The sequence below is a fragment of the Nonomuraea sp. NPDC050310 genome (assembly GCF_040655795.1).
In the GTDB taxonomy this organism is placed as follows: domain Bacteria; phylum Actinomycetota; class Actinomycetes; order Streptosporangiales; family Streptosporangiaceae; genus Nonomuraea.
On record NZ_JBFAKP010000002.1, the window covers coordinates 193,521 to 247,108 of the forward strand.

Consider the following 53,588-nt stretch of genomic DNA (forward strand, 5'->3'; position numbering starts at 1 on the left):
CTCGAGGTGTCCGGCGTCGTGGAAGCCCCGCCGGCCGCCGTGCTCCGCGAGCTGAACGCCTCCATCCCCGACCACGGCACCACCGAACGCACCGCCACCGGCCTGTCCGTGCAGGGCGGCTGGTGGTATCGCGGCGAGTGGCACGCCGAGCCGTACGGCACGGGCACCCTGGTGGTGCACCGCGTCTACAACGTCGCCACCGTCGCCCGCTGGGGCGTCCCGCTGGCCAACCGGCTGTTCATCGGCTACGAGCGGACCACGCGGGAGAGCTTCGCCGACGGCCTGCGCAAGATCGCAAATCGCCTCAACACCTCCGCCCGTCTTAAATAGGAGCCATGAGTATCACCTGGGGGACACTCGGCGAGGACGACGCCGAGGCAGTGGCGCGGCTGGTGGCCGACATGGACGCGGTCGACCGGCTCGGCGAGACCCCCACGGCCGGCGACATCCGCTACACCCTCGGCGACCCCCTGCTCGACCTGGCCGACGGCACGCTGGCCGCGCGGGACGGCGAGCGGATCGTGGCCTACGGCTACCTGCCGATCCGCCAGTCCGCCGCGCCCAAGCACCAGATGCGCCTGTCCGGCGGCGTGCACCCCGACTTCCGCCGCCGCGGGTACGGCAGGCGCATCCTCGACTGGGCGCTCGACGCCGCCCCGCGCCTGCACGAGCGCCACTACCCGGGCCGCCCCCTGGAGCTGCACGTCAGCGCCGACGACCGGAGCGCGGGCACGATAGCGCTGCTGCAGGGCGCCGGGTTCGAGCGCATGCGCTGGTTCCTGGAGATGCGCGCCGACCTGCGCGAGCCCGCCCCGCGAGTCGAGCCGCCGCCCGGCATCGGGATCGTTCCATGGTCGCCCGACCTGGACGAAGGCGCTCGGGCGGTGCGCAACCTGGCCTTCCGCGACCACTGGGGGAGCATCGAGCACACCGCCGAGAGCTGGCGGCACACCATGACCGGGATCCGCTCCTTCCGGCCGGAGGCCTCCTTCCTCGCCCTGGACGGCGAGCGGGTGGTCGGCATCCTGATGACCATGCACTTCGCCGGCGAGGCGGCCGCGACGGGGGAGAAGGCCGCCTGGATCGCGATCATCGGCACCCTGCGGGAGTGGCGTGGCCGTGGCGTGGCCGCCTCCCTGCTCTCGCACGCGCTCGGCGAGTTCAGGGCGCAGGGCTACACCACGGCCGGGCTGGGGGTCGACGCCGACAACGGCACGGGCGCGGTCGGCGTCTACGAGCGGGCCGGTTTCCGTGCCGTGCACCGGGGCTCGGTCTTCGTCCGCAAGTTCTAGGCGGCCGGGGTGTCAGGCCAGCCGGATGACGCCCTTGGCGACGGTGATCTTCCGCCGGGTGAGCTTGCGCTCGGCCGGCCCCCGGACCACGGCGCCGGTGGCGAGGTGGAACTTGCTGCCGTGGCACGGGCAGTTGATCGTCCCGCCGCTGACCCCCGACAACGTGCACCCCTGGTGGGTGCACTTGGCGGTGAAGCAGCGGAAGACGTCCTTGCTCGGCCGGGTGACCACGTACTTGCCCTTGATGACCTTCCCGCCGCCGACGGGGATGTCCTTGGTCTTGGCCAGGATCGGCCCGGCGGCGGCCTCGGCCGCGGACGGCCACAGGAACACCACCCCGCCCCCGGCGGCGGCTCCGCTCCTGACGATCAGCGCGCGGCGTGAGAGCACGTTGCCTCCATCGATCTTCCTCGCGTACGGCATGCGCTGATCGTTCACCTTTTTCCGGCGAATGTCTGCAGGGGAAAGGCAGCGAAGAATCCGCCGTCCCCCGCGACCAGCGTCCCGCCGTGCAGCACCGCGATCTCCCGCGCGATCGACAGCCCCAGCCCGGCCCCGCCCGCGTCCCGCGCCCGCGCCTCGTCCAGCCGGGTGAACCGGTCGAACACCGCCTCCCTCGACTCCACCGGGATCCCCGGCCCGTCGTCCAGCACCTCCAGGCTCGCCAGGCCCTCCGGCGTGGCCCGCACCCGCACCACGACCTCGGAGGCCGCATGCCGTACCGCGTTGGAGACCAGGTTGGCCACCAGCCGCTCCAGGTGCCCGCGCACCCCGGAGACCACCACGTCGGGCTCGATGTCGAGGGTGACCCGTTCGCACCAGCGCAACGCCGTCTCGGCCGCGACCTGCCCGAGGTCCACCTCGGAGGTGCGCAACGGCTCGCCGGCGTCGAGCCTGGCCAGCAGGAGCAGGTCGCCGGCGAGGGTCTGCAGCCGGTCGACGTCGGCCAGGGCCTCCTCGGCCAGGCCGGGCGGCGCGGTGAGCTCCAGCCGGGCCCGGAGGGTGGCGATCGGGCTGCGCAGCTCGTGCGCGGCGTCGGCCACGAACCGTTTGTGCTGCTCGACCGCGCTCTCCAGGCGGTCGAGCGTGGAGTTGACGGTCATGGCGAGCGCGGCGATCTCGTCGCCCGACTCCGGCACGGGCACCCGCTGGTGCAGGTCGCTGGCGGTGATGTCGGCCATCTTGCCGCGGATCGCGGCGACCGGCCGCAGCGAGCGCCCGACCGCGAACCAGGTCATCCCGGCGACCACGAAGAGCAGGAGCGGCACGCCGGGCAGCAGCACCTGGGTGAGCGTCCGCAGGGCGTCGTCGGCGACGTCCAAGGAGGCCCGGCCGACGATGACGGTCTCGCCGCCCTGCGGCGCCTCGACGACCACCTGGGCCATCGCGTAGTCGTCGGCGGCGGACAGCCAGGCGGGCGGCGTCTCGCCGGGGGTGAAGAAGGCCACGTCCGGGTCGAGCAGCGCACGCTGCGCGGGCACCGCCTCGACCACGCCCAGGCTCGTCGTCGTGGCGGCGGCGGTGAGCGCCTTCTGGGTCGCCGCGGCCGAGGCGTTGTGGAAGAGCGTGCCGCGCAGCGAGAAGGCCAGCACGAGCGTCACCACGACCAGCGCGAGCGCCACCACCAGCGTCGCGGCCAGGGTGGCGCGCAGCCGGACCGACGCCGTGCGCATCACGCCGCCTCCAGCCGGTACCCGGCCCCGCGCACGGTCACCAGCGAGCTGCGCCCGAACGGCACGTCGATCTTGCGCCGCAGCGCGCTGATGTAGACCTCGACGATGTTCGGGTCGCCGTCATAGGAGAAGTCCCAGGCCTGGGCCAGCAGGTCGCTCTTGGAGACCACCTCGCCGGCCCGCCGCGCCAGGCCGTGCAGCACGGCGAACTCCTTCGGCGTGAGCGCGATCTCCCGGTCGCCACGGCTGCACCGCAGGCCCGCGGGGTCGATGACCAGGTCGCCCACGGTGAGCGCGACCGGCCGCTCCCGCCCGCCGCGCCGGATCAGCGCGCGGAGCCTGGCCAGCAGCACGACGTAGGAGAAGGGCTTGGCCAGGTAGTCGTCCGCGCCGGTGTCGAGCGCCTCGGCCTCGTCGTAGGCGCCGTCCTTGGCGGTCAGCATCATGATCGGCGTCCAGTTGCCCGCCTCGCGCAGCCGGGCGCAGACCGCGTAGCCGTTCAGCCGGGGGAGCATCACGTCCAGGACGATCACGTCGTACGGGTTCTCGGTGGCCAGCCACAGCCCCTCGCGCCCGTCGTGGGCCACGTCCACCGCGAAGCCCTCACCGGCCAGGCCGTCCTTCAGCAGGAGAGCCAGGCGTTCCTCGTCCTCAACCAGCAGTACTCGCACGGGGTCCAGCGTGCCTCAGGTCACCTAAAGCCAACCTGAAGAGGATTTCGGCCGCCTTCAGGGTGGGTTCAGGTTCCGGGGGCCACGCTCTGCCCATCGGAACGAACGACCTTGGAGGTATCCCGATGCGCAAGCGACGGACAGCACTGCTCGGTGCGGCCGCGGCCGTCCTGGTCCTGATGACCGGGCTGACCGGCTCCGCCCTCGCCGACCCCGGCGCCGAGGCGGGCCCGGGCGAGACGGTGGCGATCTGCCGGACGGGCGACGGCAAGGAGGTGGAGGTGAAGCTGGGCGTGCCGGTCAAGATCGAGGGCGAGGGCGGCCCGACCCTGACGGTGACCAAGGCCACCACCGCGACCGTGATGGCCACCGCGGTCGCCCCGGGCGCCGAGGGCTCCGAGGGCGCCCCGCCGCCCGAGGGCGCGACCAAGGTGGAGAGGGCCGAGGTCGGCGGCAAGATGGAGGGCAAGCTCGAGGCCGTCCCGGCCCTCCCGGCCGTCGGCCCCGACGGCAAGCCGCTCCCCGCCCCGGTGGGCCCCGACGGCAAGCCGCTCGACCTGGCCAACGCCGAGACCCTGCACTGCACCACCACCGCGGCCAAGTAGGCCGAGGAGCCCGGCCTCAGCCGAACGAGGGATGCGGCCCGAGGGCCCAGTATTCGAACAGGCCGTATCCCACGTTCCCGTCGTACTCGAACCGGCCGGCCGCGTCGACCAGGCCCCACATCCGGGCCTGGTCCTCCGGCAGCCGGTAGGTCACGCCCTGCACCACCGGTCCCGGCCCCTGGTACATGCCGTGCTTCCAGTCGGCCTCCAGGCCGTACCCGGTCCCGGCCATCAGGTGCACCGGCAGCAGCAGCTCGCACCGCACGTCGAACGGCTTGCCGCGCGGCGGGGCGAAGGAGAGGGTCGCGGAGAGGACGTCACGGGTGCCGGGCGCGTAGACGGGGTGGTACTCGGGCCGGCCGAGGTACTCCTCCTCGCGCCCGTCGTTCCAGACCCGCACCGCCTCCTCCAGGACCCGGCGGCCCTTGTCGTCCTCCTGGACGATGCACAGGATCGCGTGGTCGGCGAACTGCATGGGCGTGTACAGCCAGTAGAAGGTGCCGGGGTTCTTGACCTGGATGCCCGGCGGTTCGGGTTCGCCTACGGGGCGGATGCCCCACGAGCGGTCGCGGGTGCCGAACCAGGCGTCCGGGGTGATGTCCGTCACGGTGTCGCCGACGCTGATGGACCCGGTCCAGCGGCCGGTCTGCGCCAGCCGTACCGAATCGAAGACGACCCGCTCCTGCCAGCGCACGAAGTGCCGCGGTTCGAGCGTCGCCGGGATCGTGCCCGCCCAGGTGAGGTCGAAGGACAGGCCATGCTCGTTCGGCTCCAGCACCACCCGGAGCCGTTTGAGCCCTTCGAGGACCTCCACCCGGAAGGGCCCGATCGTGGTGTCCATCCGGTCCGCGCCGAGCTCGCGCGAGGCGCGGACCACGCGGTGCAGGTCGCCGCGCCGGACGCAGGCGAAGGCGTCGGTGACGCCGAGGTTGGGGTACTGGCCGAGCCCGACGATGAGCATCAACTCGCCGGAGCGGTCGTGGCAGTTGAAGTAGTACCGGTCGTAGAAGTTGCGATCGGAGGTCGCGACGTGCCGCATGACCTGGGCGGCCTGGTGGACCGGGTAGTCGTCGAGCGGGGACAGCGTCATGCCTCGTTGTAGCAAGCGCTTGGTTACACGTCAACGCCCCCGGAGCCGGCGGCTCCGGGGGCGGCGACGTCTTGCTACTTCTTGGACGCCTCGTCGGCCAGGTCGGACGTCTTGTCCGAAGCCCGGTCGGCCTTCTCGCTGACCCACCGCGAGGCGTCGGCGGCCGAGTCCTTCATGTGATCGGTCCACTGCTGGGCGTTGCGACGGTAGAACATGTAGCCCATCGCGCCCAGGGCGAGACCGGTCATCAGGACTGCCACCGGCCACCGGCGCGAACGCGCCGGGGACGGGTCGACCCGCTTCGCGGCCTGCGTCAGCATGGCGCTGACCCGGGGCGCGAACTGGTCTTCCACCCGATGAGCGGCATCCTCCAACTTAGGAGCCGCCCAGTAACGGGCGTCTTCGATACGGGACGAGGCGACTGTTCTCGCCTGGTCCGCCATCGGCGCGAGCCGACCACCGGCCCGCTTGGCCTGGACCTTCATTCGGCCCATCCACGTGCTCGGGACTTCGATGACCACGCGGCGCTTTCTGAGTGTCAGGGACACGTCAACCTCCCCTGTCGATGGGGCCCCGCAGCCTGACCTTCCCGGTGGAAGGCGGCTCAATCATCCGCTCCCGTGGGAGGATGCTTGTGACGGCCTCACGGCCATACCTTTCAGACCTGGACAAATCGCAGAGGGGGCGGCTTTCTCGTGGCTGAGAAGCTGATCGCAAACCTTCAGACAAACCACGGCACGATCCGCATCAAGCTCTTCCCCGAGCTCGCACCGGTCACCGTGGCCAACTTCGTCGAGCTCGCCGAGGGCACGCGCGAATGGACCCACCCGGAGAGCGGCGAGCGGACCAACGCCCCGCTCTACGACGGCACGATCTTCCACCGCGTCATCAGCGGTTTCATGATTCAGGGCGGCGACCCGCTCGGCCGGGGCATCGGCGGCCCCGGTTACGACTTCGACGACGAGATCCACTCCCAGAACAACTTCAACCGCCCCTACCTGCTCGCGATGGCCAACGCCGGCCGCCGCATGGGCAAGGGCACCAACGGCTCGCAGTTCTTCATCACCGTCAGCGCGCAGCCGCACCTCAACCAGGGCCACACCATCTTCGGTGAGGTCATCGAAGGCCGTGACGTGGTCGACACCATCGCGAAGGCGCCGACGGCGCGGGGCGACCGCCCCGTCAACGACGTCGTCATCGAGAAGGTCACCATCGACCGCGTGCCTGCGTAAGTGGCTTTAGGCTGGCTCGTATGACGAGCCAGCCTGCCCAGCCTTCGCAGCCGGTGGTGCCGCCCACCTGCTACCGGCACACCGACCGCGAGACCTGGGTCCGCTGCCAGCGCTGTGACCGGCCGATCTGCCCCGACTGCATGCGCGACGCCGCGGTCGGCTTCCAGTGCCCCGACTGCGTGGCCGAAGGCAACCGAGGGGTACGGCAGGCGCGCTCCACCTTCGGCGGCGGCGTGGTGACCAAGCCGATCGTGACCTACGCGATCATCGGCCTCATCGCGCTCATGTTCGCCGGCCAGTACCTCACCAACGACGCGCTCACCGGCGAGCTGGCGATGAACGTCGTCGCGGTGGCCGGGCTGGGCGAGTACTACCGCCTGATCACCAGCGCGTTCCTGCACTTCGGCGTCATCCACATCCTGTTCAACGGCTACGCCGTCTACGCCATCGGCCCCTACCTGGAGCGGGCCTTCGGGCATGTGCGCTTCGCCGCGCTCTACCTGCTCAGCGCGCTGGGCGGCGGCGTGCTGAGCTACTGGCTCGACCCGGCCAACGTGTGGAGCGCCGGCGCGTCGGGCGCGGTCTACGGCCTGTTCGCCGCGGTCTTCGTGGTCGGCCGCAAGCTCAACATGGACGTGCGAGGCGTGGTCGTCCTGATCGCCATCAACCTGGCGATCACCTTCCTGCCGCGGCTCATCCCCGGTGGCCTGTTCGGGGTACAGCTCAGCTGGACGGCGCACGTCGGCGGTCTGATCACCGGCGCGCTCGTCTCGGCGGCGCTGGCCTACGCCCCCCGGAACCGCCGCACAGTGGTGCAGACCGTAGCTCTCGTGGGGACGCTGGCCGTCCTCGTCGTCCTCGTCATCCTCAGGACCGCACAGCTTGTGGGCTGACATCCCCAGGGTGTGGAAAAACTTGTGGAAAGAACTAACGCCAGCGGGTGGAAAGCACCACACCGAAGATGATGAAAGCGAACCCGATGCCGAGATTCCAGTTCTGGAGGTCGGTCATGAGGGGCACGTCGACACCCGCGACGTTCGTGACGTAGAACACCGCGATCCACAGGATGCCGATGATCCAACAGGCCACCATGGTCGGCGCCAGCCAGCGGGGGCTGAGCTTGACCTCTTTGGCCTTCTGCGGCGGCGTGTAGACCGCCTTCTTGCGCGAACTCGACTTGGGCACGGGTAACTCCTGCTGAGGGCCTGGGCTTCCGGATCGTCCAAGGCTCTTTGTTAAGCGTAGTTGAAGCCTGGCCAAGGATAGTCGCCACGCGCATGTCGTGGCGATCCCGTGGAGCTGCAGTTTCTAGGGTGGAGCCCGTGAGAGCGTTCCTGCGGGCCTTCGGCGAGCTGAGCATCACGGCCGGGCTCGTGCTGATGCTCTTCTGCGCGTACCTGCTGTGGGGAACCAGTTCCTACACCCTTCGCCAGCAGGCCCTGCTGCAGCAGGAACTGCGCGAGGACGCCGACGGCGGCGACCGGAAGCTCGACAAGATCAAGCTCGGCAAGGCCATCGCCCTGCTGAAGATCCCCAGGCTGGGCCGCGAGTACCAGTACGCCGTCGTCGAGGGCGTCGACGCCGACCACCTCAAGCGCGGCCCCGGCCACTACCCGGGCAGCGCGCTCCCCGGCGAGGTGGGCAACTTCGTCCTGTCCGGGCACCGCACCACCTACGCCGCGCCCTTCAACGAGCTCGACCGGCTCGAACGCGACGACGAGATCGTCGTCGAGGCCCGTGAGGCGCGCTACACCTACCGGGTCACCTCCCAGGAGATCGTCGAGCCGGACGAGGTCGAGGTGCTGGCCCCGGTGCCGCGCAAGCCGGGCCTGCGGCCGATCCGCGCGATGATCACGCTCTCCACCTGCCACCCCGAGTACTCGGCGGCGCAGCGGCTGATCGTGTACGGCGTGCTCAAGAACACCGAGGCGAGGAAGGTCTGACCATGTACGGCTGGCTCTGGCGGCGGCTCCCCGGCGGGTTCACCCTGCGGCTGCTCCTGGCCGGGGCGCTGGCCCTCGGCGCGGGAGCCGTACTCTGGTATTTCGTCTTTCCGCTACTCGAACCGGCGATCTCGCTGGATGAGGTGACCGTCCGACAGTGAGCCCCCGTGTGCTGGTCGTGGACAACCACGACAGCTTCGTCCACACCATCGTGCAGTACCTGCGCCAGCTCGGCGCCGACTGCGACGTACGGCCGCGTGACGTGGTGGCCGTGCACGACGCGGACGGCTTCGACGGCGTGCTGGTCAGCCCCGGCCCCGGCACCCCCGAGGCGGCCGGGGTGAGCGTGCCCCTCGTCCACCACGCCATCGAGCACGGGCAGCCGCTCCTGGGCGTCTGTCTCGGCCACCAGGCCATCGCGGTGGCCCTCGGCGGCACCGTCGGCCGGGCGCCCGAGCTGATGCACGGCCGCACCAGCGAGATCAGCCACGACGGCCACGGCGTCTTCCGCACGCTCCCCAACCCGGTGCGGATGACGCGCTACCACTCGCTGGCCGTACAGCCCGCCACCGTGCCGCAGGAGCTCCAGGTGACCTCCCAGACCCCCGACGGCACCATCATGGGCCTCAGACACCGTACGGCGCCCGTGGAGGGCATCCAGTTCCATCCGGAGTCGATCCTGTCCGACCACGGGCACCGGCTGCTGGCGAACTGGCTCGACGAGATCCTGTAACGCCGGCGCGACTCGCACCGACATCCAAGTGACGTCCCCGCCATCGCCCCCGAGTGGCGGGGACGTTCCATGTCCGGGACACGGCGACAAGGCGACACGGCGAAGCCCCCGGGGGCCGTCCCCCGGGGGCTTCGCCGGTGCTCTACGGCCGGTGATCAGCCGCCCTGGTCCTCAGGGTTCTCCTCGGTCGGCACCTCGTTCGGATCCGTCGGCTCCTCGGTGGGATCCGGATCGTCGGTCGGGCCGAGCGTCGGCTCCTCCGTCGGCTGCTCGGGGCCGGACGAGACGATGATCGTCACGGTGCCCTTCGGCGGCAGCTTGGTGCCGGGCGGCGGGTTCTGCTGCATGACCGTGCCGAAGGCGATGACGTCGCTCGGCTGCTCGACGATCCGGGCCTTGAAGCCGGCGCGCTTGATCTCCGCAGCCGCCTCGTCCTTGGTCCAGCCCTGCACGTCCGGCACCTCGGCCCGCGCGAACGGCACGAACAGGGTGACCGTGCCGCCCTCCTCGACCTCCTCGCCCGCCTTGGGATCGGTGTCGAAGACCTTGCCCTCGGCCTTGCTGGAGTTCTTCTGCTGGATCTGCGCCTTCAGCCCGGCCGCGTCGAGGATCGACTTGGCCTCGTCGGCGGACTTGCCGACCAGCCCCTCCGGCACCGCGATCTTCTTCGCGCCCTTGGAGACGACGAGCTTCACCTCGGCGCCCTTGTCCAGCTCGGTGCCGTCCTTGGGGTCGGTGCTGATGACCATCCCCTCCTCGTACTCGGCGCTGAAGTCCTCGGTCTCGGTGTACTTCAGCCCCGCGGAGTCGAGCTCGGTGCGCGCGTCCTTGATGGTCATCCCCACGACCGCGGGAACCTTCACCTTGCTCGCCGCCGGGTCGGCGCCGCCGCCCGAGCGGTCCACCAGGAAGAAGTAGCCGACGCCGATGAACGCGCCGATGATGAGCAGCGGCACCAGGATCCAGGCGAGCGTCTTGGCGACCTTGCCGCCGCCACCGCCGCCGCCGGCCGCGCGCCTGCGCCCACCCCGGCCGCCGCCGCCCTCGTCGTACTCGTAGGCGGGGATGGCCGAGGTGCGCTGCGTCGAGGGACCGCCCTGCGTCGAGGTCATCATCCGGGTGCCGGAGGAGGCCAGCGCCATGGTCTGCGCCTCGGTCTGCTGCCCGGACATGGCGCGCGCGATGTCGGCGCGCATCTCGGCGGCGCTCTGGTAGCGGTGCGCCGGGTCCTTGGCCATCGCCTTCAGCACGATCGCGTCGGCCCACTTGGGGATCTCGGGGTCGATCTGCGACGGCGGGATCGGCTCCTCGCGCACGTGCTGGTAGGCGATCGCGACGGGGGAGTCGCCGGTGAACGGCGGCTGCCCGGTCAGCAGCTCGTACAGCACGCAGCCGGTGGAGTAGATGTCGCTGCGGGCGTCGACGCGCTCGCCGCGCGCCTGCTCGGGTGAGAGGTACTGGGCGGTCCCTATGACCTGCGCGGTCTGCGTCATCGTCGCGGCCGAGTCGGCCATCGCGCGGGCGATGCCGAAGTCCATCACCTTGACGTCGCCCGCCCGCGTGATCATCACGTTGGCCGGCTTGATGTCGCGGTGCACGATGCCGCCGCGGTGGCTGTAGTCGAGCGCCCGCAGGATGCCGTCGACCAGCTCCACCGCGCGCTCGGGCATCAGCCGGCGGTCCTGGCGCAACAGGTCGCGCAGCGTGCGGCCGTCGACGTACTCCATCACGATGTACGGCACGGGCGCACCCTCGGCGGTGTCCTCGCCGGTGTCGTAGACGGCCACGACCGCGGGGTGGTTCAGCGACGCCGCCGACTGCGCCTCACGGCGGAAGCGAGCCTGGAAGGTGTGGTCGCGCGCAAGATCCGACCTCAGTGTCTTGATCGCGACAATGCGGTCCAGCCGGATGTCCCTGGCGCGGTAGACCTCGGCCATGCCGCCGCGCCCGACGACTCCGTCGAGCTCGTAGCGACCTCCGAGTAGCCGAGGCTGAGTCATTTCCTGCACTGTCCCTTACCGTTCATCTTGGGTACCGGCTTTACGCACCGGTGTCCATCATCGGCCCCGCGCCGCATCAAGTCTCACCCTTCCGGCGGATTTGTGTCGCCCGGGTCCGGGGAGTCCGACGGTGCCGGTGTGGTCGGCGTCGATGTGGGGGTTGTGGTTGGTGTGCGAGTCGGGGTTCGGGTCGGGGTCGGGCTCGACGTCGTCGGTTTCCGCGTGGGCGAAGCCGTCTTGCTTACGGTAGCTGACGGTGAGGTTACCGGTTTCGTCGGCGTGACCGGAACCGGCGACGGGCGCCGGGTCGAGGGCTTCTTCTTCGTCGGCTTCACCGAAGGCTTGCTGGTCACGCGTTCGGTCGGGTCGGCCACGCTGGGTGGCGGGCCGCTGTTGAGCGTGATCACCGCGACCGTGCCGAGGCCCACCGCCGCCGCCGCGCCCGCCGTGGCCACCAGCACCGTGGTGCGCCGCCGCCGTCGCGAACGGAACCGCGTCGTGGGCACCGGCTCGACGAGGTCGCCGTCGGTCTCGGCCGTGCCGTACGCGCCCGTGGACCCGGCCGGTACGGCGGAGCCGTACGAGCCGGTGGGTACGGCGGAGCCGTACGAGCCGGTGGGTACGGCGGAGCCGTACGAGCCGGTGGCGCGCCCGACGCGGAAGCCCGACGGGTCGGTCAGCATGCTGAGCTCGGTGACCGGAGCCGCGGCCCCCGCCAGCGTCTCGCGCAGCACACCCGCCCGGTCGGCCAGCTCGGCCGCAGTGGCCGGCCGCCGCTCGGGGTCCTTGGACAGCAGCCGCATGACCAGGTCACGCACCGGCGCCGGCACGTCGGCCCCCAGCGGGGGCGGCGGCTCGTTGAGGTGCAGCAGCGCGATGGCCACCTGCGTCTCGGCGACGAAGGGCGCCCGCCCGGACAGGCACTCGTAGGCGACGACGCCCAGCGAGTACAGGTCGGTGGACGGGGTGAGCGGCAACCCCTGGGCCTGCTCGGGGCTGACGTACTGGGCGGTGCCGAGCACGGTGCCGGTCATGGTGACCGAGGGCGACTCCATGGCACGGGCGATGCCGAAGTCGGTGACCTTGATGGCGCCCTCGGGGGTGACCAGCAGGTTGCCCGGCTTGATGTCACGGTGGATGATCCCGGCCGAGTGCGCCGAGTGCAGCGCCCGCGCGGTCTGCTGGAGCACGTCGAGCGTGACCTCGGCGCCGAGCGCGCCGTGCCGGGCGAGGATGGCCGAGAGCGACTCGCCCTGGACCAGCTCCATCACCAGGTAGGCCAGGTCGCTCTGCTCGCCGTAGTCGAAGACCTGCGCGATGCCGGGGTGGGTGAGGCCCGCGGTGATGCGGGCCTCGTTGCGGAAGCGGGCCACCCAGCCGGCCGGGCCGTGGTCGGCGCCGGAACCCGGGCCGTCCTTGCGCAGCAGCTTGACGGCGACCTCGCGGCCGAGCAGCTCGTCGCGGGCACGCCAGACCTCGCCCATGCCGCCCCGCGCGATGCGGGACACCATGACGTAGCGTCCGCCGAGCTGCGTCGTCACTTGCCGAGCACCGCTTCCAGCACGGCCTTGGCGATGGGCGCGGCCACGCCGCCACCGGTGGCCTCGTCGCCGACGCGGGCGGCGCCCGACTCGACGATGACGGCGAGCGAGACGTTCTCCGCGAAGCCGATGAACCACGCGTGCGGCGCCTGGCCCTGGGCCGTCTCGGCGGTGCCGGTCTTGCCGCCGACCTGCACGCCGGGCACCTGCGCGGCGCGGGCGGTGCCGTTGGCGACGACGCTGATCATCATCTCGCGCAGCTTCCGGGCGCTGTCGGGGCTCATCGCCTCGGAGAGCTCCTGCGGGTCGGCCGCCTCGATCTCGTCGTTCTTGGCGTCGGTGATCTTGTTCACCAGGTAGGGCCGCATGACCGTGCCGTCGTTGTTGATGCCCGCGGCGATCAGGGCCATCTGCAGTGGCGTCATCTGGTTGCTGCGCTGGCCGATGGAGGCCTGGGCGATGGCCGCCGGGTCCTCCTTCGGGCCGATGGAGCTCTTGGCCACCGCCATCGGGATGCTGAGCGGCTCACCCACGCCGAACTTCTGCGCCTGCTCGGCCATGCGCTCGTACCCGAGGTCGAGGCCGATCTTGCCGAACGGGGTGTTGCAGGACTTCTCCAGCGCGTACACCATCGGCACGTTGCCGCCACCGCACGCCGAGCCGCCGTAGTTGGGCAGGTCGGCGGTGGTGTTGGGCAGGTCGAGCTTGGTCGGCGCGTCGACGGTGGTGTTGCCGTCGCGGCTGCTGTCGTCCTCCAGCCACGCGGCCGTGGTGACCACCTTGAAGGTGGAGCCGGGCGCGTAGGTGCGGTCGATGTTGCGGTTGAGCAGCGGCTGCGACTTGTCCTTGGCCAGCTCGTCGTACCGCTTGAACACCGGGCCCTTCTCGGGCTTGGACAGCTCGGCCGGGTCGTAGGTGGGCAGCGACACCATGGCCAGGATCGCCCCGGTCTTGGAGTCGAGCGCCACCACCGCGCCGCGCTTGCCGCTCTGGCGCAGCGCGTCGTAGGCCGCCTTCTGCGCCTTCGGGTTGATCGTCACGTCGACGTTGGCGCCGCGGGTCGGCTCGCCGGTGAACAGGTCGATGCTCCGGCGCAGCAGCAGGTCGGCGCTGGAGCCGTTGAGCAGCTTGTTCTCCGAGCGCTCGATCTGCGACTCGCTCTCCGGCGAGAAGAAGCCGGTGACGTGCGCGTAGAGCACGCCTTCCGGGTACTCCCGCAGGTAGCGGAAGGCGCCCTGCTTCTTCTCCACCGACTGGGCGAGGATGACCTTCCCGCCCGCGGTGATGCGGCCGCGCTCGACCGCGTACCGGTCGTAGTAGTTGCGCTTGTTGCGGGCGTCGGGCTTGAGGTCCTCGGCCCTGACCGCCTGCAGGTAGTTCACGTTGATCATGAGAAGCGCGAACATGGCCAGGCAGGCCACGGCCACGCGCTTGAGGGTGCCGTTCATCGCTGGAACACCTGCGTCAATCCTTCGTTCTGGATCGCCTGGGGTGGGGGGCGCCGGGCGGCATCCGACATGCGTACCAGCAGCGCGATAAGGATCCAGTTAGCCAGGAGCGCGGAGCCGCCCTGCGACATGAAGGGGGTGACCAGGCCGGTCAGCGGGATGAGGTTGGTCACGCCGCCGACGATGATGAAGACCTGCCAGGCCAGGATGAACGACAGGCCGCCGGCCAGCAGCTTGGTGAAGGGGTCGCGGGCCGAGAGCGAGGTGCGCAGGCCGCGCTCGACGATCAGTGCGTAGATCATCAGCAGCGCCATGAGCCCGGTCAGGCCCAGCTCCTCGCCGGTGGCGGCGAAGATGAAGTCGGAGAAGGCCAGCGGGATCAGGTCGGGGTGGCCCTGGCCGAGCCCGGTGCCGAGGATGCCGCCGTAGGACATCCCGAACAGGCCCTCCATGAGCTGCCCGCTGCCGCCGATCTTGTCGAAGAGCGCCGGGTTCTCCGGGTCGAGGAAGACCTCGAAGCGCTGCTGCACGTGGTTGAAGATGCTGCCGGCCAGAACCGCGCCGCCCACGAAGAGCAGGATGCCGATGATCACCCACGAGCTGCGCTGGGTGGCGATGTAGAGCATCGCGATGAAGGCCCCGAACAGCAGCAGCGACGAGCCGAGGTCCTTCTGCATGACCAGGATGCCGATGCTGATGCCCCACAGGATGAGGATCGGCCCGAGGTCGCGCACGCGCGGCAGGTCGATGAAGAGCAGCCGCCGCCCGGCCAGCGCCAGCACGTCGCGCTTGGCGACCAGATAGCCGGCGAAGAAGATCACCAGGGCGAGCTTGGCGAACTCGGCGGGCTGGATGGAGCCCAGGCCCGGGATGCCGATCCAGATCCGCGCGCCGTTGATCTCCTGTCCGAGCCCCGGGATCAACGGGGAGATGAGCAGGAAGAGGCCGGCGGCGCCCATGGTGTAGGTCAGCCGTTGCAGAACCCGGTGGTCGCGCAGGAAGATCAGGGTGAGGCTGAACAGGGCGACCCCGACGAAGGTCCACATCAACTGCGTGGTGGGGTTGGACAGCTCGCCGGTCTTCGAGTCGGACTCCGACAGCCGGTAGATCATCACCAGGCCGAGCCCGTTGACCAGGGTCACCAGCGGCAGGATCAGCGGATCCGCCCAGGGCGCCCACTTGGCCAGCACCAGATAGGCGGCGAGCATGAGCCCGCCGAGGCCGAGACCGTAGGTGAGCATGCCCGAGGGCACCTGGTCGTGCATGGCCAGGCCGACGTTGGCATAGGCCCCCATGACGATCAGCACGGCGACGGCCAGCATGACCAACTGCGCGACCCGCCGTTTGGCGGGCATGGGGACGGGGGCTACCACCAAGTCGGTCACCTACCGGATTTCTTCGGGGTCGAGGAGACGGACGGCGTGGGGGAGGCGGAGGGCTTGACCGCCGTGGTGAAGGTCAGCGTGTTCACCTTCTCCAGGCCCTCGTCGACGCTGTCGACCGGGATGCCGTCCACGACTGAGGCCTTCTGCGCGTCGGAGAGCTCGTTCAGGTTGCGCCCGGTGCCGCGCTCCAGGGAGTACAGCTTGAACGGCCCGAGCTCGGTCTGGATGCCGCGGAAGACCACCACCTGGTTGCCCTCGGCGCCGACGAAGAAGTTCTCCTGGGTCTTGTTGTAGGCGAAGTAGCCGCCCACGCCGACGGCCACGACCAGCGCGGTGACCAGCACCGGCCACATCCGGCGACGACGGACCGCCGCGGGAGCGGGGTCGTAGTCGTCATCGGTGAGGATCGGTTGGGGAGCGGTCACCGCGCTCACTCGCCCCGGCGGGCCGCCCTGGTTGCTGCTCCGCAGCCGGTTCATGCCGGCCGCGCCCACCACGGCCGCCTCGTGCGGCACCTGGTAGCCGTCGGTCAGCTCCACGACGTCGGCCACGACACAGGTGATGTTGTCGGGGCCGCCGCCGCGGTTGGCCAGGTCGATGAGCTGGCGGACCGCCTCGTCCGGGTCGTCGAGGTTGGTCAGGGTCGAGTGCAGCGTCTCGGCGCTCACGACGCCCGACAGCCCGTCGGAGCACAGCAGGTAGCGGTCGCCGATCTGGGCCTCGCGCAACGCCAGGTCGGGCCGTACCTCCTCGCTGCCGTCGAGCGCCTTCAGCAGGATCGACCGCTGCGGATGCGTCGCGGCCTCCTCCGGCGTGATGCGGCCGTCGTCGACGAGCTGCTGCACGAGGGTGTGGTCGTGGGTGATCTGGTACAGCTCGCCACGGCGCAGCAGGTAGGCCCGCGAGTCGCCGACGTGCACCAGCGCGACCTGCGTGCCGTTCCACAACATGGCGGTCAGGGTGGTGCCCATGCCCTTGAGCGTGGGATCCCGTCCGACCATCTCGTGCAGCTTGCGATTGGCGTCGTGAACCGCTGTCTCGATGGCGTCGAGCAGGTCAGAACCCCCGGGGGCCTCTTCCAGGGAGGCCATGGCGGCGATGGCGACCGAGCTGGCCACCTCGCCGTGTGCGTGCCCGCCCATGCCGTCCGCGACGGCGAGCAGGCGGCCGCTGGCATACGCCGAGTCCTCGTTCCCCTCGCGGAGGAGGCCGACGTCCGAGCGGGCTGCGTAGCGGAGTGCGATGGTCATTTGCGCAATTCAATGACTGTCTTGCCGACCCGGATCGGAACTCCGAGCGGCACGGGGGTTGGGCGGGTCACTTTCGAGCGGTCGAGGTACGTGCCGTTCGTCGATCCAAGATCTTCCACGATCCACTGACCGTCCTGGGGAAAGAGCCGCGCGTGCCGGCTGGAGGCGTAGTCGTCGTTGACTACCAGCGTCGCGTCGGTGGCTCTGCCGATGGTTATGGGCGCTTCTGAGAGGGTGATGGTGGTTCCCTGCAGGGGGCCGCCGGTCACGACGAGCTGCTTGGGCTCGCCCTTCTTGGGCTTGGCCACCGGCTTGGGCGCCTTGGGTGCTTTACGGGGTGCCGCGGCGGGAGCCGTACGGGAGCCGAACAGATCCGTGCGGATCACACCGACTGCGGCAATGACGAAGAACCACAGCACCGCCAGGAAGGCGAGCCGGATCAGCAGCAGCGTGAGCTCGGACATGGACCGTTTGTCTACCCCTAATCGCGCCGGAACACCAGAGTCGTACGCCCCAACGTCACCCGAGTGCCGTTTTGGAGTTCGATTCTGCGTACCGGCTGGCCATTGACGAAGGTGCCGTTCGTGGAGCCGAGATCGACGAGGACCACCAGAGGGCCTTCGACGCGCAGCTCCGCGTGGTGGCGCGAGACGCCTGGATCGACCAGGCGAAGATCGCAGTCGGTGCCGCGGCCGAGCAGCGTCACCGGGGTCGTGAGCTCGTAGGAGCGGTCGCCCTGCGGGTCGTCCTGGGTCGAGACCAGGAGCCGTGGACGGCCGCCGAAGGCGTGCGAGCGGGCGGGCGGCAGATCACTGGCCGGCTGCCGGATCTCGTCCTGCTCCACCGTGGCGCCACGGATGACGCCGGAGCGGATGCGGAAGAGCCCGACGGCCAGATCCGCCGCGGTCTCGAAACGGACCCTGACCGGTCCCACGAAGGAATAACCCTGCTCCTTCGCGTACTCCCGGGCGAGCTCGGCCAGCTCGTGGCTGATGCTGTCGGCGTAGACCTCCAACCGCTCGCTGTCGGTCGTGGACAGCTCGACCACGAAGTCGTTGGGCACGAGCGTGCGTCCCTGAGCCACGATCGCCGCGCGCTCGTCCATTTCACGCTGGACGGCGCTGGCAACCTCGACCGGCTGCAGGTCTGACTTGAACGCCCGCGCAAAGGCCCCCTCAACCAAGCCTTCGAGCCTTCGCTCGAAGCGCTGAAGGACTCCCACCGGGTGTACCTCCCTCTCGTGCAAGCAGAGGCCATTTTGAAGTGCCCGCGACTGGCACACCGCCTCCTCCACGGCTGCGGTGACCCTGTTCCTCCGCTTCCGTGTCTGATGCGATCGTATCCGGGTTCAGTACTACCGGCAGTTCCGTGCTACTGTTTCTCCGCACCCAACAAAGGGCGGGTGGCGGAACGGCAGACGCGCACGGTTCAGGTCCGTGTGTCCGAAAGGACGTGAGGGTTCAAATCCCTCCTCGCCCACTTCGAGTCACCACAGTGACGAAAGAGGCCCCGGCTCGCAAGAGCCGGGGCTCTTTTCGTTTGGCGACATTCTCGGCGGTACGGCTCGCGCTCCGCACGGAGACGGTAGGCCTCGCCCCTTGCAGGCCGCTTGCCACCCACTTGCCGGGGTTCGCTCAGAGCGAACACCCCTCAGGCGTGTCCCCTCGCGATCGATGAGCCGGCTGCTCGCCGGCCGGGCGACGGCTCAGGGTGATACATGTCACACAACCCGACCCCGGCGTACGGCGGGAGCCGTACGCCGGGGGTCGGTGTCAGACGGCGACGCGGGTGTTGAGCAGTTCGCCGACCAGGTCGGTGAGGCTGACCATGCCGATCGGCCGCCCGTCGCCCCCGGTGACCAGCGCCAGGTGCGCACGGGCCTCCTGCAGCCCCGCCACGGCCTCGGGGACCTGCGTCACGCAGGCCAGCCGCGGCAGAGGACGGGCGAGCTCGTCGGCCTTGGCCGTGGGCCGCAGCACGGCGTCACGGGCGTGCAGGACGCCCTTGATGTCCCGCGGGTCGCCCACGAGCAGCCGCAGGTGCCCGCTGCCGCCGGCGATCCGCTTGATCTGCTCCGACCCGGCGTCCGCCGGGACGAAGACGATCCGGTCCATGGGCACCATGTGCCGCTCGATGCCCTCGGCCTCCAGACGGAGCGCGCGGGTGAGCAGGTCGTGCTCGTCGCGGTCGAGCAGGCCCATCCGCCCGGACTCGCCGACCAGCATGGCGAGCTGGTGCGGTGTCCTGGTGGTGGCCAGCTCGTCGCGGGCCCGCACGCCGAAGGCGCGCAGCAGCAGGTTGGTCAGGCCGTTCAGCGCCGACAGCAGCGGCCGCATCAGCCAGGTGAACGCCCGGAAGGGCACGGTCAGCACCAGCGCGGCCAGTTCGGGGTGCGTCAGCGCCCACGACTTGGGCGCCATCTCGCCGACCACCATGTGCAGGAAGGTCACCAGGGCCAGCGCCAGGGTGAGCGCGATCGGCACGCGCAGCCCCTCGGGCACCCCGGCGGCGGCGAAGACCGGCTCCAGGAAGTGCTCGATCGCGGGCTCGGTCACCATGCCCAGGCCCAGCGTGCACAGCGTGATGCCGAGCTGGGCGCCGGCCAGGATGAGGGAGAGCTGCCGGCTGCCGCCGACCGCCGAACGGGCGACCACGCGGGTCAGCCGGCTGCCGCCCGAGGCGATCTCCTCCAGGCGGTGCCGGCGGGCCGAGACGAAGGCGAACTCGGCCGCGACGAAGAGCGCGTTGGCCACGAGCAGGCCCAGGCTCAGCAGCAACATGCCGATCATTGGGTGACCTCCACCCGGACCGGCGCCAGCCGTACCCACTCGGGAACGCGGCGGTGCAGCGAGAGGACGGTCAGGACCGCCTCCTGCTCCGGGGAGTCCTCGTCGAACAGGTCGACCTCGGGGGTGAGCTCGACGGTGACCGTGTCACCGGGCTCGGGCATGCGTCCCAGCCTGGCCAGGACGAGGCCGGCGACGGTGTCGTAGTCGTCGCTCTCCGGCAGGGACAGGCCGGTCGCGCGCTCGATTTCGTCGAGGCGCAGCGTGCCGGGCACGTCCCAGACGCCGTCGGGCTGCTGGACGGCGCCCAGCGGCTCGGGGTCGTTCTCGTCGACCAGCTCGCCCACGAGTTCCTCGGCGAGGTCCTCGATGGAGATGACGCCGGCCAGGTCACCGTACTCGTCGATGACGCAGACCAGGTCGTCGCGGCCCTGGCGCATGCGCTCCAGGACGGCGGGGAGCGGCAGGGAGTCCGGCACCAGCACGGCGGGCCGGGTGATCTCGGTGATCGAGCCCTCGCTCAGGCCGGAGGCCAGCAGCTCGCGCACGCCGGTGACGCCGATGACGTCGCCGTCGGCGCCGACCACCGGGAAGCGGGAGTGTCCGCTCTCGCGCATGCACTCGATCAGGTGGGAGATGGGCCGGTCGGCGCGCAGAGCCACCACGCGGGGGCGTGGGACCATGGCCTCCTCGGCGTTGCGGTCACCGAACTCCAGGGCCCGGGCCAGCAGCTCGGACAGCCGGGGCGGCAACTCGCCGGCCTCGGTGGACTCGGCGATGATCCGGGAGAGCTCCTCGGGCGTGGCGCCCTGCTCGACCTCCTCGACCGGCTCGACGCCCACCGCGCGCAGCAGCTTGACCGCGGCGGTGTCGAACAGCCGGATCAGCGGGCCGGCGACGGCCAGGTAGACGAGGGTCGAGCGGGACAGGAACTTGGCGACCTGCTCGGGCTTGGCGATGCCGAGGTTCTTGGGCATCAGCTCGCCCAGCACCATCTGCACGATGGTGGCGACGATGACGCCGATGGCCACGGAGAAGCCCGCGGGCAGGTCCCCCAGCAGGGGTCTGACCAGCGTGGCGATGGCGGGTTCCGCGAGGAAACCGACGATCAGCGCGGTCACCGTGATGCCGAGCTGCGCGCCGGAGAGCATGAAGGACAACCGCGAGGTCACCTTGAGCGCCCGCTCGGCGGCCGGATCGCCGGCGGCGGCCTGGTCTCGGAGGATGCCGCGGTCGGCGGCGACGAAGGCGAACTCCTGGGCGACGAAGTATCCGGTCGCCGCGGTGAGGAGGAACAGGGCGGCCAGCCCCAGATAGGCGCTCACCGGGGCGAGCCTTCAGAAAGTCCCGTGCAAGCGCACGGGCACATACTCCACGGGTCGGGAGCGGACACGAGCTTCCTTTCGCTGGTTGACGTCGATAAAGGTAACGGTCGAGGCAGGTGTGATTGTTTCCGAGGGTCGCTGTGCGTACTTATCCCTAGGAAAACCTTGGCCGGTTGTCTGCGATGGTCAAAGAGGCGACGTAGCGTCTAATGCAAGCAAGGGGGAGGAACAGACCAGCATGTCCGAGGACGACCGAACGCGGGCGGTCCGCTCACCGCAGGACCGCCGCCCGCTCCCGGGCCAGGGCGCTCCGCGAGGCGTGCCCGCACATCCGCTGCCCGGGAGCGTGGCACCCACCGCGCGGCACGAGCAACCCCCAGCGCCGCGTACCGCGGCCTACGAGCAGCAGCAGGAGCAGCCGAAGGGCCGCTCCAAGGTCTACGGCAAGGTGCGGGAGGGGAAGAGCCCGGTGCGTCCGCTGAACTCGCCCGCGCCGCCGCCGAAGGGCCCCAAGCCGCCGCGCGGCCCCAGGACCGGCGGCGGCGGCTTCCGCTTCCGCTGGAAGATCGTCGGCGGGGTGCTGGCCGGCCTGCTGGCCGTGCTGCTGGTGCTGGCGGTGGTCGGCTTCTTCTGGATCGACGGCCGGATCAACACCATCGCCGGCGTGCTCGACGACTACGAGGGCCGCCCCGCCGACGGGCCGGGCACCAACTGGCTGCTGGTCGGCTCCGACAGCCGCAAGGGTCTGACCGCGGCGCAGCGCCGCAAGCTGGCCACCGGCCGCGCGGTCGGCCGGCGCACCGACTCGATGATGTTGCTGCACGTGCCCGACGGCGGCGGCCGGTCCACGCTGGTCAGCCTCCCGCGTGACTCGGCGGTCACCATCCCCGGCAACGGCCGCAACAAGCTCAACGCCGCCTACTCCGACGCGATCAAGGGCGGTGGGCCGCAGTTGCTGGTGCGGACCGTCGAGGGCGCGACCGGGCTGCGGATCGACAACTACATGGAGATCGGTTTCGCCGGGTTCGTCGGCATCGTCGACGCGGTCGGCGGCGTCGAGATCAACGTGAGCGAGAACATCAACGACCCCAAGGCCGGGCTGAAGCTCAAGAAGGGCAAGCAGGTGCTCAGCGGCGGCGAGGCGCTCGGCTACGTGCGCACCCGCTACAACGGCGCGCTGCCCGACTTCGAGCGGACCAAGCGGCAGCGGCAGTTCCTCGGCGCGGTGGTCAAGAAGGCCGCCAGCCCGGGCGTGCTGATCAACCCGTTCACCGCCATCCCGCTGGCCACCGCGGCGACCGACTCGGTCGACGTCTCCGAGGGCACCGGCGCGTTCGACCTGCTCTCGCTCGGCCTGGCCATGGGCGACAGCCCGGTGACCACGGTCGTGCCGTTCGGCGGCGTCGAGCAGGTGGGCGGCGGCGAGGGCGTCAAGTGGGACAGGGAGAAGGCGCTGCGGCTGTTCGACGCGCTGGCCGACGACAAACCGGTGCCGAAGGACCTGCTCAGCGCGGGCTGACGTTGTCCACAGCCTGTGGACCGTACTCTGGACGCATGCCGGAACTACCCGAAGTGGAATCTCTCGTCGAGTTCCTCCGCGACCGGGCCGTCGGCCACACGGTCCTCGGCGTGGACGTCGTCGCCTTCCAGGCGCTGAAGACCTTCGACCCGCCCGTCACGGCGCTGGGCGGGCTGGAGATCACCGGCGTGTCCCGGCACGGGAAGTTCCTCGACCTCGACTGCGACGGCCTGCACCTGGTCATCCACCTGGCGCGGGCCGGCTGGCTGCGCTGGCGTGAGGACCTCTCGGGCGCGAAACCGGTCCGTCCCGGCAAGGGGCCGCTGGCGGTGCGGGTACGGCTGTCGCCGAACGAGCTGGGCCTGGCGCCGGGCTTCGAGCTCACCGAGGCGGGCACGCAGAAACGCCTGGCCGTCTACGTGGTGAAAAATCCGGACGAGGTGCCGGGCGTGGCCGCCCTCGGCCCCGACCCGCTCGACCCCGCCTTCACCGTCCAGGCCCTCCAGCAGATCCTGGGCGGCTCCCGCACCCAGATCAAGGGCCTGCTGCGCGACCAGAAGGTGATCGCCGGCATCGGCAACGCCTACTCCGACGAGGTGCTGCACGCCGCCCGGATGTCGCCCTTCAAGATCGCCTCGTCGCTGACCGAGGCCCAGGTCGCCGACCTGCACGAGGCCATCGTCACCACCCTGCGTGACGCGGTGGAGCGGGCGCACGGCCTGGCGGCCAAGGACCTCAAGGCGGAGAAGAAGTCCGGCCTGCGCGTGCACAACCGGGCGGGCGAGCCCTGCGACGTGTGCGGCGACACCATCCGCGAGGTCTCCTTCGCCGACTCCTCGCTCCAGTACTGCCCCACCTGCCAGACCGGCGGCAAGCCCCTGGCGGACCGGCGGATGAGCAAGTTGCTCAAGTAGCCTGGTGGGCATGACGGTTCCCGAGATTCAGGCCCGCGAGGTGCCTGCCGACGCCTACCTGCTCGACGTGCGTGAGCAGGTCGAATGGGTGGCCGGCCACGCCCCCGCCGCGGTGCACATCCCCCTGGGCGAGTTGCAGATGCGGGTCGAGGAGGTCCCGGCCGACCAGACGCTCTACGTGCTCTGCCGGATCGGCGGGCGCTCCTACAACGCCGCCGCCTGGCTCAACCACATCGGCCGCAAGGCGGTCAACGTCGAAGGCGGCATGCAGGCGTGGGAGGCCGCCGGCCGGGAGATGGTCAGCGAGACCGGGCAATCCCCTTTCGTGGCCTGATGTGACATAATCCGGTCGAAAATTTCAGACCCGCGGGAGCTTGGGGCAACCAGGCTGAGAGGGCGACTACCGCTGTCGCCGACCGCATGAACCTGTCCGGGTAATGCCGGCGTAGGGAGTGTGTGATGGCGCATGTCGCCGATCCCCATGCAGAAGTGCCGCTGACGCTGGACGAGGCGCCCCCGAAGGTCCTGGGGGTGCTCGACCAGAGCGCGTTCTGGGCCAACCTGGGCATGAGCCTGCTCGGGTTCGCCTTCGCGTTGTTCATGATCGACCCGCTGGTCAGCGGCACGCCGCTGAGCGTGCCCGCGGCGATCACCGCCACCGTGGTGGGCAGCCTGATCGGCACCGCCATGGTGGGCCTGGCCGCGGTGCCCGGCGCGCAGACCGGGCGGCCGGCCATGGTGCTGCTGCGCGGGCTGTTCGGGGCCAAGCTGTCGTACGTCCCGACCCTGCTCAACGTCATCCAGATGCTCGGGTGGGGCGCGTTCGAGCTCTGGGTGATCGCCAAGGGGGCCCAGGCGATCTTCGGGACGGCTGTGCCGTACGCGGTGTGGGTGATCGTGGCCGGGGTGCTCACCGTGGTCCTGACGATCTACCCGCTCGGCGCGATCCGGCTGATCCGTCGCGTCGTGACCGCCGGCGTGATCATCTCGACGGTGTGGTTCGCGGTGGTGCTGGTCGGCGAGGCGCCGCCGGTCTCCGGCACGTGGGACGCCTTCGTCCCGGCGGTCGACTTCGTGATCGCGCTGTCCATCTCCTGGGTGCCGGTGGCGGCCGACTTCGCCCGGCACTCGCGCTCCAGCGGCGCGGCCTTCGGCGGCGCGGTGATCGGCTACAGCCTGGCGCAGGTGGCCTGCCTGGTGATCGGCGTCTACGCGGTGGCCATCGCCGGGCACCAGGCGGTGCTGGCCGACTCGACCGCGGTGTTCGCGCCGTTCGTCGCGGCCCCGCTGGGCGCGTTCTTCTTCGGCATCCTGGTGCTGCGCGAGACCGACCAGTCCTTCGCCAACAACTACTCGACCACGATGTCCCTGCAGAACCTGCTGCCCAAGGTGGACCGGCGGATCCTGTCCGTGGCGATCGGCGTGCTGACCATCGGCGTCGCCCTGGTCGTGGACGTCAACTCCTACGGCGCCTTCCTCAGCATCATCGGCGCCGTCTTCGTCCCGATGTTCGCCGTGCTGACCGTCGACTACTTCCTGCTCGGCGGCCGGGCCCGCTGGAACACCGCCGACGACGCGCCGAGCCGCTGGCTCATGGTCGTGCCGTGGGTGCTCGGCTTCGTCACCTGGTGGATGCTGGCCGCGCCGCCGAAGGTGGCGTGGTGGGCGGCGATCTGGAACGGCGCCCGCGAGGCGATCGGCTTCACCCCTCAGCCGTGGATGAGCGCGGCCCTGGGCGCCTTCGTCGTCTCGGCCCTGGTGACCTGGCTCATCGGGCTCGGTTCTCGACGGTGAGCAGATGCCGCTTGGCGGCTGCGCCCCCCGCGTAGCCGCCGTCGTCGGCCACCCGGTGGCACGGCACGATCACGCAGACCGGGTTGGTGCTGAGCGCGTTGCTGATCGCATGGAGCGCCTGGGGCCGCCCGATGCGTTCGGCGAGCTCCGCACGCGTGGTCGTGCTCCCGTACGGCACCGCCGCCACCATCTGCAGCACGGTCCGCGAGAACGGCGTGGCGAGCTGCAGGTCGGCGGTGACGGTGAAGGCGCGCAACCGCCCGGAGAAGTAGGCGTCGAGCTCGCGCCGCACCGGGTCGAGCCGGCGCGCGTCCGGCCCGATCGACCCCCCGGCGGTACGGCTCAGCCGCTCGAAGACGACGTGCTCGTCCTCGTACCCGCAGGAGGCCACGCCCCGCGCGGTCACGGCCAGCACCAGCCGGCCGACCGCGCCGTCGTAGGTGCCGAAGGCGATGTCGGGCGGGCCTTCGCCCCGATAGTCGGGAGAGGTCACTCTAAGCAGTGCGTCCAGGTCTGACATGGTGAGCGCAGCGTATCGGACGGATCGGCCTGCGGAGCGCCCGTGACGTCGGCACTATGGAGAGGTGAGTGGCGACTGGGACGACAGCTTGGCAGAGGCCGTGCTCGCCAGCTCGCCCAACGCCGTGGTGGCGCTCGACCGCGACCAGACCGTGCTGGCCTGGAACCCGGCCGCCGAGCGGCTGTTCGGCTGGAGCGCCGAGGAGCTGGTGGGACGGCGCGCCCCGATCGTGCCGGGCGAGCTGACCGCCGAGCACAACGCGGTGCTGGAGCGGGTGCGGACGGGCGGGCAGGTCTCCCTGCGCACCAAACGCTTCCGGCGCGACGGCACCCTGCTCGACCTGCGGGTGGACACCAGCGCGTTGTGCCAGGGCGCCTCGGTGGTCGGGTACGTGTGCGTCCATCACCTGGTCCGTGACGACATCGCCGCGCGCAGCCGCGGAGCGCGCCGGGCGCAGCTCGTGCGCAAGCTGACCGACGTGGTCGGCGACATCAACGCCGCGCTGGAGCTGCCCGCGGTGCTCGACCGGATCGCCGCCAGCCTGAGCGAGCTGACCGGCGCCGACGCGGGCGGCTTCGTGCTGATCGAGGGCGACCGGCTGCGGCTGGTCTCCTCCCACCGGCTGCCCGAGCACCTCAAGGGCTCGACGGCCGACCTCAACGCCAGCCTGGTCGGCAAGCTGATGCGGACCGGCAAGACCGTGCTCCTGGAGAGCCACCACCTCGACGACCTGATCTGGGCCGAGCTGCCCGGCCTGCACACCATCGCGCTCGGCCTGGCGGCGGTGGGCGGCCGGCCGTACGGCGGGCTGTACGCGCTCTTCGCCGACCGCAAGCCCGGGCATGTCGAGCTGGAGCTGCTGGAACTGCTGGCCGGGCACGCCGGCATCGCGGTGAGCAACGCGGTGGCCTACCAGGACGCGGTGCGCCAGCGGGCGCACGAGCGGGCGGTCTTCGACGCCAGCGCGGACGGCATCGCCGTCCTGGACAGCGCGGGCGGGGTGCTCCAGTGGAACCCGGCGGCCGGGGAGCTGACCGGCTTCACCGCCGAGGCCGTGCTGGGCGGGCCGCCTCCCTTCCCGCTGCCCGAGCCGGGGGAGAAGCTGACCGTGCAGCTCGACACCGGGCGCTGGATGGACATGGTGGCTGCCCGCATCGAGGAGACCGGCGAGGTCGTGGTCGACTTCCGCGACGTGACCGCGGCCAAGGAGCTGGAGGAGGCCAAGGACCTGTTCCTGGCGACCACCAGCCACGAGCTGCGCACCCCGATCACCATCGTGCGCGGCTTCGCCAGCACGCTGGACGCGCGCTGGGACAAGATGACCGACGCCGAACGCCGCAGCGCGGTGCACACGATCGCCGAGCGGGCGCGCTCGCTCGGGCAGCTCATGGACCACCTGCTGCTCGGCGCGCGGGCCGGGGCCGACGAGTTAGCCGTGCGGATCGAGACCTTCGACCTGGCCGAGCGGGTCCGCGCCGCGACCCTGGGCCTGCCGGTGCTGTCGGACCGGCACCGGGTCGAGGTCTCCCTGCCGGCGGAGCTGCCGCTGGTCAGAGGCGACGCGCTGGCCACCGACATCATCCTGGGCCAGTTGCTGGAGAACGCCTTCAAGTACTCCCCGCACGGCGGGCTGATCTCCGTGGAGGCCTGGGCCGAGGAGGACACCGTGGTCGTCGTGGTGGACGACGAGGGCCTCGGCATCAGGCCGGACGACCGTGAACGGATCTTCGAGCGGTTCGTCCAGGTGGACAGCGGCGACCGGCGCAAGTTCGGCGGCGTGGGACTGGGCCTGTACATCGTGCGGTCCCTGGCCCGCGCGCAGGGCGGCGAGGTGACCGCCCACCCGAGGCCGGGGGGAGGGACCAGGATGCGGCTGGCGCTCTTTATCGAACCCGACACACCGGTGCAGTAACGATGTGGTCACGGATCTGCTGATCTATCGTCCAATGTAGACAAGCCGTAATCGGTCGCCGGTTTCTGTGACCGTGCAACGGGGCATTTCGGTCGTACCGGGGTGTGTTCCCACTGTGGGTCCACGGGGGGACTGGGATCGGGGAGGTGGGTGTGTCGAGCGTGGTGCTACTGCCCTACGCACCGTCCAGCGTCGCCGTCGCACGCCAGCGCCTGAGCAGCGAACTGCAGGAGTGGGGGATCTTCTCCGGGGCGATCGACGATGCGGTGCTGGTGGTCAGCGAGCTGCTCAGCAACGCCCTCCGGCACGCCCATCCTCTGCCGTCCGGCATGGTCCGGGTGGCCTGGCTGCTGAGTGACGATCTGGTGGAAGTGGCGGTCAGTGACGGGGGTGCGGCGACCGAGCCGAGGGCGGGCCGACCGGCCCTGTCCTCGCTGGGGGGCCGGGGGCTCGGAATCGTGGAGTACGTCGCGGAGAAGTGGGGTGTTCGCCATGAAGGCGAGGTCACCACGGTTTGGGCCGTCGTCCCCGCGCCGCACGTCGTAGCTGCTGAGCCGGCGTTGAAGGAAGCCGGTTAGGCGTAGAGGACTGCTCGTTCTCCGTAGGTCCACGCTGCGGAGATCAGCAGGTAGAGGCCGGCCGCCATCGGGAGGAAGAGGGCGGCCACGGCCGAGCCGAAGGAGAACATCGGCAACATCTTGCGCAGCATTTCGGGCTGGTCCTCGGGTAGCTTCGCCTTCACCTTGCGTGAAGTCAGCCAGGCCACCACGACAATGGCCGCGACCAACACCACAAAGACCAAAAATGGCCCGCTGATCAGACCGTAATTGGCGACCACGCCGGCCAGCGTCAGTCCGAGCGGGTCGTACCCGACCAGAGCGGTCGGGTGCGTGGCGACCTGATACATCAGCCACAGGAACGGCATCTGCGCGAAGGCCGGCAGGAAGCCCGCGAAGGGCGAACTGCCCTCCTTCGCGTAGAGCTCCCGCACCTCCTTCGTCATCCGCTCCGGGTTCTTGGCGTACCGCTTCTGGATCTGCTTCAGCCGCGGCGCGAGCCGCTCACGGATCTTGGCGGTGCGGGCCTGGCGGATGCTCAACGGCAGGAGCAGCAGCCGTACGGCAAGCGTGAACCCGACAATGACGACGGCCGGGTGCGCGAGCCCGGTGATAAGCGCGACGAACGAATCGATCATGAGCCCTTCTCAAGGAGTGTCCTGCTTCTAGGCGAAAGCAGGGCACCCTGAAGGCGCTCTCGGTTTGGGCCGTCCCGCGGCGTCGGGGTCGCTCTGGCGCAGGAAGGCCGTGCGCCGGCCGTAGACGCGTGCGAAGACGGGCACCCCGGTCTCGGAGACCGGCTGCGGCCTGCTGCCCACCCAGAAGGCGAGCAGCAGTCCCGCGACGATGACCAGGCCGGCCGGATCGTGCAGAAGGGCCAGCGCGAAAAGGAAGGTCACCGGTAGGAGGAGGACCCGCTGACCATGCGGACGACCAGGAAGACCACCAGGCCGATGACGCCGATGATGAGCGCGATCTTCACCAGTCCGAGGACCATGGGGACGATGAAGTTGAACAGCACGAAGATCGCGAGCAGCGTGCCCGCGACGAGCATTACCAAACGACCCATGCGCCCACCGTACGTCGTGAAGGGGCCGACTGCGACGGGTCTTACGAACCCGTGACGAACGTGCCGCTTTCGTGTTGCGCCGCCGTACCGTGAGACGGGTGAACTCCCGCATCCTGATCGTCGAGGACGACCCCACGGTCGCCGAGGTCGTGGCGAGGTACCTCGAACGCGACGGCCACCGGGTGGAGTGCGTGGGCGACGGCGCCGAGGCCCTGCGCCGCGCGCTGGCCGAGCCGCCCGACCTGGTGGTGCTCGACCTGATGCTGCCCAGGATGGACGGGCTCCAGGTCTGCAGGAAGCTGCGCGAGCGCTGGCCGGTTCCGGTGATCATGCTGACCGCGCTGGGCGAGGAGATCGACCGCGTGGTCGGCCTGGAGACCGGCGCGGACGACTACGTGACCAAGCCGTTCAGCCCCCGCGAGCTGGCCCTGCGCGTGCAGTCGGTGCTGCGCCGCGCCCGGGGCGCCACGGTGATCGCAGGCACCGGCGTCCTGCGCGACGAGGACCTGGTGGTGGACGTGGGCGCCCACGAGGTACGGCTCGGCGGCCAGGACCTGCCGCTGACCGCGCGGGAGTTCGACCTGCTGGCCTACCTGATGCGCAACCCCCGCCAGGCCTTCAGCCGCGCCGCCCTGCTCTCCCAGGTGTGGGGCTGGTCGTTCGGCGACACCTCGACCGTCACCGTGCACGTGCGCCGGCTGCGGGAGAAGGTGGAGCCCGACCCGACCACGCCCCGGCGGATCGTCACGGTCTGGGGGGTCGGCTACCGGTACGAGCCGCTGTCATGATCGCCGCGCTGCTCGGGATCGCCGTCGCGCTGGTCGGCGTGCTGGTGATGCGGCGGCTGCGCACCCTGCGGGCGATGGTGCTGCTCGTGGTGGTCGTCGCGGTGCTGGCCACGCTGGCGGGCGTGGTGACCGGGATCTTCGAGATGACCCTGGAGGGCTCGGCGCGCAACACCGCCCTCGGGTTCGTCGCCGTCGGCGGGCTGGTCGGGCTGGTGGTGGCGATGATCCTGGCCCGGCGCGTGGTGGCCGAGAGCCGGCGGCTGGCGGAAGCCGTACGGACCGAGGGGGAGTTCGTGCCGCCGGAGTCGTTGCCGAGCGAGCTGCAGGCCATCGCGCACGCGCTGTCGGAGTCGTACGCGCGCGAGCGGGCACTGGAAGGCGCCCGGCGCGAACTGGTCGCCTGGGTGAGTCACGATCTGCGCACGCCGCTGGCGGGGATGCGGGCGATGGTCGAGGCGCTGGAGGACGGCGTGGTCGACGACCCGGCCACGGTCAGCCGCTACCACGCGCAGATCCGCATCGAGGTCGAACGGCTCTCGGCCATGGTGGACGACCTGTTCGAGCTCTCCCGCATCCACGCCGGCGCGCTCAAGCTGACGCCCGTGCCCCTCGGGCTGGGCGATTTGGTCGCCGACACCGTCGACCAGTTCGAGCCGCTGGCCAGGGCCAAGGGCGTGCGGCTCGACTACTCGGCGGTGGCCGGGATCCCGCTGCGGGCCGACGCCGGCGCACTCGGGCGGGCGCTGGGCAACCTCGTGGTCAACGCCATCCGGCACACCCCGGCCGACGGGGTCGTCTCGGTCAGCGCCTCGGTGTCACCCGACGGCGGGACGGCGTGCCTGGCCGTACGCGACTGCTGCGGCGGCATCCCCGACGCCGACCTGCCCCGGCTGTTCGACGTCGCCTTCCGCGGCGAGAGCGCCCGCACCCCCGGTCGCGACGGCGGCGCCGGGCTCGGCCTGGCCATCGCCCAAGGACTCGTGGCCGCCCACGACGGCCGGATCGGCGTCGTCAACGAGGGGCCCGGCTGCCGGTTCGAGATCCGGTTGCCCCTCGCGTGAGCCGAACGCCGCTCCCATCCGTCAAAGAGGCATGAAGGTGTGGCGAATCCTCATCGTGTCCCTCCTCGCGGTGGCGCTGACCCCCGTCGCGGCCACCGCGGCCCCCGCCCCCAAGACGCTCGTCCAGCTCCGCGAACAAGGCGGCTTCGCGGGCCTCGACAACCGGGTGATCGTCTACAAGAACGGGTGTGTCCGTCTCAGCAGACGAACAGGCCCCACGATCGACAAGTGCCTGACCCGCGGCGAGTGGAAGACGCTCCGGCACCGGCTCAAGGCGCTCAAGCTCGGGCGCTCGGAGCAGCCGCCGCAGGGCGCGGACTTCATCAAGTACACCCTCACCTACAAGGGCCACCGGGTCAGCCGCTACACGCTGACCAAGACCTGGCAGCCGGTGGTGGCGCACCTGCAGAAAGTCCTGGTGAAGTACTGGGCGCCGGACTGATCCGGCGCCCCGCACCTCACGCCGTTTCCTGCAGCGTCCCCTGCGGCGCTTCCTGCGGGGCCTCCTCCGGAGCCTGCGGCTTCGCCGGCAACGACTGCGTGCCGAACGACTCCGACATGGCCCTGAAGGTCGGGCACGGCCAGCGCCACATGCAACTCCGGCACCGAAGGATCGGATGCGCGGTGTCGCTGGTGATGCCGCCCGCGTCCCGGGGCTGATGCAGGTCGAGCAGCCTCAGCCCGAGCGCGGCGAACGTGAGCAGGTTGTCACGCGCGCCTTCGAGGAAGTCGAGATCATCACTCGCCAGGCGGGTGCGGATCGGGACGTACCCCTCGTGGTTGACCAGTTCCCGCAGATGGGCCGCGTCCTCGTGCCACGAGGTCGCCTTCTCCGCGCGGATCTGGATGCCCTCCAGCCGCTCACGGAGCCGCTGTCGTTGAGGTTCTTCAGGTCGCTCAAGGTTCATCTGTCAAATGGGCCCAACTCGTCGCCCGTCATCCTTCTGGGAGCGGTGACCGGACTCGGAGGCATGGGCCTACCCCCTTCCCGGCCTTGCCGGTTTCACACAGTTAAGCTTCGCGTACTCCGCGTTTTCGTGATGCCCAAACGGGGGACAAAAACCTGACACCCGCGGATCAACGTGACCCGGGGCGCTCTCGCCGATAGCCTGCCTTCTGTGGAGCTGAAGGTCTCGACTCGATCACATGCCGGCCACGCCCTTGTGGAGATCGCCGGTGAAATCGACCTCTATACGGCGCCCCGCCTGCAGTCGGAATTCACCCGGCTGCTCCAGGACGGGCCCCAACGAGTGGTCATCGACATGTCCCAGGTGGAGTTCTGCGACTCCACCGGGATGAACGTGCTGCTGTCGGCGCTCAAGCGCATCAAGGAGCAGGGCGGCGTCCTCGACGTCGCCGCGCCCCGGCCGGCCGTACGCAAGATTCTGCAGGTCACCGGGCTCGACTCGGTGTTCACCGTGCATGAGTCCGTCCCGGAGGAGTTCCTGATCTCCGAGGGCTCATGACCCAGCCAGTAGCCGCCGACACCCAGGGCGAGGGCTCATGACGCAGCCTGTCGCCGCCGTCATCCAGGGCAAGGGCTCATGACGCAGCCAGTAGCCGCCGTCATCCCGGCCAAGGACGAGGCCGAGCGGATCGGCCCGACCGTCGAGGCGGCGCTCGCGCTGCCCGGCGTCGACCTCGTCGTGGTCGTGGACGACGGCTCGACCGACCAGACCGGCCGGGTCGCGCGGGCCGCGGGCGCCCGTGTCGTACGGCACAGCCGCAACCGCGGCAAGGCCGCGGCCATGGAGAGCGGCGCCGAAGCCGTCCGGCTGCTCGACGACGCCGGCACCACCCGGCACCTGCTCTTCCTCGACGCCGACCTCGGCGCCACCGCCGCGGCGGCCTCCGCGCTGATCAAGCCCGTGCTCGCGGACGAGGCGGACATGACCATCGCCGTCTTCGGCACCCGGGTCAAGCTCGGGGGGCACGGGATGGTGGTCAAGCTCTCCCGTGAGGGCATCCGCCGGGCCACCGGCTTCGAGGCGGTCCAGCCGCTCAACGGGCAACGGTGTCTCACCCGTGCGGCCTTCGAGGCCGCCCGGCCGCTGGCCCACGGGTTCGGGGTGGAGACCGGGCTCACCATCGACCTGCTGCGCAAGGGCTTCCGGGTGCTGGAGGTCGAGGTCGACATGGCCCACCGGGCCACCGGCACCGACCTGGCCGCCCAACTGCACCGGGCGCGCCAGCTCCGGGACGTGGCCCGGGCGCTCCTGGCCCGCGAACCGTCCCTGCGCGACCTCACCCGCCGCTGACCCCTTGGGGGTACGGCGGGGCCGCGCGGCCGGGTGGCTTGGTCCGGTGGGGTGGCTTGGTCCGGCGGGCTTCCGGGCTGCCCGGTTGCCGCCAAGGGGCCAGCTCGCCACGCCCAGGTGCTTCGGCGGCAGGTGGCCGGCTCGGCGGTTTCCGTCAAGTGGACATGCTCTGGGCCAGGTGGGCGAAGCGGGCGCCGACCTCGGCCACCTGCTCGGCCGTCCACTCCAGCGCATGCTCGGCCACCATGATCTCGGCCATCGCCATGCCCGGCACCTCACCCTCGACCCACCCACCGGCGAACCACACCCGCTCATCCTCCGCCAGCACCAGCGCCGCCCGGTTGAGCACCTCGGCGCGATACGGCAGAAACAGCCTGAACTGGTGCGTGTGCGGCGGTTCCGGAAAAACCCTCGCACCCTTCACCCCGGCCAGCCCTTCGGCAACCGTCCGCGCATGCCGGACGAACCCGGGAAGCCGAGGCAACTCCCGCTCCAGCCCAGCCAACGCGGTCAACGCCGCCGGCCACTGCTGGAACACGTTCCCGCCGTACCGATGCCGCCAAGCCCGCGCATAGGCGGCCAGCTCCGCGTCACCCACCAGCGCGGCCCCGCTCAGACCACGGATGGTCTTGTAGAACGACACGTACACGCTGTCGGCCAGCCCCGCGATCTCGTCCAGCGAGTGCTCCAGGAAGGTGGTCGACTCCCAGAGCCGCGCCCCGTCGAAGTGCACCCGCGCCCCCTTGGCCCGCGCCGCCTCCGCCACCGCCGTGAGCTCGTCCCACGTCGGCAGCACGAACCCCGCGTCCCGCAACGGCAGCTCGATCACCACGCTCCCGACCGGCTCCTCCAGCCTGGCGATCTCGGCCGCCGTCGGGTTCCGGGGCGCCGTCGTCGGCCACACGCTCCTCAGCCCGGTGAGCTGGGTGTGGGCCTGCCTTTCGTGGAGCTCCTGATGCCCCAGCCGGTGCAGCGCCACCGCCGTCCGCCCCGTCACCTCGGCGCCGTACCGCAGGGCCACCTGCTGGGCCATCGTGCCCGTGGGGAAGAACACGGCCGCCTCCTTCCCCAGCAGCCCGGCCACCTTCTCCTCCAGCTCAGCCACCGGCCCGTCGCCGTAGAAGTCGGGATCTCGGTCCAGGTCCGCGCCCGCCTCGAACTCGGCCAGCCGCCCCCGCATCGTCGCCGGGGGATACCCGGATAGGATCCGCTCACAGTTCCGCAGCGCATCCAACCGCCGCCCCCTGTCATCCACCACGGGCCGATCCTGACACACCCCTCCTCTCCCAACCCACCCCAAACCGGACATCGCATATCTCGGCGCCCCCGACCCGCGTCACCCTCGGACCGCCTCGGGTTCCCCCGCGCCTCGGGTTCGTCTCCGCCCCAGGTCCCACCCCAGGTCCCGCCGCCCCGGGGTTCCCGCCTCCGTGTCAAGGCCCACCGCCCAGCCCAGCCACCGTCTCCCGGCACCCCGGAAGCCCGGGGCAGCCGCCCTCCCCAGGTTCCGGGCAACCCCCTCCCTTCCGGTCCCGGGCGTCGGTGGTGGAGTGGGTGTGCTGGAATTTGCGGGTGAGAGGTGAGCCGGGAGGGACGTGGGCGGTCAAGGCCGCCCTGCTGGCGTCGGCGGCCTCCGTCCTCCTGACCCTGACCATCGGCCTGCTGGGCCCTTCAGCGGTCGTCCCCGCCCTGACCGGCGAGCCGTGGCAACCGCCGTACTCCCTGCAGGCCACCCCCAGCCCCCACCTGGTGATCGGACTCGCCGCCGCAGTGCTGGTGCTCGGCGGAATGGGGCTGGTCGGAGGGCTGCTGGCGATCCGGACAAGCCCGACGAGGGTGGCCGAATGGGCCACAGGCAAGGCCCGCTGGGTGGTGGCCGCGGGCTACGCCGCCGCCACAGCGCTGGCGTTCGTGCCGCCCTCGGGCTCGGCCGACCACCTGAACTACGCGGCCTACGGACGCATGGTGACCCTGGGCCTCGACCCCTACGTGCTGGGCGCGGTGGATCTGCCAGGCGATCCCGTCGCTGCCGCGGTCGAGAGCCCCTGGAGGGAAGAGCCGAGCGTGTACGGCCCGGTCGCCACCGCGGTCCAGGCGCTGGCGAGCTGGATCGGTGGGGACTCGGTCCGGCTGACCGTGTTCGTCCTGGCCGTGGTGAACGTGGCGGCGTTCGTCGGCACAGGGCTGCTGATCGACCGGTTCACCAGGCACGACCCTGTCCGCCGGCTCCGGGGGGCGATGTTGTGGACCGCCAACCCGCTGCTGATCTACCAACTGGTCGCCGGGATGCACGTGGACACCCTCGCCATCGCCTGCATGGTCGCCGCGCTGCTGGCTCGCGACCGCCCCGGCCGGAGCGGGGTGTTGCTGGGGCTCGGGGTGGCGGTGAAGCTCAACGCCGGCCTGGTCGCGCTGGGCCCGGCCTGGGAGCTGCGCCGACGTCCCGGACGGCTGGCGCTGGTGGCCGGGGTCGCGCTGGCGGTGGTCGTGGCCGGGTACGCGATCGTCGGGGTCGCGGCGTTTAACCAGGTGGGGCAGACCAGCAAGGCCATCTCGCACGCGTCGTTCTGGAAGCTGGTCCAGGGCTGGCTCCAGTCCTTGATCGGGACGGGCAGCGCCTATCGGGGCGAGATCCAGGTGGGAGCGATCCTGCTGATGGTCGTCCTCGCCTGGGGGCTGCTGCGGCGAGTGTCGCGCGCCGCGGACGCGCCGGGGGTGGGCGCGCCGGCCGTGGATGCCCCGACGGTGGCGGCCATGTTGGCGGTCGCCTACCTGTTCGCCACGCCGTACATCCTGCCCTGGTACGACGGGCTGGCGTTCGGGGTGCTGGCGCTGGTCGTGGCCTCGGAGGTGGAGGTCTTCGCGGCGCTGCACCTGGCGATCCTGTCCCTGGGCTATCTCCCGGCGCGGGTGCAGGAGCAGCCGCCGGACCTCGCCTGGCTGGTGTCGGTGGTCAGGCAGCAGGTGGTGCCGTGGAGCCTGCTGGTGCTGACGGCCGCGCTGGCGTGGTGGGCTTGGCGAGCTGGAGGGCGCGTACGGCAGCGGCCAGCGCCAGAGGCACCGCGACGGTGAGGGCCATCGCGGGGATGGCGATGCCGGAGTCGTTCATCAGGAAGCCGATGAGCGCGCAGGTGAGCGCGCCGAACAGCCCGGCGCGCAGCGGCGGGGCGAGGGCGTAGGCCTGGCCGAGTGCGGAGGCGCCCCAGCGGGACGGGCGGTTGAGCACGAAGAACAGGAAGGCCAGCGCGACCAGCGAGAGCAGGGTCAGCGACCAGTTGCCCACCGTGACACCGACCATGGCGCTGAACTTGCGGCCGACCACGGTCAGGGCGGTGCCGTCGAGGATCTGCTGGACGAAGGTGCCCAGGTGGGTGCGTTGCGTGGCGGGACGTAGCCAGTCGAAGAAGGCCAGCGCGCCGATCAGCGCGGCACCGGCCAGACCGACCAGGAGCAGCTTGACCAGGGACACCTTCTGGCCGGTCAGCAGGATGAGGAAGACCGCCAGGCCGACCACGAAGGCCGGTACGCCACCGAAGTCGGCGCCCCAGGCCGGCCAGCCGTCCGCGAACACGGCCAGCCCGCCGTACGCGGCGCAGACGAGCAGGGTGACCAGGCGGGAGACCCCGCGGCTGAGCAACCACTGGGCCACGCCGGCCAGGGCGAGGATGGTGCCGGTGGCGTAGACGGCGAAGGCGATGTTGCTGAAACCGTAGAACCGGCCGCCGGTCACCGGCTCGTAGCCGGTGACGGCGTTGATCTGCAGGGCGGAGCCGGTCATCACGTCTATCAGCAGGGTGAGGGACGTTATCCCGGCGACGATCGTCAGCGGGCCGAGCACCGCGCCTCGCCACGGGCCCGCGAAGGCCAGCAGGGTCACCAGTCCGGCGAAGCCCAGGATGGTGGCGATCACGCCGAGCATGGGGGCGGGGAAGTTCCACCAGGGGACCAACTGGGCCAGGAAGGTGGCTACGGCGATCGAACCACTGACCACCGCCACCACTTGGACGGTCCGCAACACCCCCGCCCCGGCGATACCACTGTCCACGGCGCCGGCCCCGCCCATGACACGGGCCCCAGTCACGTGACCGCCCTCGTCTGCGGCACCCGCATCCTCCATGGGGGCCACGCCGCCCGAGGGACCGCCCGCGAGATCGGCCCGACCCATGGCACGGGCCGGGTCGGTGGGACCCACCCCTCCCACGGCTCCGCGGTCGGTCGGGCTGGGGTCCCCGGGGGCGTCGGCGGGCGAGATGGAGGACTTCCGGGTGGTGGTGCGGCGGCGGAAGGCGATGGCGGCGAGGACGTAGAAGAGCAACTGCACCGTGACGAAGACGGCGAAGAAGGGGCCGCGGACGTCGCGCAGCACCTGGCTGGCCAGGTCCTGGTCGGCCAGGCCCGAGGCGGTTTCGGCGGCGGTGGCGGGGGCCGGGCCGCCGTTCTCCCAGACGCGGCCGACGACGCTGGAGGGCTGGTCGACGCCGAGCAGGTGGAGGACGGTGGCGGTGAGGTCGGTGATGGTGACCAGGCCGTCCTGGCGGGTGGAGGAGGCCGTCAGGTAGGCGTGCTTGTACGGCGGGCCGGAGGCCAGGGCGACGTGGAGGTGAGCGTTGACGCTGGTGTCGGAGACGCCGGCGACCAGCACGGTGGTGCCCTGGGGCAGGCGCTGGAGCAGGGCGGCGATGCGTTGATCGGCGGCCACGACGGCGGCTCGGCGGGCGTCGGGGGTCAGGCCCGCGGGGAAGCCGAGCTCGTCGCGGGGCTGGGCGATCCAGGCGGTGGACAGCTCGGGGGCCTCCATGACGATCAGGCGGTAGGGGGTGAGGTCGCCGGCCTGGTCGGGGGAGTCGGCGTAGGAGTCGACCGTGCCGGTGGTGTCGGCCGCACCCAGGGCGGCGCCGGGGCCGATGGCCAGGACCTTGGCGCCGGCGTCGCGGGTGAGCTGGCCGAGGGTGCCGAGGCGGGCGTCGTAGCCGGTGGTGCTCTGGTAGGTGGACAGCTCGGCCCAGCCTGGGACGGTGGTGCCCGTCGGGGTCGGGGGGAGGGCGCAGCCTCGGCCGGGGGAGCCGGCGCGCTGGCCGGCCGAGACGGTCAGCCAACCCTGGACGGGGCAGGTCACGCCCCGGTCGGGGGGTGGGACGGTCCGGGTGGACAGGGAGGCGGAGGCGCCCTCGGCGACGAGTTTCCACAGGGTGGGGGTGGCCTCGGCGGACAGGTCGCTCCAGGCCAGCCCGGGCACCCCGATCAGGGCCACCCGGCCAGACGGGGTGGCGGCCGCGGCGGCAGGGAATCCGGCCGAACCGGCGGCTGCAGAGGTCGGGGAGAGGGTGGCCAGCAAGCCGGCTGACAACGCCGCCAGCAGGAATGCGGCGATCCGTCGCATGGTCGTGAACCCCCGTCGTGTGAACCCGAGCAACTGAGCTCACGGTAACGTGCCTGAGCGTGACAGGTGGCGCGCGGCAGTGGTGGCTGTGGACAACCGCAGGGCTGATCATCATCCTGGGGATAAGCCCGCTCGTCGACTACTGGCTGAGCAACCCCGACGACCAGCGCCTGGTGGACCTCGACGTCTACCGCACCGGCGGCGAGATGGTCCTGCAGGGCCGGGCCGTGTACGACTTCGTGACCCCCGCCCCGCAACTGCTGCCCTTCACCTACCCTCCGATCGCCGCACTGCTGGCCACCCCGCTGGCGGCGATGTCGTGGACGACCGCCCAGTGGGTGTGGACCGCGGGCATCTTCGTGGCCCTCGCGGTCACCGTCGCCTTCGCGTTCAGGGAGACCCTGGCCGGTGAGCGCAAGCCGTACGCCCCGTGGGTGTTCGCGCTGCTGATGCTGGCCTGCACCTACCTGATGCCGATCCGCGACCAGGTGCGGTTCGGGCAGGTGGACATCCTGCTGGTGGCGCTCTGCCTGGCCGACTGCGCGGCGCGGCGGCCGTGGTGGCCGCGGGGGTTCCTGATCGGCCTGGCGACCGCGGTGAAGCTGACGCCGGGCGTCTTCCTGATCTACCTGCTGGTCACCCGGCAGTGGCGGACGTTCTGGATGGCGTCGCTGGTCACCGCGCTGCTGACGCTGCTGCCGTTCGTGGTGATCCCGGAGGACGCGACCGCGTTCTGGTTCCACGCGCTGCTCGACCCGGAGCGGCTGGGGTCCAACGCGGCGACCACCAACCAGTCGGTCCGCGGCATGCTGATCCGCCTTTACCTGCCCTCCGACCTGCTGACCACCGCGATCTGGGTCGCGGTGATCGCGGTGATCGGCTGGTACGGCTTCCGCTTCGCCCGCGAGGCGCACGAGCGGGGCGAGACGATCGCGGCGGTGGCGCTCACCGGCCTGATGGCCGTGCTGCTGTCGCCGGTGGCGTGGATCCACCACCTGGCCTGGGTGGTCGTGGTGCTCGGCGCCCTGGTCGGCGACGCACGGGACGCTACGAGAGTGAAGGTGGCCGTCGGGGTGTGGCTGTACTACGTGCTGCCCATCCCGTGGTGGGGCGTGACGTTGAAAGCGGCCGAGATCCCGGTGCTCAGCCCGGTGCTCGGGAAGATCGTGCAGAACGCCTACGGACTGGGCGCCATCGCCTTGGTCTGGATACTCGGGACATGGCTCCCCAAAAAGCGTTACTCTTTGTGATGTGTTGGTTACGATATGGCTGATCGTAGGGGTTCTGGCCGGAGGCAGCGGCATCGTCATCGGCTGGCTGGCACTCAAACAGGCCCGGCTGGCGGTCGACGAGTGCCAGCAGGTGCTCGCCCGGCAGAGCGCGGCCGGCGGCACGGGTGATCTCAAGGCCATTCGCGACGTCGCGGTCTACCGCTACGACGCGCTGGCGGAGATGACCGGCCGGTTGTCGTTCTCGGTGGCGATGATCAACGGACTGGGCGACGGGATCGTGCTGACCTCGATCAACGGGCGGTCCGAGACGCGCACGTACATCCGCCCGGTGGTGGGCGGCAAGGGAGCACAGCCGCTCGCCCCGGAAGAGGAGGAGGCGGTGCGCGCCGCCCGGCTCGGTCTGGGTCCAGTCGTCGAAGCTTCCGACAGCAGGAGGTAGCAGCCCCTATCCTGGGGTAATGGTCAGACTCGCCTATCTCGGCCCCGAAGGCACCTTCGCCCAGGAAGCCCTGCGGCGGCTGGCGCCCGAGGCCGAGGGGTTGCCCGCGCCGAACGTTCCCGCCGCGCTCAACGCGGCCCGCACCGGCGAGGCCGACGGCGCGGTGGTGCCGCTGGAGAACTCGCTCGAGGGCGCGATCACCACGACGCTGGACGAGTTCGCCTGGGGCGAGCCGCTGCACATCACCGCCGAGCTGCTGCTGCCGGTGCGTTTCTCGCTGCTGGCGCGGCCCGACACCGAGCTGCGGCACATCAAGCGCGTCTACTCCCACCCGGCCGCGCTGACCCAGTGCCGGGGGTTCATCTCCCGCGAGCTGCCCGACGCCGTCGTGGTGGCCGCGCCCTCGACCGCGGGCGCCGCGCAGGAGGTCGCCCTGCCGGGCTCGCCGTACGACGCGGCGATCGCCGCGGCCATCGCGGGCGAGCACTACGGCCTGGTCGAGATCGCCGGCGACATCGGCGACCGCGCCGACACGATGACCCGCTTCGTCCAGGTGTCCCGGCCGGGCCCGCTGCCCGAGCCGACCGGCAAGGACCGCACGACGCTCGTCGTCTTCCTGGCCGACGACCACCCGGGCGCGCTGCTGGAGATGCTGACCGAGTTCTCCGTCCGCGGGGTCAACCTGACGCGCATCGAGTCGCGGCCCACCGGCGACGGCATCGGCCGCTATTTCTTCCACTTCGACTTCGAGGGCCACGTCGCCGACGCGCGGGTCGGTGAGGCGATCTCGGGCCTGCACCGCGTCTGCGGCGACGTCCGCTTCCTCGGCTCCTACCCGCGTGCCGACGGTGTCGCCCCGCAGATCAAGCGCGGCACCGGCGACGCCGAGTTCGCCGAGGCCGCCCAGTGGCTCGGCCGCATCCGCGCCGGAGGGCACGCCTAGCCGGGTCGAAAAGTCGGCGCGGGCGGCAGCCGTACCTCTGTAGCCTTAGTGTCGTGATTGACCTGCGAACCCTTCGTGAGGATCCCGACAGGCTGCGCATGTCGCAGCAGGCCCGTGGCGAGAGCGACTCGATCGTCGACTCGCTGCTCGATCTGGACGAGCGCCGGCGTTCCGCGCTGACCTCGTTCGAATCTCTGCGCGCCGAGCAGAAGTCCATGGGCAAGTCGGTCTCCAAGGCTTCCGGTGAGGAGAAGGCGGCGCTGCTCGAGCGCGCCAAGGAGCTCGCCGGGCAGGTCAAGGCGGCCGAGGCCGAGGCGGAGCGGCTCGGCGCCGAGCTCGACCAGCTCATGCAGACCGTGCCCAACGTCGTCGACCCGGCGGCGCCGCACGGCGGCGAGGACGACTACGTCGTGCTGGAGACCGTCGGCACGCCGCGCGAGTTCGACTTCGAGCCGCGCGACCACCTGGAGCTCGGCGAGCTGCTCGGCGCGATCGACATGGAGCGCGGGGCCAAGGTCTCGGGCTCGCGCTTCTTCTTCCTGCGGGGCGTCGGCGCCCGGCTGCAGCTCGGCCTGCTCAACATGGCCATGCAGCAGGCGATCGAGGCCGGCTTCGTGCCGATGATCACTCCGGTGCTGGTGAAGCCGGAGACCATGGCCGGCACCGGCTTCCACGTCTCGCACGACAAGGAGATCTACCGGCTGCCCGAGGACGACCTCTACCTGGTCGGCACCTCCGAGGTGTCGCTGGCCGGCTACCACGCCCAGGAGATCCTCGACGGCGGCGAGCTGCCGCTGCGTTACGCGGGCTGGTCGTCCTGCTTCCGCCGCGAGGCCGGCTCGTACGGCAAGGACACCCGGGGCATCATCCGCGTCCACCAGTTCGACAAGGTGGAGATGTTCTCCTACTGCCGCCCCGAGGAGGCGAGCGAGGAGCACGCGCGGCTCCTGGAGTGGGAGAAGCAGATGCTGGCCAAGATCGAGGTGCCCTACCGGGTGATCGACACCGCCGCGGGCGACCTCGGCATGTCCGCGGCGCGCAAGTTCGACTGCGAGGGCTGGATCCCGACGCAGGGCCGCTACCGCGAGCTGACCTCGACCTCCAACTGCACCGAGTTCCAGGCTCGCCGCCTCGGCGTCCGCTTCCGCGACAAGGACGGCAAGCCGGCCTCGGTGGCCACGCTCAACGGCACGCTGGCGACCACCAGATGGATCGTGGCGATCCTGGAGAACCACCAGCAGGCCGATGGGTCTGTGGTGGTTCCCAAGGCTCTGCGGCCCTTTGTGGGGCTCGATGTGCTGGAGCCGGCCAAGTAAGCACCGGTCAGTAGAGCCCGGTCCCCAGCTCGGGGGCCGGGCTCTTCGCGCGTTCGAGCTGCTTGGCCTGGCGGCGGACGGTGGCGAGGCCCAGGGAGCCCACGGTGACGGCCAGGGCGACGGCGGCCCAGAGCGCGGTGCCGTACGAGTCGGGCCAGCCGCCGCTCCACAGGCGGAAGGGCGCGAGCACGGCCACGGCCACCGCGACGGCGGTCGCCACGATCCGGCCCGTGGGGCGCTTGCCGAGGCCGGCGGAGTACGCGACCACGCATCCGGCGAGCGTGAGCGAGGCGAACGCCACGCAGCCGATCAGGCCGAGCAGGAAGTACGGGTTGGAGCCGATCACCGCGAAGCCGGCCAGGCCCGCGCTGAACGTCGCGGAGGCGGCCAAAACGATGAGGGTACGGCGGGCGTCCCGGGTGCGGGCGGCGGCCAGGAGGCCGTACAGGAACGCGAGGACGCCGGCCAGGAGGGCGGCCGCCGTCTCGCCGCCGATGTTGGCGCCGGAGTCGCCCAGCGGGAGCGCGTGCTCGGCACCCAGGGTCGTCCGGGAGTGGAAGCCGTGGCGCCGCCAGACGCCGTTCTCGTCCCGTACGGCAAGCCCGTCCACCCCGTTGGCCACGATGACGACAGGCTGCCCTGAGGGCCGCTTGAGGGCCAGCACGGAGGAGGAGACGAGCTCGTCGGCCGAGGGCAGGTCGAGCGAGCGGGCCAGGAAGGCGCGGCGGCCGGGGGAGACCTCCCAGACCGTGCGCCAGGTGGTGCCGTCGAGCGACTCCTCGACCGCCATGCGGCCGGGCCGGACCCGGTAGCAGGCGGTCCCGGCGCAACTGCTGCTCTGGACCTCGCGGGCGGGCTTGGCGGAGATGGTCCTCCAGGTGGCGCCGCCGTCGCGGGAGACCCACGCGTCACGCTCGCGCGGATCCGCGGGGAAGGCGAGCACCGAGGCGCCCCGCTGTTCGAGGGAGCCGATCGAGGGCGGGGGCGGGAGGGCGGAGCAGGCGGTCAGGGCGACGAGCGCCAGCGGGACCAGCGTGAGCCAGCGCCGGAAGGTCTGCGGGATGTCCCGTAAGTCGCCTCTCATGCCTGGGTAGACGCGGCCTCCGAGAGGGTGGTTCGTGCAGTTGCGCAGTTGTTACCGAGGGACGACGAAGGGCGGTGCCCGCCGAAACGGACACCGCCCCATTACGCCGCTCTGGGGTCAGATGGCGCGGACCTGCGAGGCCTGGGGGCCCTTCTGGCCCTGCGTGACCTCGAACTCCACTCGCTGGCCGTCCTCAAGGGAACGGTAACCGTTGCCCTGAATCTCGGAGAAGTGAACGAACACGTCCGGCGCACCGCCGTCCGGGGCGATGAAGCCGTAGCCCTTTTCGGCGTTGAACCACTTGACGGTTCCCTGAGCCATGAAGCTCTCCTCAGGATGGTGAATCCAAGAGAGCCGCACCTCGCGGCTCCCAGTGTGTCGTACAGCAAACACCCCGGGGTGGCTCAGACAATGTCATGCTGGTTTTCACTTCGGGATCAGCTAATACAACGACTGCCTATCTAACACCATTGAGCCGCGTTGGTGTTCCTGTCCCTGGGAAGATTTCTGCCGACCGACATCTCGGTGCAAACTGGAACCGTCATGGATGCACCTCGCCTCGTCGCCACCGACCTCGACGGAACCGCTCTGCGGACCGACGGAACCGTGTCCGCCCGCACGGCAGCCGCCTTCGCGCGGGTCGAGCAGGCAGGGGCCATGCTGGTGTTCGTCACGGGCCGCCCACCTCGGTGGATGAGCGCGGTGGCGGACGCGGTCCGGCACCGCGGACTGGCCATCTGCGCCAATGGCGCCCTGGTCTACGACCTGCACACCGAACGGATAGTGGAATCTCACCTGATCGACGTCGAGGTGGTCGAGGAGGTGATCGATCAGCTTCGAGCGAACGTCCCCGATCTCGCCTTTTCGGTCGAGTACGAAGGCGGTTTTGCGCACGAGCCGGAATTCCGGCTGGGTCGCTGGGACCGGTCGTCGGGGCTCGGGGTGGCCACGCTGGTCTCGCAGCCGTGCTTCAAGCTGCTGGCCCTGCACGAGGAGATGGCGCCGGACGCGCTGCTGGCGCGGGTGCACGAGGTGGTCGGCCACCTGGTGACCGCCACGCACTCCAGCGGGCGCGGGCTGATCGAGATGAGCGCGCACGGGGTCACCAAGGCCACCGCGCTGGCCAAGCTGGCCGAGGAGCACGAGATCAAGGCGCACGAGGTGCTGGCGTTCGGTGACATGCCGAACGACCTGCCCATGCTGAGCTGGGCAGGCACCTCCTACGCCGTCGCCAACGCGCACCCGAGCGTGCTGGCCGCGGTCGAGCATGTGACCGCGGCCAACAACGACGACGGAGTCGCGATGGTGCTCGAACAGACCTACAGGTAGGGCCCGGAACCGCCGGGACGGCCGTCCTGGGCCTGCTGGATGCCGCCGGGCAGCGCGCGGCGCATCTGCTCCAGCTGGGCCCTGGCCGCCATCTGCTGGGCGAACAGGGTGGTCTGGATGCCGTGGAACAAGCCCTCCAGCCAGCCGACGAGCTGGGCGTGCGCGATCCGCAGCTCGGAGTCGCTGGGGACGTTGCCGTTGTCCTCGGTGAAGGGCAACGACAGCCGCTCCAGCTCCTCGACCAGCTCGGGCGCCAGGCCGTCCTCGAGCTCCTTGATCGAGCTCTCGTGGATCTCCTTGAGGCGCTTGCGGCTGGCCTCGTCGAGAGGAGCCGCCCGGACCTCTTCGAGAAGCTGGCGGATCATGCTGCCGATACGCATCACCTTGGCGGGCTGCTCGACCAGGTTGGTGATCGAACGCTCCTCGCCCTCGTCCTCGGCATTCTGGAAGTCAGGCCCTACCACAACGATGTGGGGGGTGTTGTTGTCCTCAGCGTTCATACGTCTCACCGTACTAGCAGGACCTTCCCGACGTGCTCCCCGGAATCGAGCATCCGGTGCGCCTCGGCCGCCTCGGCCATCGGCACCCGGGCGTGGATCACCGGGCGGACGGCTCCCGCCGAGATCAGGGGCCAGACGTTGGCCACGACGCCGCGGCAGATCGCGCCTTTCTCGTCGGCTGGGCGGGAGCGGAGCGTGCTGCCGTGGACGGTGGCCCGCTTGTTGAGCAGGGTGCGCAGGTCGAGCTCGGCCTTGGCGCCGCCCTGGAGACCGATCACCACGAGCCGGCCGCCGGTCTTCAAAGCTTTGATATTTCCAGACAGGTACTTTGCGCCCATGATGTCCAGAATCACGTCGGCCTGGACCTTCTCCGCGAAGTCCTGCTCCCGGTAGACGATCACCTCGTCCGCGCCGAGCTGGGCCACCGCGGCGCCCTTGAGGTGGGTGCCGACCGTGGCGACGACGTGCGAGCCGTACGCCTTGGCGAGCTGGACGGCCATCGTGCCGATGCCGCTGGCCCCGCCGTGCACCAGGAGGGTCTCGCCGCGGCGCAGCCGCGCGGCCATGAAGACGTTCGACCAGACCGTGCAGGCCACCTCGGGCAGTCCGGCCGCCTCCTCCAGTGACACCCCGTCCGGAACGGGCATGACCTGCTCCCACGGGACCGCCACCCGCTCGGCGTACCCGCCGCCGCCCAGGAGGGCGCACACCTGATCGCCGACCGCCAGACCGGGCACGTTGGCGCCCACCTCGATGATCACTCCCGAGCACTCCAGGCCCGGATAGTCCGAATCGCCGGGTGGCGGGTTGTAGAAACCCTGCCGCTGCATCACGTCGGCCCTGTTGACCGCGGAGGCGGTCACTTCGATCAAGACATCCCCAGGTCCAGGCACGGGTTCGGGCACCTCGCGCCACTCCAGAACCTCTGGTCCCCCGTGCTCGGCGATCACTGTTGCGCGCATGCCGACCACGCTAACTTGTGGGTTGACCGCATTCATCGGAACACAGGGCGTTAATCTGCAATGTGTTTGCTGCCCCTTTGCACCCGTCCCGAGGGGGAACACGGTGGCACGACACGATCGTGAAGAATCCCTAGAGGAACAACTGGCCTGGCTCGACGCCATCAAGGAGGCCGAAGACAACCTCCCCATCGCGGTGAGCGCGGTGACGGCGGTCGAGAGCCCCTACCCCAAGGACCCGTGGGGCGAGACGTCCACGCCGCCGCTGTTCCGTGCCGCCGTGGACACCGTCTACGGCCCGACGGAGGAGGCGCCGGCCGACGAGGCCTCGGCCAACGAGTGGCTGGACAAGGCGACGCCGCAGGAGGACAGCTTCCTGGCGCCGCTCAAGCCGCTGCCCCGGCCCGACGACACCGACACCAAGCTGGAACGCAGCGTCTTCGAGCCGACCACGCAGGAGGAGCCCTCCTGGCCGGTGGTCGAGCGCGAGCCTGAGCCCGAGCCGGAGGAGCCGAAGCCCGCGCGCTTCGAGCGCGCCCGCCTCGACCAGCCCGAGCCGCGCAGCTTCGACGAGCCGCGCAGCTTCGACGAGCCCCGCGGCAGTTTCGACGAGCCGCGCGTCTTCGAGGAGCCTCGCGCTTTCGAGGAGCCACGCCCCTTCGACGAGGGGGTCCAGCGGCGGCGCCGGCACATCCCGCTCCCGCAGGCCGCCGCCGGTCCGACCGCCGAGAGCCTCGACCCCGAGTCGCTCCTGCGCGGCGCGGGCCGGCGCAACGCCCCGTCCGGCGGCTGGCGTCGGCTGATCTACAAGGCCTCCGGCGGCTGGATCCGCCCCGGCGAGTCCCCCGAGGTACGGCGGCGCCGCGAGCTGCTGGCGCGTGCCCGCACCCCGGTCGCCACCGGCCACCACCGCGTCGCGGTCCTGAGCCTCAAGGGCGGCGTCGGCAAGACCACGACCACCGTGGGACTCGGCGCGACCCTGGCCCAGGTGCGCGGCGACCGCGTGATCGCCGTCGACGCCAACCCCGACCGTGGAACGCTCTCCGACAAGGTCGAGCTGGAGACCTCCGCGACCGTGCGCGACCTGCTCAACGAGCGGGAGCAGGTCAAGCGGTACGTCGACATCCGCGCCTTCACCACCCAGGCCCCCTCGCGCCTGGAGGTCCTGGCCTCCGATCGCGACCCGTCCATCTCCGAGGCCTTCAGCGGCGCCGACTACCAGTCGGTCGCCCAGGTGCTGGAGAACTTCTACTCCATCTGCATCACCGACTGCGGCACCGGCCTGCTCCACTCGGCCATGGGCGGCGTGCTCGGCATGGCCGACCAGATCGTCCTGGTCAGCTCGCCCTCCGTGGACGGCGCCCGCGCCGCCTCGGCGACGCTCGACTGGCTGGAGGCCCACCACTACGGAGATCTGGTACGGCAGGCGACCGTGGTGCTGTGCAGCGTCCGGCCGCGCTCGAAGTCGGCGGTGGACATCAAGAAGCTGGAGGCGCACTTCGCCGCCCGCTGCCGGGCCGTGGTGCGCGTGCCGTACGACCCGCATCTGGAGGAGGGCGCGGAGATCGACCTGGACCGGCTGCAGCCGGCGACCAGGGAGTCCTACATCCAGCTCGCCGCCTACGTGGGGGACGGCTTCGCCGGGAACGTGAGCGGAGGGTAAGGGATTCGAACCCTTGAGGCCATCGCTGACCTGGCCGCTTTCAAGGCGGCTGCACTAGTCCACTATGCGAACCCTCCTGGCGTGCGGATCCCACCATAGCGGCCTCCGGCCTTTCTCGCTGCGGAGCCTTCCGGTAGCGTGGGTGGCCGGCGCCGTCCCGCGCCCGACCCCCTGACCGTGCGCCCACGCCGCGCGGCGAGGCGGGGGTAAAGGGGATCGATGTCCTCGGGTCGCCTACCTGACACGTCGGTTTCCTCGTGGCGGCGGGCCGTGCGGCGGAGCGTGGGTCCAGGGCACGGGCGCGCCGTGGAGCACGAGATGACCGAGCACAAGCACCTCAAGCGCCGGGTCCGCGAGCGGATGGCCAAGACGGGGGAGTCCTACACCTCCGCCCTGCGGCAGCTCACCAGGGCCAAGGCGCACCACCACGAATCCGCCCTGCTGCGCCGCTTCCTGGGCGGGCCGATCTCCGAGGCGATGCTCTTCGGGCTCGGCGGGGGCGTCGGGTTCATGTACTTCGTGTTCGACTACAAGGGTCAGCCGCCGATGCTCACCGTCGTCGCGCAGGCGCATCCCGAACCGATGATCCCGGCCGCGCTGCGGCGGCTCGGCGTGCCCTTCGAGGTGCATCGCACCGGCTCGCCCCGGGTCGCCGAGCGGACCCTGCGGGCCGTGCTCGACGCTCGCGGGCGGGCGTTGTGCCGGGTGGGCCGGTTCCAGTTGCCGTGGCGGCCCGATCTGCCCTTCCCCGACCCGGTCGACGTCGCGGTCACCGGGATTTCGGACGACGTGGTCACGGTGGACGACGACCGGGAACGCTCGTTGCCGCTGGCCGAGTTCATGGCGGCCTGGTCGGCGGTCAAGAAGGACAAGCACCAGCTCATCGAGGTCACCGGGGGTCCGGCCGGGGAGCCGGACGTCGCCGGGGCGGTGGCCTGGACCGCCGCGCACCTCACCGGGCCGGTGCTGGGGAACGCGTTCGACGTGAATTTCGGTCTGTCTGGGATGCGGAAGCTGGCCGCGCAGATCCCGGCGTGGGATCGGCGGTGGGCCGACCTCTCGGTGCCGCTGCGGCGGCTGTACGAGGGGCTGGAGGTGGAGTACACCGCGTCCGGAGGGTCCCGGCCGCTCTACGCCGACTTCCTGACCGAGGCCGGGCTGGACGGGCGGGCCTACCGGGCGGCCGGTGACCAGTGGTCGCGGGTGTCGGCGGCGGCGCTCGAAGGGGTCGCGCTGGCCGAGCTCGGGGAGCTGGTCGCGGAGGCCGTGCGGCTCGAAGAGCAGGCGGTGGCGGAGCTCAGAGCTGGTTGAGCAGCTCTGAGGAGCTCAGAGCTGGTTGAGGAGCCATTTCGGTCCCTCGGTGCGGGTTCCGGGCACGCGCTCGCGCAGCCCCCGGTCGGCCGTCACGAGCGTCACCCGCTCGTACGGCCTGGCCTGCCGTACCACCTCGACCAGCGTGTCGTCCCCGGAGCCGGGCGCCTCGACCACCTCGACGCCCGGCACCGAGGGCACGCCGCGGGCGGCTCCCTCGACGACCGCGACGACCTTCGGGAACCACTGCGCCAGGATCGGGTGCCGCCACCGCACGTCCTTGACGTCGTTGAGCAGTCGTTCGGCCGCGCCCCGCCGGTCCCGCCACCAGCCGTGCTCGGCCCGGGCGCCGACGATGTTGGCCACGTCCAGCACCAGCGTCTCGGGCGCCAGCGCCTGCCGCACCGTCTCCCACGACGCCGCGAACCCCGGATGCAGCTCCTTGCCGGCGATCTCGCTCAACGACAGCCAGGTCAGCGCCGTGCTCTCGGCATTCGCCGGACGGGCCTCGAACAGCTCCTCCGCCTCGGCGATCACCGTGTCGAAGCTCCAGCCGCCGTGGTCGTCGAGGTAGACCCCCTCGATGCGCAACGCCGCCCCGTCGAGCGCCGCCTCCTCGCGGGCCTCCCGCAGCGCGCTCTCGATCGAGTCCTCGTGACTGTCGCGTGCCCCGCCCGGCAGGCCCCACGTCCCGCCGTGATGGCTCCACGCCGCCCGCTCCTGCATCAGCACGTACGGCTCGCCGCCGGCCCCATGGTGGACCGCCAGCAGTCCGGACGCCCCGTAGACGCCCCAGTGCCGGTGCCCCTGCGCGCACTGCGCCCACCCGTCGCCGTCTCTCGCCGCCATACGCCCAAGCATGGCAGCTCAGGCGGCTTGCCGAAGCTTTGCCTGTCGGAGCGGGACCTCACCTGGGACGGCTGAGAACCTGCATGGATCGACCTACCTTCTGACCTTGTGAGGCATTGATGGCGAAGCCCCGCGTGAAGATCCCGCTCGACCCGGTCCTGACCCAGGCCGCCCAGGCGATCAAGTCCGAGGACACCCCCGACCCGCAGACCCCCAGCTCAGACCCCGCCCCGCCCCAGGAGAGCTGACTCAGCCGACCCCGTGGATCATGCCCCACAGGAACGGGATCATGTACTTCGGCTCCTCGCCGAGCAGCTCGGGCAGCTCGGCCTCGGTGACCGTGAGCCGGAACGCCGCGCCGCGCGCGTGAGCCGCCCAGCCCTGACCCAGGGCGCGGCGGATGCACGCACTGACGAGAACCGGGCGGACGACGATGGTGCGCTCCCCGTGCGAGTTGTCCGGCCGCGCGCACGGCAGCGTGACCACGAGCACACCGCCCGGCTCGTCGGCCCGCTGGACGGTGAAGCTGAGCTGCTTCCACCCGCCGTCCACACCCCGCGACCACTTCGGAACCCGCCAGCGGTAGACCACCCCGTCCACGGTGATGGGCCGCGAGCCCCGCTTCGGCATGGTCATCGGCGCCTCCTCGCTGCGGCATCGAGAAGCTCCGAGCCTAACGCGCTCAGCCGCCGCCCTTGGAGAAGTGCCGGTCTCTATGGCTCTGACCTGCGGTTCGCTGGGCTTCTAGCTGGTACAGGGCACATTGAGGGCACTCTGGCACTCACCAGCCGGTGGGTCACGGGCTTACCCGCCAGCGCCACTCAGCCGGGATCGAGAGCGCGCCATACCGCGGTAACGGAGCCCTCCTCGTAATCCCACCAACCGTCCTGTCCTTCCACCAGGAGCCGCTTCGCTCCGGCAAGGTCCGCTGCCGGGGGAATGTTCAGCGCCACCAGGCCGAACTGCGCAAGCCCTTCCCCCTCAACGCCCAACGGCGCGAACAGGTTGAGGACAGTGTTCAGGTCGCCTTCAAGGTCGCCGTTGCGGCCTGGGACCACCCGGATCGTGCAGTTATCGGAGAACTCCACGACCTCCTTCGCCCATATGGTGCCCTCGGCGTCCAGTTCGGTGCGCACCACATCGCCGCAAGCGACTCCGCGAACGAAGAAGGGGATGTTGTCCAGTCTCACTCGACCTGGAGCAACGGGAATAGCCCACAGACGCTCGGAACCGGCCGGGGGCCAGCCGTCCTCGTCCTGCTCAAGCTCGAACACCACACGCACATGTGTGGCCGAAGCGCCCTCCATCACCGCAACAGGATGCCCTACTGGCACAGATCACCCCACTGGCGATCGGATCGCGCAGCGGAGCGGCCAGCCACCACGAAGATCCCTCCAGCGCTCAGCCGCCGCCCTTGGAGAAGTGCTGGTAGTCCTTGGTGCCGGACCAGTAGCCGCCCCACTCCCAGCCGAGCCGGTCGAAGGCCTTGACCACGCGGTCGCCGGGGTTGATGACGCCGGGGGCGTCGAGCGGGCGGCGCTTGAACTTCTCGGCGTTCTTGTGGGCGACGGTGCCGGAGGCGGTGACGTAGGGGTTCTCGCGCGGGTTGATGTCGATGGCGCGGCCGTAGGCGTGCTGCGACCAGTTGCTGGAGCCGGTGGCGGGGCGGCAGTTGAAGGCGGAGGTGTTGTTGGCCTCGATGGAGTCGAAGTCGTCGCCCTTGTAGACGTCCACGAGCTCCATGCGCTTGATCGGCCAGCGCCAGCCGTACAGCTGCTTGAAGACGGTGACGATGTCCTTGGCGGCGTCCTCGTGGACGACGAGCTGACCGGTGTGGGGGCGGTCGTCGAAGCCCCAGTAGCTGAGGGTGATCAGGCGCAGGTCCTTGACGGCGACCGGGCAGCCGGGGCGCCAGGAGTGGGGGAGCTGGTCACGGGTCGGGGTGGTGGTCTTCGAGGTGAAGGCGGGCGGGCCGGTCGGGCTGGGCGTCGGCGTGGGACTCGCGCTGGGCGGCGGGGTGGTCTCAGCCCCGGGCCTGGGGGCGGCGGTCGCGGCCGACGTGGCGGCCGGTGGTTCCTGGGCGCTGCAGGAGACCAGGGCCAGGGCCAGGAGTGCGCACGCGGCTGGACGCTTCATCCGCCCACGATATGCGATGCTCCGCTGGCTCTGCGTGATCGGCCCCCGGGTGGGTCAGCGGGAGACGCCCAGACCGCCCTGGGTCTGCGCGCCGTACCGCTCCTGTTCGAGACGGAGGTCGAGCGGGCGGATGCGGCTCTTGGCGGCCAGGACCTCCTCGGTGATGAGGGAGGCGGGCAGCAGCCAGGAGACCTCGAACTCCAGGCCGTCGGGGTCCTTGGCGTACAGGGCCTTGGTGGTGGCGTGGTCGGAGGCGCCGACGAGCGCGCCGAGCTCGCTGAGCTTGGCGGCGATGCGCTCCAGCTCGGCGAGGGTGTCGACCTCCCAGGCGAGGTGGTAGAGCCCGACGCTGGTACGGCCGGCGGTGGTGGGGCCGGCCTGGGCGCCGATCTCGAACAGGCCGAGGTCGTGGTCGTTGCTGGAGCCGTCGGCCTGCAGGAACGCGGCGCCGGGCATGGACATGACGACGTCGAAGCCGAGGGCGTCCCGGTAGAAGGCGACGCTGCGCTCGACGTCGCGGACGTAGAGGACGGCGTGGTTGAGGCGCTGGATGGGCATGCACCCAAAGTACATGAGAGTTCAAGTAAAGTGCGAACATGACCCGATGGCTGTCCGACGACGAGCAACGGACCTGGCGCAGCTACCTGGCGGCCACCCAACTGGTCGAGGAGGCGCTCGACCGGCAGTTGCAGCGCGAGGCCCGGATGCCGCACACGTACTACATGATCCTGGTCGCGCTGTCGGAGGCGCCGGAGCGGTCGATGCGGATGAGCGAGCTGGCGCGGCGCGCGCAGGCCTCGCAGAGCCGGCTGTCGCACGCGGTCGCGCGGCTGGAGGAGCGGGGGTGGATCGAGCGCTCCCCGTGCGCGTCCGACCGGCGCGGGAACGTCGCGGTCCTGACGGAGGCGGGCTTCCAAGCGCTGGCCGAGGCCGCGCCGGGGCACGTGGAAGAGGTACGGCGGAGCCTGTTCGACCCGCTCTCGCCCGAGCAGGTACGGGCGCTCGACGAGATCTGCGCGGCGATCCGCGCCGCCCACGAGGACACCGGCCCCGCCTGCTCCTGACGGAGGGTCGCAGCCGG

60 protein-coding genes, 2 tRNA genes and 1 riboswitch (1 of these 63 only partly in view) are annotated in these 53,588 nt (G+C 70.8%); of the genes, 30 read left to right on the plus strand and 32 right to left on the minus strand.

Annotated elements, in window-relative coordinates:
* On the plus strand, positions 1 to 330 hold the 3' portion of the coding sequence (locus AB0I67_RS07025; RefSeq protein WP_357918920.1) for a hypothetical protein. It extends 15 nt beyond the left edge of the window; the window shows 330 of its 345 coding nt (coding positions 16-345); its start codon lies off the left edge, out of view; it ends in the stop codon at positions 328 to 330.
* Between the two features lie 5 nt (positions 331 to 335).
* Positions 336 to 1,292: a GNAT family N-acetyltransferase gene (locus AB0I67_RS07030; protein ID WP_357918923.1), complete on the plus strand. Its 957-nt coding sequence runs from the start codon at positions 336 to 338 to the stop codon at positions 1,290 to 1,292.
* A gap of 12 nt (positions 1,293 to 1,304) precedes the next feature.
* Here AB0I67_RS07030 and AB0I67_RS07035 read toward each other — a convergent pair whose 3' ends face one another.
* The 3 genes from AB0I67_RS07035 to AB0I67_RS07045 are packed head-to-tail and all read right to left on the minus strand — an operon-like array spanning position 1,305 to position 3,636.
* Entirely contained in the window at positions 1,305 to 1,682 is a 378-nt protein-coding gene (locus AB0I67_RS07035) for a Rieske (2Fe-2S) protein (RefSeq protein ID WP_357918926.1), read from the minus strand.
* A gap of 44 nt (positions 1,683 to 1,726) precedes the next feature.
* Positions 1,727 to 2,965 carry a HAMP domain-containing sensor histidine kinase gene (locus tag AB0I67_RS07040; RefSeq protein ID WP_357920369.1) on the minus strand — a complete coding sequence of 413 codons (1,239 nt, stop codon included), beginning with the start codon at positions 2,963 to 2,965 and terminating at the stop codon, positions 1,727 to 1,729.
* Positions 2,965 to 3,636, minus strand: coding sequence for a response regulator transcription factor (locus AB0I67_RS07045; protein ID WP_357918929.1), 672 nt, complete (start codon positions 3,634 to 3,636; stop codon positions 2,965 to 2,967). The genes AB0I67_RS07040 and AB0I67_RS07045 overlap by 1 nt, the downstream gene beginning before the upstream one ends.
* 125 nt (positions 3,637 to 3,761) lie before the next feature.
* On the opposite strand from AB0I67_RS07045, the gene AB0I67_RS07050 reads away from it, so the two are divergent.
* On the plus strand, positions 3,762 to 4,241 hold the full coding sequence (locus tag AB0I67_RS07050; protein WP_357918932.1) for a hypothetical protein: 480 nt from the start codon (positions 3,762 to 3,764) through the stop codon (positions 4,239 to 4,241).
* A 16-nt stretch (positions 4,242 to 4,257) separates the two neighbouring features.
* On the opposite strand, the gene AB0I67_RS07055 is transcribed toward AB0I67_RS07050, so the two are convergent.
* Entirely contained in the window at positions 4,258 to 5,331 is a 1,074-nt protein-coding gene (locus tag AB0I67_RS07055) for a hypothetical protein (protein WP_357918935.1), read from the minus strand.
* A 74-nt stretch (positions 5,332 to 5,405) separates the two neighbouring features.
* Complete coding sequence (locus tag AB0I67_RS07060) at positions 5,406 to 5,879, minus strand: hypothetical protein (protein ID WP_357918938.1); 474 nt, start codon at positions 5,877 to 5,879, stop codon at positions 5,406 to 5,408.
* A 147-nt stretch (positions 5,880 to 6,026) separates the two neighbouring features.
* Between AB0I67_RS07060 and AB0I67_RS07065 the strand changes: the two genes are divergently transcribed.
* Positions 6,027 to 6,563, plus strand: coding sequence for a peptidylprolyl isomerase (locus AB0I67_RS07065; protein WP_357918941.1), 537 nt, complete (start codon positions 6,027 to 6,029; stop codon positions 6,561 to 6,563).
* Positions 6,564 to 6,583: 20 nt separating this feature from the next.
* Complete coding sequence (locus AB0I67_RS07070; RefSeq protein ID WP_357918943.1) at positions 6,584 to 7,456, plus strand: rhomboid family intramembrane serine protease; 873 nt, start codon at positions 6,584 to 6,586, stop codon at positions 7,454 to 7,456.
* A 34-nt stretch (positions 7,457 to 7,490) separates the two neighbouring features.
* On the opposite strand, the gene AB0I67_RS07075 is transcribed toward AB0I67_RS07070, so the two are convergent.
* Positions 7,491 to 7,748: a cell division protein CrgA gene (locus AB0I67_RS07075; RefSeq protein WP_357918945.1), complete on the minus strand. Its 258-nt coding sequence runs from the start codon at positions 7,746 to 7,748 to the stop codon at positions 7,491 to 7,493.
* 137 nt (positions 7,749 to 7,885) lie between these two features.
* Between AB0I67_RS07075 and AB0I67_RS07080 the strand changes: the two genes are divergently transcribed.
* The 3 genes from AB0I67_RS07080 to AB0I67_RS07090 are packed head-to-tail and all read left to right on the plus strand — an operon-like array spanning position 7,886 to position 9,239.
* The gene (locus AB0I67_RS07080) at positions 7,886 to 8,506 is read left to right on the plus strand and encodes a class E sortase (RefSeq protein ID WP_357918948.1); all 621 of its coding nucleotides are present in this window, start codon (positions 7,886 to 7,888) and stop codon (positions 8,504 to 8,506) included.
* Between the two features lie 2 nt (positions 8,507 to 8,508).
* Positions 8,509 to 8,667, plus strand: coding sequence for a hypothetical protein (locus AB0I67_RS07085; RefSeq protein WP_357918951.1), 159 nt, complete (start codon positions 8,509 to 8,511; stop codon positions 8,665 to 8,667).
* Entirely contained in the window at positions 8,664 to 9,239 is a 576-nt protein-coding gene (locus AB0I67_RS07090) for a gamma-glutamyl-gamma-aminobutyrate hydrolase family protein (RefSeq protein WP_357918954.1), read from the plus strand. The genes AB0I67_RS07085 and AB0I67_RS07090 overlap by 4 nt, the downstream gene beginning before the upstream one ends.
* A gap of 155 nt (positions 9,240 to 9,394) precedes the next feature.
* Here AB0I67_RS07090 and pknB read toward each other — a convergent pair whose 3' ends face one another.
* The 7 genes from pknB to AB0I67_RS07125 form a co-directional block, all read right to left on the minus strand.
* On the minus strand, positions 9,395 to 11,239 hold the full coding sequence (pknB, locus tag AB0I67_RS07095) for a Stk1 family PASTA domain-containing Ser/Thr kinase (protein ID WP_357918957.1): 1,845 nt from the start codon (positions 11,237 to 11,239) through the stop codon (positions 9,395 to 9,397).
* An 83-nt stretch (positions 11,240 to 11,322) separates the two neighbouring features.
* On the minus strand, positions 11,323 to 12,780 hold the full coding sequence (locus AB0I67_RS07100) for a serine/threonine-protein kinase (RefSeq protein WP_357918960.1): 1,458 nt from the start codon (positions 12,778 to 12,780) through the stop codon (positions 11,323 to 11,325).
* The gene (locus tag AB0I67_RS07105; RefSeq protein ID WP_357918963.1) at positions 12,777 to 14,228 is read right to left on the minus strand and encodes a penicillin-binding protein 2; all 1,452 of its coding nucleotides are present in this window, start codon (positions 14,226 to 14,228) and stop codon (positions 12,777 to 12,779) included. The genes AB0I67_RS07100 and AB0I67_RS07105 overlap by 4 nt, the downstream gene beginning before the upstream one ends.
* Positions 14,225 to 15,583 carry an FtsW/RodA/SpoVE family cell cycle protein gene (locus tag AB0I67_RS07110; protein WP_357920372.1) on the minus strand — a complete coding sequence of 453 codons (1,359 nt, stop codon included), beginning with the start codon at positions 15,581 to 15,583 and terminating at the stop codon, positions 14,225 to 14,227. The genes AB0I67_RS07105 and AB0I67_RS07110 overlap by 4 nt, the downstream gene beginning before the upstream one ends.
* Positions 15,584 to 15,609: 26 nt before the next feature.
* Positions 15,610 to 16,863: a Stp1/IreP family PP2C-type Ser/Thr phosphatase gene (locus AB0I67_RS07115; protein WP_357918966.1), complete on the minus strand. Its 1,254-nt coding sequence runs from the start codon at positions 16,861 to 16,863 to the stop codon at positions 15,610 to 15,612.
* Complete coding sequence (locus AB0I67_RS07120; protein ID WP_357918969.1) at positions 16,860 to 17,327, minus strand: FHA domain-containing protein; 468 nt, start codon at positions 17,325 to 17,327, stop codon at positions 16,860 to 16,862. Before AB0I67_RS07120 ends, AB0I67_RS07115 begins: the two co-directional genes overlap by 4 nt.
* A 17-nt stretch (positions 17,328 to 17,344) precedes the next feature.
* Positions 17,345 to 18,085 carry a DUF3662 and FHA domain-containing protein gene (locus tag AB0I67_RS07125; protein WP_357918973.1) on the minus strand — a complete coding sequence of 247 codons (741 nt, stop codon included), beginning with the start codon at positions 18,083 to 18,085 and terminating at the stop codon, positions 17,345 to 17,347.
* A gap of 174 nt (positions 18,086 to 18,259) precedes the next feature.
* Here AB0I67_RS07125 and AB0I67_RS07130 point away from each other — a divergent pair.
* Positions 18,260 to 18,342 (plus strand) — tRNA-Leu (locus tag AB0I67_RS07130).
* Between the two features lie 293 nt (positions 18,343 to 18,635).
* Here the strand turns inward: AB0I67_RS07130 and AB0I67_RS07135 are convergent.
* The gene (locus tag AB0I67_RS07135) at positions 18,636 to 19,652 is read right to left on the minus strand and encodes a hemolysin family protein (RefSeq protein WP_357918976.1); all 1,017 of its coding nucleotides are present in this window, start codon (positions 19,650 to 19,652) and stop codon (positions 18,636 to 18,638) included.
* Entirely contained in the window at positions 19,649 to 20,974 is a 1,326-nt protein-coding gene (locus tag AB0I67_RS07140) for a hemolysin family protein (protein WP_357918979.1), read from the minus strand. Before AB0I67_RS07140 ends, AB0I67_RS07135 begins: the two co-directional genes overlap by 4 nt.
* Before the next feature lie 238 nt (positions 20,975 to 21,212).
* Between AB0I67_RS07140 and AB0I67_RS07145 the strand changes: the two genes are divergently transcribed.
* From AB0I67_RS07145 to AB0I67_RS07160, 4 genes are all read left to right on the plus strand, one after another.
* Positions 21,213 to 22,493 carry an LCP family protein gene (locus AB0I67_RS07145; protein WP_357918982.1) on the plus strand — a complete coding sequence of 427 codons (1,281 nt, stop codon included), beginning with the start codon at positions 21,213 to 21,215 and terminating at the stop codon, positions 22,491 to 22,493.
* Positions 22,494 to 22,528: 35 nt separating this feature from the next.
* On the plus strand, positions 22,529 to 23,407 hold the full coding sequence (locus tag AB0I67_RS07150; RefSeq protein ID WP_357918985.1) for a DNA-formamidopyrimidine glycosylase family protein: 879 nt from the start codon (positions 22,529 to 22,531) through the stop codon (positions 23,405 to 23,407).
* Between the two features lie 10 nt (positions 23,408 to 23,417).
* Positions 23,418 to 23,741 carry a rhodanese-like domain-containing protein gene (locus tag AB0I67_RS07155; RefSeq protein WP_357918988.1) on the plus strand — a complete coding sequence of 108 codons (324 nt, stop codon included), beginning with the start codon at positions 23,418 to 23,420 and terminating at the stop codon, positions 23,739 to 23,741.
* Between the two features lie 22 nt (positions 23,742 to 23,763).
* Positions 23,764 to 23,876: riboswitch (TPP riboswitch) on the plus strand.
* A complete protein-coding gene (locus AB0I67_RS07160; RefSeq protein ID WP_357918991.1) occupies positions 23,867 to 25,201 on the plus strand; it encodes a cytosine permease in 1,335 nt (444 codons plus the stop codon). (Overlaps the previous riboswitch by 10 nt.)
* Here the strand turns inward: AB0I67_RS07160 and AB0I67_RS07165 are convergent.
* Positions 25,176 to 25,694, minus strand: coding sequence for a methylated-DNA--[protein]-cysteine S-methyltransferase (locus AB0I67_RS07165; RefSeq protein WP_357918994.1), 519 nt, complete (start codon positions 25,692 to 25,694; stop codon positions 25,176 to 25,178). The two genes, AB0I67_RS07160 and AB0I67_RS07165, sit on opposite strands and share 26 nt — an antisense overlap.
* 91 nt (positions 25,695 to 25,785) lie before the next feature.
* On the opposite strand from AB0I67_RS07165, the gene AB0I67_RS07170 reads away from it, so the two are divergent.
* Positions 25,786 to 27,633, plus strand: a complete 1,848-nt coding sequence (locus tag AB0I67_RS07170) for a PAS domain S-box protein (protein ID WP_357918997.1) — start codon at positions 25,786 to 25,788, stop codon at positions 27,631 to 27,633.
* 152 nt (positions 27,634 to 27,785) lie between these two features.
* Positions 27,786 to 28,211 (plus strand): ATP-binding protein, encoded by a 426-nt coding sequence (locus AB0I67_RS07175; protein WP_357918999.1) that lies wholly within the window; start codon positions 27,786 to 27,788, stop codon positions 28,209 to 28,211.
* Here the strand turns inward: AB0I67_RS07175 and yidC are convergent.
* From yidC to AB0I67_RS07190, 3 genes are read right to left on the minus strand one after another with little or no spacing between them, the layout of a single operon-like run.
* On the minus strand, positions 28,208 to 28,828 hold the full coding sequence (yidC, locus tag AB0I67_RS07180; protein ID WP_357919002.1) for a membrane protein insertase YidC: 621 nt from the start codon (positions 28,826 to 28,828) through the stop codon (positions 28,208 to 28,210). The genes AB0I67_RS07175 and yidC overlap by 4 nt on opposite strands.
* Before the next feature lie 27 nt (positions 28,829 to 28,855).
* Complete coding sequence (locus tag AB0I67_RS07185; protein ID WP_357919005.1) at positions 28,856 to 29,089, minus strand: DUF6412 domain-containing protein; 234 nt, start codon at positions 29,087 to 29,089, stop codon at positions 28,856 to 28,858.
* Positions 29,086 to 29,259 (minus strand): hypothetical protein, encoded by a 174-nt coding sequence (locus AB0I67_RS07190; protein ID WP_357919008.1) that lies wholly within the window; start codon positions 29,257 to 29,259, stop codon positions 29,086 to 29,088. Before AB0I67_RS07190 ends, AB0I67_RS07185 begins: the two co-directional genes overlap by 4 nt.
* A gap of 98 nt (positions 29,260 to 29,357) precedes the next feature.
* Between AB0I67_RS07190 and AB0I67_RS07195 the strand changes: the two genes are divergently transcribed.
* Genes AB0I67_RS07195 through AB0I67_RS07205 form a run of 3 tightly spaced genes read left to right on the plus strand, consistent with a single transcriptional unit; the run spans position 29,358 to position 31,550 of the window.
* Positions 29,358 to 30,047: a response regulator transcription factor gene (locus AB0I67_RS07195; protein WP_357919012.1), complete on the plus strand. Its 690-nt coding sequence runs from the start codon at positions 29,358 to 29,360 to the stop codon at positions 30,045 to 30,047.
* Positions 30,044 to 31,108 (plus strand): HAMP domain-containing sensor histidine kinase, encoded by a 1,065-nt coding sequence (locus AB0I67_RS07200; protein WP_357919015.1) that lies wholly within the window; start codon positions 30,044 to 30,046, stop codon positions 31,106 to 31,108. Before AB0I67_RS07195 ends, AB0I67_RS07200 begins: the two co-directional genes overlap by 4 nt.
* A 31-nt stretch (positions 31,109 to 31,139) precedes the next feature.
* Positions 31,140 to 31,550, plus strand: coding sequence for a hypothetical protein (locus AB0I67_RS07205; protein ID WP_357919018.1), 411 nt, complete (start codon positions 31,140 to 31,142; stop codon positions 31,548 to 31,550).
* A 16-nt stretch (positions 31,551 to 31,566) separates the two neighbouring features.
* Here AB0I67_RS07205 and AB0I67_RS07210 read toward each other — a convergent pair whose 3' ends face one another.
* Positions 31,567 to 32,016 carry a hypothetical protein gene (locus AB0I67_RS07210; RefSeq protein ID WP_357919021.1) on the minus strand — a complete coding sequence of 150 codons (450 nt, stop codon included), beginning with the start codon at positions 32,014 to 32,016 and terminating at the stop codon, positions 31,567 to 31,569.
* A gap of 210 nt (positions 32,017 to 32,226) precedes the next feature.
* Between AB0I67_RS07210 and AB0I67_RS07215 the strand changes: the two genes are divergently transcribed.
* Positions 32,227 to 32,574 (plus strand): STAS domain-containing protein, encoded by a 348-nt coding sequence (locus AB0I67_RS07215; RefSeq protein WP_357919024.1) that lies wholly within the window; start codon positions 32,227 to 32,229, stop codon positions 32,572 to 32,574.
* A gap of 78 nt (positions 32,575 to 32,652) precedes the next feature.
* On the plus strand, positions 32,653 to 33,366 hold the full coding sequence (locus AB0I67_RS07220) for a glycosyltransferase (protein WP_357919027.1): 714 nt from the start codon (positions 32,653 to 32,655) through the stop codon (positions 33,364 to 33,366).
* 154 nt (positions 33,367 to 33,520) lie between these two features.
* Here the strand turns inward: AB0I67_RS07220 and AB0I67_RS07225 are convergent, their stop codons facing one another.
* The gene (locus tag AB0I67_RS07225) at positions 33,521 to 34,546 is read right to left on the minus strand and encodes a beta-eliminating lyase-related protein (RefSeq protein WP_357919030.1); all 1,026 of its coding nucleotides are present in this window, start codon (positions 34,544 to 34,546) and stop codon (positions 33,521 to 33,523) included.
* A 392-nt stretch (positions 34,547 to 34,938) separates the two neighbouring features.
* Between AB0I67_RS07225 and mptB the strand changes: the two genes are divergently transcribed.
* Positions 34,939 to 36,438: a polyprenol phosphomannose-dependent alpha 1,6 mannosyltransferase MptB gene (gene mptB, locus AB0I67_RS07230; protein ID WP_357919033.1), complete on the plus strand. Its 1,500-nt coding sequence runs from the start codon at positions 34,939 to 34,941 to the stop codon at positions 36,436 to 36,438.
* Here mptB and AB0I67_RS07235 read toward each other — a convergent pair.
* A complete protein-coding gene (locus AB0I67_RS07235; protein ID WP_357919036.1) occupies positions 36,320 to 38,746 on the minus strand; it encodes a hypothetical protein in 2,427 nt (808 codons plus the stop codon). The genes mptB and AB0I67_RS07235 overlap by 119 nt on opposite strands.
* Positions 38,747 to 38,805: 59 nt before the next feature.
* On the opposite strand from AB0I67_RS07235, the gene AB0I67_RS07240 reads away from it, so the two are divergent.
* The 4 genes from AB0I67_RS07240 to serS are packed head-to-tail and all read left to right on the plus strand — an operon-like array spanning position 38,806 to position 42,676.
* Positions 38,806 to 39,996 carry a glycosyltransferase 87 family protein gene (locus tag AB0I67_RS07240; protein ID WP_357919039.1) on the plus strand — a complete coding sequence of 397 codons (1,191 nt, stop codon included), beginning with the start codon at positions 38,806 to 38,808 and terminating at the stop codon, positions 39,994 to 39,996.
* Between the two features lies 1 nt (position 39,997).
* Entirely contained in the window at positions 39,998 to 40,417 is a 420-nt protein-coding gene (locus AB0I67_RS07245; protein ID WP_357919042.1) for a DUF4446 family protein, read from the plus strand.
* A 19-nt stretch (positions 40,418 to 40,436) separates the two neighbouring features.
* Complete coding sequence (pheA, locus tag AB0I67_RS07250; RefSeq protein ID WP_357919045.1) at positions 40,437 to 41,360, plus strand: prephenate dehydratase; 924 nt, start codon at positions 40,437 to 40,439, stop codon at positions 41,358 to 41,360.
* A gap of 53 nt (positions 41,361 to 41,413) precedes the next feature.
* The gene (gene serS, locus AB0I67_RS07255; RefSeq protein WP_357919048.1) at positions 41,414 to 42,676 is read left to right on the plus strand and encodes a serine--tRNA ligase; all 1,263 of its coding nucleotides are present in this window, start codon (positions 41,414 to 41,416) and stop codon (positions 42,674 to 42,676) included.
* Between the two features lie 7 nt (positions 42,677 to 42,683).
* Here serS and AB0I67_RS07260 read toward each other — a convergent pair whose 3' ends face one another.
* Both AB0I67_RS07260 and AB0I67_RS07265 read right to left on the minus strand, forming a co-directional pair.
* Positions 42,684 to 43,760 carry a hypothetical protein gene (locus tag AB0I67_RS07260; RefSeq protein ID WP_357919051.1) on the minus strand — a complete coding sequence of 359 codons (1,077 nt, stop codon included), beginning with the start codon at positions 43,758 to 43,760 and terminating at the stop codon, positions 42,684 to 42,686.
* Between the two features lie 117 nt (positions 43,761 to 43,877).
* Positions 43,878 to 44,081: a cold-shock protein gene (locus AB0I67_RS07265; RefSeq protein ID WP_357919054.1), complete on the minus strand. Its 204-nt coding sequence runs from the start codon at positions 44,079 to 44,081 to the stop codon at positions 43,878 to 43,880.
* A 222-nt stretch (positions 44,082 to 44,303) separates the two neighbouring features.
* On the opposite strand from AB0I67_RS07265, the gene AB0I67_RS07270 reads away from it, so the two are divergent.
* On the plus strand, positions 44,304 to 45,089 hold the full coding sequence (locus tag AB0I67_RS07270; RefSeq protein ID WP_357919055.1) for an HAD family hydrolase: 786 nt from the start codon (positions 44,304 to 44,306) through the stop codon (positions 45,087 to 45,089).
* Here AB0I67_RS07270 and AB0I67_RS07275 read toward each other — a convergent pair.
* On the minus strand, positions 45,080 to 45,589 hold the full coding sequence (locus AB0I67_RS07275; protein ID WP_357919057.1) for a bacterial proteasome activator family protein: 510 nt from the start codon (positions 45,587 to 45,589) through the stop codon (positions 45,080 to 45,082). The genes AB0I67_RS07270 and AB0I67_RS07275 overlap by 10 nt on opposite strands.
* A gap of 5 nt (positions 45,590 to 45,594) precedes the next feature.
* Entirely contained in the window at positions 45,595 to 46,551 is a 957-nt protein-coding gene (locus AB0I67_RS07280) for an NAD(P)H-quinone oxidoreductase (protein WP_357919060.1), read from the minus strand.
* Between the two features lie 103 nt (positions 46,552 to 46,654).
* Here AB0I67_RS07280 and AB0I67_RS07285 point away from each other — a divergent pair, with 103 nt between their 5' ends.
* A complete protein-coding gene (locus tag AB0I67_RS07285) occupies positions 46,655 to 48,211 on the plus strand; it encodes a MinD/ParA family protein (protein ID WP_357919063.1) in 1,557 nt (518 codons plus the stop codon).
* On the opposite strand, the gene AB0I67_RS07290 is transcribed toward AB0I67_RS07285, so the two are convergent.
* Positions 48,202 to 48,288, minus strand: a tRNA-Ser gene (locus AB0I67_RS07290). The two genes, AB0I67_RS07285 and AB0I67_RS07290, sit on opposite strands and share 10 nt — an antisense overlap.
* A gap of 241 nt (positions 48,289 to 48,529) precedes the next feature.
* Here AB0I67_RS07290 and AB0I67_RS07295 point away from each other — a divergent pair.
* A complete protein-coding gene (locus AB0I67_RS07295; protein ID WP_357919066.1) occupies positions 48,530 to 49,522 on the plus strand; it encodes a BtrH N-terminal domain-containing protein in 993 nt (330 codons plus the stop codon).
* Between the two features lie 15 nt (positions 49,523 to 49,537).
* Here AB0I67_RS07295 and AB0I67_RS07300 read toward each other — a convergent pair whose 3' ends face one another.
* Positions 49,538 to 50,371 (minus strand): NUDIX hydrolase, encoded by an 834-nt coding sequence (locus tag AB0I67_RS07300; protein ID WP_357919069.1) that lies wholly within the window; start codon positions 50,369 to 50,371, stop codon positions 49,538 to 49,540.
* Between the two features lie 119 nt (positions 50,372 to 50,490).
* Here AB0I67_RS07300 and AB0I67_RS07305 point away from each other — a divergent pair, with 119 nt between their 5' ends.
* Entirely contained in the window at positions 50,491 to 50,619 is a 129-nt protein-coding gene (locus AB0I67_RS07305; RefSeq protein WP_357919072.1) for a hypothetical protein, read from the plus strand.
* Position 50,620: 1 nt separating this feature from the next.
* Here AB0I67_RS07305 and AB0I67_RS07310 read toward each other — a convergent pair whose 3' ends face one another.
* The 4 genes from AB0I67_RS07310 to AB0I67_RS07325 form a co-directional block, all read right to left on the minus strand.
* Positions 50,621 to 51,007 carry a hypothetical protein gene (locus AB0I67_RS07310; protein WP_357919075.1) on the minus strand — a complete coding sequence of 129 codons (387 nt, stop codon included), beginning with the start codon at positions 51,005 to 51,007 and terminating at the stop codon, positions 50,621 to 50,623.
* Positions 51,008 to 51,192: 185 nt separating this feature from the next.
* On the minus strand, positions 51,193 to 51,678 hold the full coding sequence (locus AB0I67_RS07315) for a DUF4265 domain-containing protein (protein ID WP_357920374.1): 486 nt from the start codon (positions 51,676 to 51,678) through the stop codon (positions 51,193 to 51,195).
* Positions 51,679 to 51,772: 94 nt separating this feature from the next.
* Positions 51,773 to 52,507, minus strand: coding sequence for a M15 family metallopeptidase (locus tag AB0I67_RS07320; RefSeq protein ID WP_357919077.1), 735 nt, complete (start codon positions 52,505 to 52,507; stop codon positions 51,773 to 51,775).
* Between the two features lie 54 nt (positions 52,508 to 52,561).
* Positions 52,562 to 53,065, minus strand: coding sequence for a VOC family protein (locus tag AB0I67_RS07325; RefSeq protein ID WP_357919079.1), 504 nt, complete (start codon positions 53,063 to 53,065; stop codon positions 52,562 to 52,564).
* A 38-nt stretch (positions 53,066 to 53,103) separates the two neighbouring features.
* On the opposite strand from AB0I67_RS07325, the gene AB0I67_RS07330 reads away from it, so the two are divergent.
* Positions 53,104 to 53,571: a MarR family transcriptional regulator gene (locus AB0I67_RS07330; RefSeq protein WP_357919082.1), complete on the plus strand. Its 468-nt coding sequence runs from the start codon at positions 53,104 to 53,106 to the stop codon at positions 53,569 to 53,571.
* Positions 53,572 to 53,588 lie beyond the last annotated feature (17 nt).

Bases quoted from the DNA above. Each gene is read 5' to 3' on its own strand.
- AB0I67_RS07030 (WP_357918923.1), top strand. From the start codon at position 336: ATGAGTATCACCTGGGGGACACTCGGCGAGGACGACGCCGAGGCAGTG.
- AB0I67_RS07040 (WP_357920369.1), bottom strand. From the start codon at position 2,965: ATGCGCACGGCGTCGGTCCGGCTGCGCGCCACCCTGGCCGCGACGCTG.
- AB0I67_RS07050 (WP_357918932.1), top strand. From the start codon at position 3,762: ATGCGCAAGCGACGGACAGCACTGCTCGGTGCGGCCGCGGCCGTCCTG.
- AB0I67_RS07055 (WP_357918935.1), bottom strand. From the start codon at position 5,331: ATGACGCTGTCCCCGCTCGACGACTACCCGGTCCACCAGGCCGCCCAG.
- AB0I67_RS07070 (WP_357918943.1), top strand. From the start codon at position 6,584: ATGACGAGCCAGCCTGCCCAGCCTTCGCAGCCGGTGGTGCCGCCCACC.
- AB0I67_RS07085 (WP_357918951.1), top strand. From the start codon at position 8,509: ATGTACGGCTGGCTCTGGCGGCGGCTCCCCGGCGGGTTCACCCTGCGG.
- pknB (WP_357918957.1), bottom strand. From the start codon at position 11,239: ATGACTCAGCCTCGGCTACTCGGAGGTCGCTACGAGCTCGACGGAGTC.
- AB0I67_RS07105 (WP_357918963.1), bottom strand. From the start codon at position 14,228: ATGAACGGCACCCTCAAGCGCGTGGCCGTGGCCTGCCTGGCCATGTTC.
- AB0I67_RS07110 (WP_357920372.1), bottom strand. From the start codon at position 15,583: ATGCCCGCCAAACGGCGGGTCGCGCAGTTGGTCATGCTGGCCGTCGCC.
- AB0I67_RS07115 (WP_357918966.1), bottom strand. From the start codon at position 16,863: ATGACCATCGCACTCCGCTACGCAGCCCGCTCGGACGTCGGCCTCCTC.
- AB0I67_RS07120 (WP_357918969.1), bottom strand. From the start codon at position 17,327: ATGTCCGAGCTCACGCTGCTGCTGATCCGGCTCGCCTTCCTGGCGGTG.
- AB0I67_RS07135 (WP_357918976.1), bottom strand. From the start codon at position 19,652: ATGATCGGCATGTTGCTGCTGAGCCTGGGCCTGCTCGTGGCCAACGCG.
- AB0I67_RS07145 (WP_357918982.1), top strand. From the start codon at position 21,213: ATGTCCGAGGACGACCGAACGCGGGCGGTCCGCTCACCGCAGGACCGC.
- AB0I67_RS07150 (WP_357918985.1), top strand. From the start codon at position 22,529: ATGCCGGAACTACCCGAAGTGGAATCTCTCGTCGAGTTCCTCCGCGAC.
- AB0I67_RS07155 (WP_357918988.1), top strand. From the start codon at position 23,418: ATGACGGTTCCCGAGATTCAGGCCCGCGAGGTGCCTGCCGACGCCTAC.
- AB0I67_RS07160 (WP_357918991.1), top strand. From the start codon at position 23,867: ATGGCGCATGTCGCCGATCCCCATGCAGAAGTGCCGCTGACGCTGGAC.
- yidC (WP_357919002.1), bottom strand. From the start codon at position 28,828: ATGATCGATTCGTTCGTCGCGCTTATCACCGGGCTCGCGCACCCGGCC.
- AB0I67_RS07190 (WP_357919008.1), bottom strand. From the start codon at position 29,259: ATGGGTCGTTTGGTAATGCTCGTCGCGGGCACGCTGCTCGCGATCTTC.
- AB0I67_RS07200 (WP_357919015.1), top strand. From the start codon at position 30,044: ATGATCGCCGCGCTGCTCGGGATCGCCGTCGCGCTGGTCGGCGTGCTG.
- AB0I67_RS07205 (WP_357919018.1), top strand. From the start codon at position 31,140: ATGAAGGTGTGGCGAATCCTCATCGTGTCCCTCCTCGCGGTGGCGCTG.
- AB0I67_RS07210 (WP_357919021.1), bottom strand. From the start codon at position 32,016: ATGAACCTTGAGCGACCTGAAGAACCTCAACGACAGCGGCTCCGTGAG.
- AB0I67_RS07220 (WP_357919027.1), top strand. From the start codon at position 32,653: ATGACGCAGCCAGTAGCCGCCGTCATCCCGGCCAAGGACGAGGCCGAG.
- AB0I67_RS07225 (WP_357919030.1), bottom strand. From the start codon at position 34,546: ATGCGGGGGCGGCTGGCCGAGTTCGAGGCGGGCGCGGACCTGGACCGA.
- AB0I67_RS07235 (WP_357919036.1), bottom strand. From the start codon at position 38,746: ATGCGACGGATCGCCGCATTCCTGCTGGCGGCGTTGTCAGCCGGCTTG.
- pheA (WP_357919045.1), top strand. From the start codon at position 40,437: ATGGTCAGACTCGCCTATCTCGGCCCCGAAGGCACCTTCGCCCAGGAA.
- AB0I67_RS07260 (WP_357919051.1), bottom strand. From the start codon at position 43,760: ATGAGAGGCGACTTACGGGACATCCCGCAGACCTTCCGGCGCTGGCTC.
- AB0I67_RS07265 (WP_357919054.1), bottom strand. From the start codon at position 44,081: ATGGCTCAGGGAACCGTCAAGTGGTTCAACGCCGAAAAGGGCTACGGC.
- AB0I67_RS07270 (WP_357919055.1), top strand. From the start codon at position 44,304: ATGGATGCACCTCGCCTCGTCGCCACCGACCTCGACGGAACCGCTCTG.
- AB0I67_RS07275 (WP_357919057.1), bottom strand. From the start codon at position 45,589: ATGAACGCTGAGGACAACAACACCCCCCACATCGTTGTGGTAGGGCCT.
- AB0I67_RS07280 (WP_357919060.1), bottom strand. From the start codon at position 46,551: ATGCGCGCAACAGTGATCGCCGAGCACGGGGGACCAGAGGTTCTGGAG.
- AB0I67_RS07295 (WP_357919066.1), top strand. From the start codon at position 48,530: ATGACCGAGCACAAGCACCTCAAGCGCCGGGTCCGCGAGCGGATGGCC.
- AB0I67_RS07300 (WP_357919069.1), bottom strand. From the start codon at position 50,371: ATGGCGGCGAGAGACGGCGACGGGTGGGCGCAGTGCGCGCAGGGGCAC.
- AB0I67_RS07305 (WP_357919072.1), top strand. From the start codon at position 50,491: ATGGCGAAGCCCCGCGTGAAGATCCCGCTCGACCCGGTCCTGACCCAG.
- AB0I67_RS07310 (WP_357919075.1), bottom strand. From the start codon at position 51,007: ATGACCATGCCGAAGCGGGGCTCGCGGCCCATCACCGTGGACGGGGTG.
- AB0I67_RS07315 (WP_357920374.1), bottom strand. From the start codon at position 51,678: ATGGAGGGCGCTTCGGCCACACATGTGCGTGTGGTGTTCGAGCTTGAG.
- AB0I67_RS07320 (WP_357919077.1), bottom strand. From the start codon at position 52,507: ATGAAGCGTCCAGCCGCGTGCGCACTCCTGGCCCTGGCCCTGGTCTCC.
- AB0I67_RS07325 (WP_357919079.1), bottom strand. From the start codon at position 53,065: ATGCCCATCCAGCGCCTCAACCACGCCGTCCTCTACGTCCGCGACGTC.
- AB0I67_RS07330 (WP_357919082.1), top strand. From the start codon at position 53,104: ATGACCCGATGGCTGTCCGACGACGAGCAACGGACCTGGCGCAGCTAC.